We start from the raw sequence: 44,145 nt of genomic DNA, 5'->3' as shown, positions 1-44,145 counted from the left end.
GTCTGTTGTGGGCATCACCCGCCCTTCCCGGAGCCGTCCACGACGTCCGCGCTGCTCGCGAGAACGGCATTATCGACGCTCTTGCCGAGGCCGGCCTCCCGTGCTGGGCCGACAAGGCGTACCGCGGAGCCGGCGGCACGGTCCGTGTCCCTTACCGGGGCCGATGGGAGACCCTGTCCATGGGCCAGCAGGCGGTCAACCGCTGCCACGCCAAGATTCGGGCCCTCGCCGAACAGGCCGTCGCCACCCTCAAGTCCTGGCGACTGCTGCGCAAGCCGCGATGCTCGACCACCCGCATCACGAGCCTCGTCCAGGCTGGCCTCTGCCTGCATCAGGCCAGCTCAGACTGAAGATGGAAAAGGCTCACTGACCGCCGCGGTACCGGGGCGCGTTGACAGCGCATGCGGATGATCGTTTAATGCGGGGTGTGGCGCGTGGCGCCGGCCAAAGAGATCTGGGCCGGCCGGCGATCGGGCGACCACCTTCACCAGGGACGACCTCATGAGTCCTTTCCTCACGGGCAACGCCTGATCATCCGGCGACGCACCGGCGCCCTCGCGCCCCCTGCGCCGCCCCGCCGCCGGCGTACCCGTACCGCCCGGCGCGCCCCTTCACCCCTTGCACCGCGCTCCAGGGAGACCAGACTTCCCATGACCAGCTCCACACCCACCTCCACACCCGCCTCCACGCCCACGCCCACGCCCTTCAACCAATGGGTCATCGACGAGTTCCGCGCCAACGGCGGCAAGGTCGGCGGTCCCTTCGAGGGCAGTGACCTGCTGCTCCTCACCACCACCGGAGCCAAGTCCGGTGCCCGTCACACCACTCCGCTCGGGTACCTCCCGCACGAGGACGGACTCCTCGTCATCGGCTCCAACCTCGGCGCGCCCCGCCACCCCGCCTGGTACCACAACCTCCTCGCCCACCCCGTCGTCCACGTCGAGACGGGGAGCGAGACCTTCGAGGCCATCGCCGTCCCCGCCGAAGGCGAGCGTCGCGACCGGCTGTTCGCGTACGCCGTCGCCGCCGCGCCCGGGTACGCCACGTACCAGGCCGCAACGGCGCGGACCCTCCCGGTCGTCGTCCTGGAGCGCAACGACCCGGCGACGGGGGAGGGGCCGGCCGAGGTCCGGAGCCTCGCCGACAAGCTCGTCGAGGTGCACGTCTGGCTACGGGCCCAGCTGCGCCACGTACGCGCCGAGACCGAGGCGCACTTCGCGGCGCGGGCCGCGCACCGCGACACCGGCGGCCCGGCGCCCGCACCGGGCCTGGGACTGCAGATACGGCAGCACTGCCTGGCCTTCTGCCAGGCGCTGGAGTTCCACCACACCGGCGAGGACGCGCACGTCTTCCCGGCTCTCCAGGCCGCGCACCCCGAGCTGGAGGACACCTTCCGGCGGCTCGCCGCCGAGCACCGGACGATCGCACGCCTCCAGCAGGAGCTGAGTGCGCTCCTCGCCGACATCGCCGACGCCGATCCCGACCGGTTCCGGGCCGAGTTGGAGCGGATGTCCGAGGAGCTCGCCGCCCACCTCGACCACGAGGAGGAGCAACTCCTCCCGCTCCTGGCCGAGATCCCCTTCCCGCCGGGCCGCCCGCCGGCGCAGACGGGCCCCGGCCACTGAGGGCGCCGTCCCTGTCAGGCCGCCTGCCTGCCCCGAGCGCAGGCAGGCGAACCGCTGCCAGCGGCAGGAAGAAGCCGACGAGGGGCCCGATGCACGAGGCGACGAGCACGGTTCCCGCCCCGGCGGTTCCAGCGCGACGAGGTAGCCGACCTGTGCCGGCATTCCCTGCGGGTCGGGCAGCACGGCCGCGGTGGCGTCCGCTGCGAATCCGACGATGGCGACGTCGAGAACGGTGCCCGGCCCGGGCAGCTCCCGCAGGGGGATCCATGCGAGCAGAACGAGGACGGAGCTCAGGTTCGTCGCCCAGCCGAACGAGATGCCCAGCGCCTCGGCGGTGCCCTCCGTGAGCACGTTCCAGCTCGCTGGTCCGAGCCCGGACCGGACGACCACCATCACGGCGGCCCCGTACCCCGCCGGACCGACCAGGAGCCTTGGCGATCTTGTCCCAGTCCTGGCGGGCGGCACAGCGGAACGAGGCCCGAAGGACCGAGCTGATCGCTCATCTCGCCTTCGAGGGCGGACTCCAGCAGCCTCTTCGTCAGCTGCTGGAGCAGCCCGCCCTCACCTGTCAGCTGCAGCCCCTCGGCCTGGGCCCGGGCCACGAGCTCGTTCAGGAACTGGTCATCCACAGCCGCCGGCGCAGCCCCGCCTCAGACGGCTTGGCTATGTTCTCGCCGGTCACAGGTGCACTCTTCCGTGAGTGGAGTTACACCTTTCTCTTCACAGTCCCGTGTCTCTCAGTCCTGGTCGGACGTACGCCCGGTAGCGAGCACAGTTCCCCGCTGCCCTGCCGGAGTGGCTCGACGTTTCGCGCTGGGTTTGTTGGGCCCGCCCTGCGAAGGTACGGATCCGGTTCCCGCCGCCCGGCGGGGTGCCGGAGGGTACATCCCTGTGCGCTGTGTAGCGCGTCGCCACAGATGAGACACGAAGACGTAGAAGCGGTCCGGAAGGAACACGGCGTCCGCAATGATCATCGCGCCGGAGAAGAGAGGTAGTCCCATGAGCAGCGCGATACCCATGTGCATGCTCAGCAGCAGGGTCAGAACGGGATACTTGAGCCTGCCGAAGAGCACGAACGGGAAAGCTACCTGCAAGAGCACCGTCATGTAGCCGGCGATCGCGATCAGGAGCGGGTACTCGTCCACGAGGTGGGAGAGTGCGGGCCATGGTTGGAAGAGTTCGAGGTTCAGGGCGTAGTGCAGAGCGGTGCCGCCGCCCCAGGTAGGACCTTGCACCTTGTACAGGCCGGCTGATCCGTAGAGGAAGCAGACTTGGGCTGCGATGACGAACATGGCGCAGTTGTGTACCACGGTGGTCAAGGTGGTTCGGGCGTCCCGGAGTTGCTGTGCGCAGAAGCTCCGCACCGGCTCGGGCGCGCTGCCCGTACGAGCCGTCCTGAGCCGAGCTCGGCGAGCGTCCAGGGACCAGCGTCGGCCGCACGCGGTGAGGACGAGGTACATGGCCATCAGCAGGACCAGGTTGTCGCCGCCATCCGTCATGAAGATCGCTCTTGCGTGGAACGAAGTCACCACGACGGCAAAGAGGACGGAGATGGCGCGGGTCCGCCAGCCCAGCACGAACAGCGCGGACGTGATGAGCGCCATCACGTAGCAGGATTCGAAGTAGGCACGGCTGTCGGACAGGACCAGGAAGCTGTTCCAACCCGTCTGGTCGAAGAGCTGTTCTGCCAGCGCGGGTGTCCAGGGGGATCCGGGGCCCCAGATCTCATCGCGGTGCGGGAACTCACGCAGCAGAAAGGCCAGGTAGAGGAGCCCGTAGCCGATGCGCAGAACCGACGCGGCATACAGGGACACCGGCCGGTCGGTGAGGAGCGTCCAGAAAGCACCGATCCGGCCGAGGAGCCACCGGTGGACTGTGCGGACGACCGACGTCCCGTGGCCTGCGGGTCGGTGTGGAGTGGCTGGCATGGGGTGGTGGTGGGGGATCTGCTCATTTCCCATGGGGGGTCACCTTCCACCAAGGCAGGAGCCGGTTCTGGACGGGGGCCGGCGGGTGGTTCCCGGCGGCTGAGCCAGGAGCAGCGATGGGTAGCGTGACGACCTGAAGCTGAATGAACTCGAAAGTTCCGCCGTTGTGGTGGGCAGCCATGCGGTCGGCGGCGATGTTGCGCAGATATTCCTGCAACATCACGGCCCGTTCTGAGCGCGCCGAGTCGTCTCCGCCGTGCGTTTCGTCATAGGCGGTCCAGGCGCGGCGCAAGAGGTTCTGGGCCGTATGGCTCGGAAATACGTTGTGGTCGACTGCGGAATTGTCCACCGCGGTCAGGTCGAACCAGGGGCTTACCTGCATGGATCCACTGGAATCCGTGTGCGCGGTTTTGGCCAGGATTTTCCGGTTGGCGGGGTCGGGGTCCGGGGCGAAGAGTCGCCAGTTCTGTTCGAACAGGGGGAACACCCATCCGTTCACCTGGGCGCTGTAGCGCTGCGACACCGGGTTGGGCGGAGCCACATGAAGGAACACGAGAACGACGTGGATCAAGGCTGTCGCCAGACACAGGAATACGGCGGTGTGCAGCCCTGTTTTCAATGCAAATCCAGCCACAGCCTGCCCGGCCGGCGCGTCCGCCTCTTCCTGGCATTGCCGAGGGGCCGGGCTCGTATCGGACTGCTGATGTTTCTTCATGCCCACTGATTCAATTCTGCTCGGCACCGCCCACCCTGTCTTTCTTCGTCTCCTGTGCGCACCTGAGGTCTGAGGGGTCCTCACGAGCGGCGCGCGGCGGTTCGCCGTGGATTCCGCCGCGCGCCGTCATCCGGTGGAAGGGCTTGATGCGGCCTGCCGCCTAGCCCTCGTGACCTCTGTGTTCCTCGTGATTCGCAGGCTTGGCCCCGTAGCCGTAGTGCTCGCCGTGGTCGCCGTGGCCGTGTTCATCGACCGACCAGCCGCCCTGCTCCTTGTCCGGCCCGCCGGGCCAGCCGCCCTGCTCCTTGCCCGGCCCGCCGGGCCAGCCGCCCTGTTCCTTGCCCGGTCCGCCGGGCTTGCCGCCCTGCTCCTTGCCCGGCCTGCCGGGCTTGCCGGTGTACTCCTTGCCCGGCCTGCCGGGCTTGCCGGTGTATCCGCCGCTCAGTCCGCCGGACTTGCCGGTGTACCCGCCGCTCAGTCCGCCGGGCTTACCGCCGTGCTCCCTGCCCGGTCCGCCGGGCTTGCCGCCGATGTACCCGCCGGTGGTGATCCCGGCGTTGTTGCCCACAGTGTTCCCGCCAGTGGTGGAGTTCCCGGCGGTGTTGCCCGCGGTGTTCCCGGCAGTGTTGCCGGCGATGTTCCCTGAAGTGCCGCCGCTCACGAGGCCGACGTTGGGCCCGCCCAGGAGGCCGCCACCGATCAGACCCAGGGTCGTGCCGGTCGTCGTACCGGGAGCCGGGGTACCGGCAGTTGTGCCGGCCGTCGGGGTACCGGTAGTTGTACCGGCGGTCGGGGTACCGGTAGTTGTACCGGCGGTCGGGGTACCGGTCGTAGTACCACCCGTAGTGGTGGTCGAGCACGCCCCGAGGAAGATCCTGTTGTTGTCGAGCGTCACGGCACCGTTACGGGCCAGCGCACGGCCCTCGATGTTCGTCCCCGTGGTGACGTGGATGTCCGTCAGGGCCATGATGGTGCCCACGAAGGTGGAATTCGTGCCGAGGGTGGCGGAACTCCCGATCTGCCAGTACACATTGCACGGCGAAGCGCCGTTCGTCAGAAGCACTCGGCTGGAGGACGCCGTCGTCAGAGCTTCCGGAATCTGGAACACCCAGACGGAACTCGAGATTCCGCCGGCGTCCAGAATTAGGTCGCCGGTGAGTCCGACCCCGGAAGACGCGGTGTAGACGCCCGGAAGCAGAGTGGTGCCGTTTCCGATTCCCGCCGCGAGTGCGAAGTTGGTGGCCTGCCCAGCCGCGTTGTCGTACGCCGTGACCAGGTCGGACTTGGCCTGCAGCGCCACGGCGTCGGCGGCGTGCACGGCGCCGAGCACCTCGCCGGGCGGGAACCCGGTCATGGCCGGGGTCGGGTGCGTCCCGAGGTCGTGACCGATCACGGAGGGTCCGGTGTTGGTGACGCCCGCACCTGCCAGAACGGAAAAGCTGGCGGCTGTGGCCAGAGGCACGGGGGTCGCGATGGCCGCCGCCTGCGTCGACGTCACGGCAACCAGCGCAGCCGCAATCGTTGCGGCGAGGGCCGAGGCCAGCCAACCGGGGAGAGAGCGGAGCTGATCCGCTTGAAGAGTTTTCAGCTTCATCGAGGGGGCCACTTCCTGTGGGGCCGTGGCAACCGGGCTCCTACCGATCGCCCGGGAAGCCTTGTTGTTGTCGCCCGCATATTACGCAGCCACATCCCCCCGACAAAGACAGGAAAAGAGGGGAAGGGTGGACTGCAAACATATACAACCTCGCAAAGCGCGATGAAAATATAAAAACTCACCGCACCTATCATCCTACGTTCCCCTCGTTGGGGGGAGCGCGATTAACCCGCATGAGGTAAAGCCGTCCATCTGGTGATTCGATCAAACCTGCCACGCAAGAAAAGTGCCGCCATGCGGGTGATCTCGCGAACGTGTTGCAGGACGGGCGCGCCGATCAATTCCTCCGTCAATTCGAATGCCTCTGAGGTTGAAAGGAGGAGCGTTTCATCTCCCTTCCTCATACGACTCGAACACTTACTTGCTCGAATTCGTGAGCGATACTCGCTGATCTCGTTTCCCCGGCCCGAGCGTGAGTCCAGCGGCAATCGGCTGGAGATCGCTCCTTAATCTCGGGCCACACCCGGCGGGTCAGCTCGCGGACCGGCTCGACGAATGGGCAGCCCGCCCGATGCGGCGAACCAGGTGTGCAACGGGTTGCGCCCGGTGCGAGCCGAACCGTGCCTGGCACCTCTCCAACGCGAACCGTCACCCAGGGCACATGCGGGTGCGGGCCTGGCTGACGCCTCGCACCGGTGGGGGCCTTCTTCTCGAACGTGCGGTGCGGATGCGCCACCACGCGCCTGCGGTCCGAGTGACCATGCCCTGATAGCCGGCCTCGGCGACGATATCCACGGCGGTTTCCTCTGCCGGGAGCTTGAAGGACCCCATGGTCATGCGGGGCTCAACGCCCGCGTGCCGGCGGGGCGCAGATCCGCCAAGGAGGTGCAGGTGTTGGAGGACGCGGGGCCGGTTCGCCTACGAGGCCCCTGTGCCGGTGGCCACGCCCGCCACGCCCCGAGCGCTCAGGGCGCAGTCGCTGCGCGGACATCCCAGTGGTCGGCAGGGTCCTGAGATCGGACAGTCACGACCTCCCTGCCGCGGAGGGCGACCACGAAAACGGCGTCTCTTCCAGGCTTGGCGGGCTCGCTGTCATGCCCCATCACGCGTGGCGGGTCGCAGATGAGCAGGTAGGGAACAGGCCGCCGTGCCGCCTGGTAGGCGGTGCCGGTTCCGGGCGACCACCCGGTACACGAGCCGGGCGATCCAGCTGATCGGGGGCAGTGTCATGGCCTGCCCTGCGAGCCGCCAGGGCCGGCACGGGCCTTGTTTGAGCAGCTGCGCCACCGCCTGCGCGCCGCCGTGTACATCGGACGTACCGGGTCCGATCCACAGAACCTCCCGGTCGGCCCGTTCGGCGGTGATGCCCAGTGCGTCCAGATCGGCGTACTGCCAGGGAGTGACGACGGCGTCGGGATCCAGCAGGCGCACGGCGACGTTGACGGCTCGGGTGCAGAATCCGCAGTCGCCGTCGTACAGCAGGGTCGGCCGTTCGGCCATGGTGGATCTCCTTGTCATGCGACGCCCCCGGAGGCGGCCGGCCGGGTCCGGATCCACGGCGGCTGGGCGGGCTTCGCTCAGCTCGAAGTACAGCATCGTCGCTTCGCGCGCGGGTCGTTTGCAGGCAGGCCGTGGCACTCCCCGTTGCAGGTCATCTCCAGCTTGGGAATCACTCGGCACTTGGTGTAATCGTGCTCCTGACCTCCGAGAACCGCTTGAGGGCCTCTGCTGGTGGGCATGGGTGAACCCGGTGGGTCCGCTGTTGACCGCTCTTACTGGCACGTTGTGGCACGGCTTCCGGCTCCGTGTGGCTCCTGCCCGGCACTCGGAGGCCCGCTTCCTCCGTCTCGATCAGCTTTCCGGGGACTTCACAGCGTCAAGTACAGAGGACCGTTCATGCGGGTGTGGTGCGAGCCGCGGACGACCCCCTGACCGATGCCGTGCAGGCCGATGTGGACGATGCACTCAGGCTGTCCGCCGGGCGGAGGGCGTCCTCGCGCGGGGGCGCAGGCGCACCTTGGTCACACTGGGGGCTGCACCGGCTCCGTCGACCGCTGCGGGCAGAACGCTGCGCCAAGTCGTCGCGTCGGCTGGTCTCGCCGGCACATCATCACCCTCGCCAACGCCTACCAGGCGGGCGAACCGGACCAGGAGGAGAGGACCGAAGCCGTATGAGCACCGCGCCCCGGCCGTCCGTCGTCCCGCCGCCGGCCCCGCCCGAGGCGTTCCGCGCAGCCCTCGTGCACGTCGCTCCCCCCATCCTCGCCGACTTCGACTTCGACCGCGCGACCAGCACAACGCCGGGCACCGCCGGGTCCGTGCCCGCGCCGAGCCGATGGCCTCCACCATGCCGTCCAGGCCGTCGCCACCATGCACAACCTCGCCCTCGCACGGTGAAACAGCAGGTCAAACACCACATCGGCCTGGCCGCGACGGACCTTCTGCAACACGCTTTAGTCGCAGGAGCGGGTCCAGCCGGTGGGTTCGAGGGCGGCCGCGTCGGCGGGGCGGTCTTCCGAGAAGAGGAGGCGGCCCGGCTCCGCGACGCGGATGACGTCCACGTACACACCGCGGCCGACGTAGCGGCCGGTGGCCGTGTGGCGGAAGCGGAGGTGCACCGGGCGGCCCGCCCAGGCGGTGAGGGGGGCTTCGAGGCGGTGCCAGATGCGGCCGGACCAGCCGCCGGCCGTGCCGTCGGGCCACTGTTCGGGGGAGCCCCCGGTGGTGCGGACCGTGCTGAACGGCAGCGGCTCCCAGGCGGCCCCGTCGGCCGAGGCCTCCACGTGGAAGGCGCCCTCGCCGGGCACCGTGTCCCACCACACCGCGCACCGCAGCCGGGCGGCGGACGTGGCCGGGGTGAGGGGCGGCAGGGCCAGGGTGCCGGAGCCGCCGGTGTCCATGCCGGAGAACCAGGCGGCGCCGCCGTGCCGGGTGCGGACGGGGACGGCGCGGGCGAAGCGGTTGCCGACCGCGACCCGCGGGGCGCTGCCGGCCCGCCAAGTGCGGACCGGGTGGACGGAGTTGCCCAGGAGGATCAGGAAGGAGTCGGTGGAGGGATCCAGGACGAGGGAGGTACCGGTGAACCCGGTGTGGCCGGCGGAGTGCGGGGTGGCCATGGCGCCCATGTACCAGTGCTGGTAGAGCTCGAAGCCGAGGCCGTGGTCGTCGCCCGGGAAGGCGGTGTTGAAGTCGGTGAAGAGCAGCTCGACGGAGGCGGGGCGCAGGATGCGCTTGCCGGCGTAGACGCCGCCGTCGAGGAGGGTGCGGGCGAGGACGGCCAGGTCCCAGGCCGTGCCGAAGACGCCGGCGTGGCCGGCGACGCCGCCGAGGGCGTACGCGTTCTCGTCGTGGACCTCGCCCCAGACCAGGCCGCGGTCCAGGCCGGACCACGGCGGGCGCTGCACCTCGGTGGCGGCGGTGACCCGGCGCCAGGAGAGCGGTGGGTTGTAGCGCGTGCGGTGCATCCCGAGCGGAGCGGTGATCTCGTCCTGGAGCAGGACATCCAAAGGGTGACCGGTGATCCGTTCCAGGAGCAGCTGCAGCGTGATCAGGTTCAGGTCCGAGTAGCGGTACACCGTCCCGGGCGGCTCCTGCGGAACCACGGACCACAGCAGCCTCAACTGCCCCGCACGGGTGGACTCCCGGTAGAACGGCGCCCACGAGCGCAGGCCCGAGGTGTGCGTGAGCAGCTGCCGTACGGTGATGAGCTCCTTGCCGCCACCCGTGAACTCGGGCAGGTACCGGTCGACCCGGGCCTCCAGCTCCAGTTGCCCCCGCTCCATCAGCTGCACGGCGAGCAGCGAGGTGAACAGCTTCGTCAGCGACGCGAGGTCGAAAACGGTGTCCTCGGCCATGGCGATGCGCTCCGGTGCCGGGAATTCCAGGGCCCGGTCGGTCCGCCCGTCGTAGTCCGCGTACCGGACCGCATCACCCATCGCCCGGTGCAGGGCGACGGTCCGGCCGCGGCCGGCGAGGACCACGGCCCCGGCGTAGTACGGGTGCAGGGGGGAGGGGCCGAGGAAGCGGCGGGCCTCCTCCACCACCTGCTCCAGCTGCCGTTCCAGCAGCCCGGCCTGGCGCGCGGAGCCGTAGCGCAGGCGGAGCCCCTGGAGGGCGCGCCGCTCGGCGGGGTTCCCTGCGGCACCCGCCGCCCCCGCCAGCGCGCCGTGCAGCAGCAGCACCCCGCCGAGTGCCAGCAGTCGCCCCCCGAGCCCCCGCCGGCTGATGCCGGTTCCGCCGAGGGAAACCGATTCTGCGCCGGCCGCCGCGCTCCCGGCCCCCTCGGGCGCGCTCCCGGCCCTTTCCGGCGCGGCCCCGGCCCCCTTCGCCACGGGCGCAGCCCCCTCCGGCGCGGGCACCGCCGCCTCCGGCGCGGCCCCGGCCCCCTCCGGCGCGGGCCGCGAGTGTGGCGGCGTGTGGGCGTGGGTCGTGCCGGGGTCCCCCGTGTCGTGGTTCATTGCGGCCTCCTGTCTGCCCGAGCGGCCTCTCGAAGTATCTGCCCGCCCAGGTCCCCCGGCCCGCACCGACCGAGCCGGAAAGAATCTGACGCTGCATCAGAAAACCCCTTCCCTCGGCCGCCACCCTGCGGCATGCTGCCGCCCATGCAGACGGAGCTGAGCAACAGACTGGGAGTCGAGCACGCCATCTTCGGCTTCACCCCGTTCCCGGCCGTCGCCGCGGCCATCACCCGGGCCGGCGGATTCGGCGTGCTCGGCGCCGTCCGCTACACCGCCCCCGACGACCTGCGCCGCGACCTCGACTGGATGCAGGCGCACACCGACGGCAAGCCCTACGGCCTCGACGTCGTCATGCCCGCCAAGAAGGCCGTCGACGGCATCGGCGAAGCCGACATCGAGGCGATGATCCCGGCCGGCCACCGCGACTTCGTCCGCGACACCCTCGCCAAGCACCACGTCCCCGAACTCCCCGAGGGCGAGGCCTCCGGCTGGCGGATCACCGGCTGGATGGAGCAGGTGGCCCGCAGCCAGCTCGACGTCGCCTTCGACTACCCCGTCAAGCTCCTCGCCAACGCCCTCGGTTCCCCGCCCGCCGACGTCATCGCCCGCGCCCACGACCACGGCGTCCTGGTCGCCGCCCTCGCCGGCAGCGCCAAGCACGCCCGCCGCCACGCCGAGGCCGGTATCGACATCGTCGTGGCCCAGGGCTACGAGGCCGGCGGCCACACCGGTGAGATCGCCACCATGGTCCTCGTCCCCGAGATCGTCGACGCCGTCGCCCCGCTGCCCGTCCTCGCCGCCGGCGGCATCGGCAGCGGCGAGCAGATCGCCGCCGGCCTGGCCCTCGGCGCCCAGGGCGTCTGGCTCGGCTCCCTCTGGCTGACCACCACCGAGGCCGACCTGCACTCCCGCGCCCTCACCGAGAAGCTCCTGGCCGCCGGGTCCGGTGACACCGTCCGCTCGCGCGCGCTCACCGGCAAGCCGGCCCGTCAGCTGCGCACCGCCTGGACCGACGCCTGGGACGACCCGGCCGGCCCCGGCGCCCTGCCCATGCCGCTGCAGGGCCTGCTGGTCGCCGAGGCCGTCTCGCGGATCCAGAAGTACGAGGTCCAGCCGCTGCTCGGGACCCCGGTCGGCCAGATCGTCGGGCGCATGACCACCGAACGCAGCGTCCAGGCCGTCTTCGACGACCTCACCCGCGGCTTCGAACGGGCCGTCGACCGCATCACCCGTATCGCCGGCCGAGCGTGAGAGGCGTGAGCCGAATGACCGACAACGACAGCGCCACCGCCACCGCCACCGACAGCACTCCCGCGAGCGCCGGGGACACCACCCCTCCGGCGGTCGAGCTCCCGAACGGCTTCTGGGCCCAGGCCGCCGCCGACCCCGAGCGCACCGTCCTCGTCACCCCGCAGGGGGAGGAATGGACCGCCGGCCGGCTGCACGCCGACGCCAACCGCCTGGTCCACGGTCTGCGCGCCGCCGGCCTCGAACGCGGCGACGTCTTCGCCGTCGTCCTGCCCAACGGCGTCGAGTTCCTCACCGCCTACCTCGCCGCCTCCCAGGCCGGGTTCTACCTCGTACCGGTCAACCACCACCTCGTCGGTCCCGAGATCGCCTGGATCGTCTCCGACTCCGGCGCCAAGGTCCTCATCGCCCACGAGCGCTTCGCCGACGCCGCCACCGCCGCGGCCGACGAGTCGGGCCTGCCCGCGAGCCACCGCTACGCCGTCGGCGCCGTCCCCGGCTTCCGCCCGTACGCCGAGCTCCTCGACGGCCGGCCCGCCACGCCCCCCGAGGACCGCACCCTCGGCTGGGTCATGAACTACACCTCCGGCACCACCGGCCGCCCGCGCGGCATCCGCCGCCCCCTGCCAGGCAAGCTCCCCGAGGAGACGTACCTCGGCGGCTTCCTCGGCATCTTCGGCATCCGCCCCTTCGACGGCAACGTCCACCTGGTCTGCTCGCCGCTCTACCACACGGCCGTCCTGCAGTTCGCCGGAGCCTCCCTGCACATCGGCCACCCGCTGGTCCTGATGGACAAGTGGACGCCAGAGGAGATGCTCCGCCTGATCGACACCCGTCGCTGCACGCACACCCACATGGTCCCCACCCAGTTCCACCGCCTGCTGGCCCTCCCGCAGGAGGTGAGGTCGGCGTACGACGTCAGCTCCCTGCGCCACGCCGTCCACGGGGCCGCACCCTGCCCGGACCACGTCAAGCGGGCGATGATCGAGTGGTGGGGCCACTGCGTGGAGGAGTACTACGCGGCCAGCGAGGGCGGCGGCGCGTTCGCCACTGCCGAGGACTGGCTGAAGAAACCGGGAACGGTCGGCAAGGCCTGGCCGATCAGCGAACTGGCCGTCTTCGACGACGACGGCAACCGGCTGCCCCCGGGGGAACTCGGCACCGTCTACATGAAGATGAACACCGGCAGCTTCAGTTACCACAAGGACGAGGGCAAGACGCGCAAGAACCGCATCGGGGACTTCTTCACCGTCGGCGACCTCGGACTGCTCGACGAGGACGGCTACCTCTTCCTCCGCGACCGCAAGATAGACATGATCATCTCGGGCGGGGTGAACATCTACCCCGCGGAGATCGAGTCCGCGCTGCTGACGCACCCGGCGGTGGCCGACGCCGCCGTCTTCGGCATCCCGCACCCCGACTGGGGCGAGGAGGCCAAGGCGGTCGTCGAACCGGCCGACGGGTACGGGCCGGGGGAGGCGCTGGCCGCCGAGATCCTGGCCCACTGCGAGAGCCGACTGGCCGGCTACAAGCGGCCCAGGACGGTCGACTTCATCGCGGCCATGCCCCGCGACCCCAACGGCAAGCTGTACAAACGGCGGCTGCGCGACCCGTACTGGGAGGGCCGCGACCGGGCGGTGTAACCGTACGCGGCCGACCCCGCGCCCCCCGGCCCCACGGCCGTACGCTGGCCGGCCCAACCTTGCGGGCCGGCCGGGCTACCCCTCGGCCGTGCCTGTGCCGGGGCGCGCGGCGGCATCGGTGAGATGGGCGACGGACCGACGCGGTCGGTCCGATTCCCCCACCTCACCGCACTCCTCCGGCCCGGCACGGCCGGGGGAGGATAGGAAGTCATGAACGCGAGTACCACCATCCGCCGCACCCGGCGCCGCGCTTTCGGCGTCGCGGCCCTGACCGCGGCGGCCGTCGCCGGCCAGCTGCTCGTCATGTCCCCGGTGGCCCAAGCCGACGGGGACCAGGGCAACCGCGCGATGCGCACCGGTGTGAATTTGATGGAGCCCCCGCCGGACCAGGGCGCGCGCCACGACGCCCCCGGCTCGGACGACCCCCGCTCCGACGAGAGCCGCGACGAGGGCCGCTACGAGGGCGACGACCCGTCGAACCCCAAGCCGAAGCCGACCACCACGAAAGCCACGCCGCACGGCGTGCAGGAGTACAGGAGTGACGGGACCTTCGTGCCGCCGCCCGGCGTCACCTCTGTCTTCGTCCAGGCCTGGGGCGCCGGCGGCGGCGGTGGCGGTGGCGGCGGTGGCGCCGCCACTGACGTGGCAGGCCGAAACGGTGGTAACGGTGGCGGTGGCGGGAGCGGCGGCTTCGCCTGGTGCACCGTCCCCGTGAAGCCGTCCAAGACCTACACAGTGGACATCGGCGATGGCGGCCTTGGCGGCTCCTTCGGCCAGGGCGGCAACGGGGGCCCGGCTGGCAGCGGGGGTCCAGGCCGTCCGGGTGACGCGACCACCCTGGCCTCGTCCCAGGGTGACGCCCTCGTCACGGCGACCGGCGGCACGGGCGGTACCGGCGGCGCGGGCGGCACCGCCGCCGCCGCTGGCGCTGACGGCGACCCCGGTGTCGGCGGCACCGGAAGCAAGTGCCGCACCGGCGGGGTGACCCGGAACGGACAGGACGGGAACGGCATCACGGGCGGTGCTGCGGTGGATGGCATCGTCGGCCTGCCGAACGGCGCCTCTGCGGGCGGCAACGGCGGCGCGGGCGGCGCCTCCGGCCTCCCGAGCGGCGCCCCCGGCAACCCTGGGCTCCCCGGCGGCGACGGGTACGTGGTCATCTTCTGGTAGCCCGAACAGGGGTCACCGGCCGCAGGCTCCGGTCCGTCACCGGGGCCTGCGGCCGACGCGCCCCCCTCGTCCTATTCGCACCGAGCGCCCTGTTCATGGCAGTTTGGCGCAATGAGTACGGCATCCCGCAGGTTCCCCGTCACCGACTGGACCGTCGTGGTCCCGCTCGTCTCGCTCCTCGCGCTGGTGTTCAGCTGGGGCCGGGACCTGCCGGGATGGGCGGTGGCCGTCGTCGCGCTGTGCCTGGCGGGTGCGGTGCTGGCGGCCGTCCACCACGCCGAGGTCGTCGCCCACCGGGTGGGTGAGCCGTTCGGCTCGCTCGTCCTCGCCGTCGCCGTCACCGTCATCGAAGTGGCCCTCATCGTCACCCTGATGGCCGACGGCGGTGACAAGACCGCCTCCCTCGCCCGGGACACCGTCTTCGCCGCCGTCATGATCACCTGCAATGGCATCGTCGGACTGTCCCTGCTGGTGGGCGCCCTGCACCACCGGGTCGCCGTCTTCAACGCCGAAGGGTCCGGTGCCGCGCTCGCCACGGTGGCGACCCTGGCCACGCTCAGCCTGGTCCTGCCGACCTTCACCACCAGCAAGCCCGGCCCCGAATTCTCCGCGGGCCAACTGACCTTCGCCGCTGTCGCCTCGCTCGCCCTGTACGGGCTGTTCGTCGCCGTCCAGACGGTCCGCCACCGGGACTACTTCCTCCCCGTGGCCACCGCGTCGGGCGGTGCTCCCGACGGCGCCTCCGGCGACGGGGAGCATGCGGCCCGGCCCACCGCCCGGGCCGCCCTGATCAGCCTCGGCCTGCTGCTCGTCGCGCTGGTCGCCGTCGTCGGCGACGCCAAGTCCGTCTCGCCCACCATCGAGTCGGGCGTGGCGAAGGCCGGCCTGCCGCAGGCCGTCGTCGGCGTCATCATCGCGCTGCTCGTGCTGCTGCCCGAGACGCTCGCCGCCGTCCGCGCCGCCCGCCGCAACCGGGTGCAGACCAGCCTCAACCTGGCCTACGGCTCCGCCATCGCGAGCATCGGCCTGACCATCCCGGCCATCGCGCTCGCCTCCGTGTGGCTCTCGGGTCCGCTGCTGCTGGGGCTCGGCCCGATCCACACGGTGCTGCTCGCCCTGACGGTCGTGGTCGGCGCCCTCACCGTCGTGCCGGGCCGGGCCACGCTGCTCCAGGGCGGCGTGCACCTCGTGGTGCTGGCGGCGTACCTCTTCCTCGCCGTGAGCCCGTGAGCCGGCGGCCGTGACGCTGATGGCCCGACCATGCCTGCCGGTCCTGCAGTCGGGCGGCCCCGCCGCCCCGGGGCCGGATGCCGCCGTCCGGCGCACCCCTGCCCTGCGGGGCTGATCCCCCACCCCGCCCTTTCACCGTTTCTCCGCCGGCTGCCGCCGGAAGACGCTCCCGTGCCTCCGCCCGGACCCCGTTGCGCTCAAGCGCCGCGCGGGCTGGGGGCGGCCCGACCGCGGTGGTGCCCGGGCTGGGGACGGGATGTTCGGCGGTGGTGCCCCCGGGGCTGGGCTGGGGCCGTAGTGCTCAGGCGCCGCGGGCGCGGGGGCGGGTCGAGTGGCGGTGGTGCCGCCGGGGCTGCACAGGAACCCGTAGTGCTCAAGTGCGCGTGAGCTGGAGGTGGGCCGTGCGGTGGTGGTGCTCCGGGAGTTGCGTCGGGGCCCGCGGCGATCGAACGTCGGGGGTTGGGGGTAGGCCGTGTGGCGGTAGTGCCCTGGGGCTCCGCCGGGGCCCGTGGCGGTCGAATGCCGCGCCTGGGCCCCCGCGCCTAGGCCCAGCTCTGCGTGGGGACGTGTCTGGCGATTCCAGCCTCGCCGGCGATTGAGGCGCGGGGTCTGGGGCGGAGCCCCAGAAGCTCAGCCGACTGTCTGGGACCCGCCGGCCGCGCCGACGTCTGGGACGGGGGTCCGGCCATTTCAGCCTCGCCGGCGATTGAGTCGCGGGGTCTGGGCGGAGCCGGGATTCTTGGGGGCCGCCCCAAGCCCCGCGCTTCAAACGTCCGCGAGGCTGAAATGGCCACCCCCCGCTTCGAAACCGAAGGCGGGCCGGAGGGTGGGCGGCACAGCCGGCCCGCGGCCAAACGGTGGGCGGCACGCCGAAGGCGGGGCGGAGGCTGGGCGGGCGGACCGGAAGTGGGCCGTGTGGCAGTGATGCCGCCAGGGGTGGCCGGGGTCGTGGGGATCGGGCGTCGCGTGGGAAGTGGGTCCAGCGGCGGTGATGTTGACCGTCGGGGGCGGGGAGGCGAGGATCGCGGCATGGGTGAAGGGCGTACGGCGGTGCGGCGGAACACGGTTGACGGTCTCGTGCGCGACAGCGCCCTGCGCCACCCGGACCGGCCGGCCGTTCGGTACCGCGACCGGACCTGGACCTACGGCGCCCTCGATGCGGCGGTCTCCACCGGGGCAGCCGTCCTGCGGGAGCGGTACGGGCTGGCCGCCGGCGACCGGGTCGCGGCGTTCGCCCACAACTCCGACGCCTACCTGATCGCCTTCCTGGCCTGCGCGCGGGCCGGCCTCACGCACGTTCCGGTCAACCAGAACCTCACCGGTGAGGACCTCGCGTACATCCTCGACGACTGCGCGGCCGCGCTGGTGCTCGCCGACCCGGACCTGGCCGGCCGGATCCCCGCCGGACACCCCGTCCGGCCGCTGCGCGACGCACCCGGCTCCTTCCTCGGCGAGCTCGCCGCACCGCTGTCCTTCGAGGCGGGCCGCGCCGACCCGGGGGCCGTGGTGCAACTGCTGTACACCTCCGGCACCACCGCCCTCCCCAAGGGCGCGATGATGACGCACACGGCGCTGGTCCACGAGTACGAGAGCGCGATCGAGGCGCTGGACCTGGCCCAGGCGGACCTGCCGGTGCACTCGCTGCCGCTGTACCACTCGGCGCAGATGCACGTCTTCCTGCTGCCCTATCTGGCGGTGGGCGCGCAGAACACGATCCTGGACGCGCCGGTCGCCGAGGAGCTCTTCGCGCTGGTGGAGGCGGGGAGGGCCGACAGCTTCTTCGCCCCGCCCACGGTCTGGATCGCGTTCGCCAACCACCCGGACTTCGGGCGGCGCGACCTCGGCGCGCTGCGCAAGGCGTACTACGGGGCCTCCGTCATGCCGGTGCCGGTCCTGCAGCGGCTGCAGGAGCGGCTGCCCGGGCTGGGGTTCTACAACTGCTTCGGCCAGTCGGAGATCGGGCCGCTGGCCACCGTGCTGGGGCCGACGGAGCACGAGGGGCGGATGGAGTCGTGCGGGCGGCCCGTGCGGCACGTGGAGGCGCGGGTCGTCGACGAGAAGGGCGCGGACGTGCCCGACGGGACGGCCGGCGAGGTGGTGTACCGCTCGCCGCAGCTGTGCCTGGGGTACTGGAACGACCCGGAGGCCACGCGCAAGGCCTTCCGGGACGGCTGGTTCCGCTCCGGGGACCTAGCGGTGCGCGATGCGCAGGGGTACTTCACGGTCGTGGACCGGGTGAAGGACGTCATCAACTCGGGCGGGGTGCTGGTCGCCTCCCGGCAGGTCGAGGACGTGCTGTACACCCATCCGGGCGTGGCGGAGGCGGCGGTGGTGGGGCTGCCCGACGCGCGCTGGATCGAGGCCGTCACCGCCGTGGTGGTGCCGCGCGGGGAGGTGGACGAGGCCGAGCTCCTGGCGTACGCGCGGGAGAAACTGGCCCACTTCAAGGCGCCGAAGCGGGTGCTGTTCGTGGAGGCCCTGCCGCGCAACGCCAGCGGGAAGATCCTCAAGCGGGAGCTGCGCGACCGCTTCGGCCGGGCGACCGGCTGACACGGCCGCCGACGCGGCTGACGCGGTCGGCGCGGTCGGGTGCGGTTGCCGGCGCGGCCGGGCCGCGGGGCCGTCAGCCCTCGAGAAGTTCGGAGTGGCGCAGGCGGCGCAGCGTCAGGTGCTCGTGGACCAGACGGCCGACGAGCGCGCCGCCGTAGACGACGAAGCCGACGCCGACCAGCCAGGACTGGACGACGAGCAGGGTGCCGAAGGGGCCGTACGTGACGGCGTTGGACGCGATCAGCGGGGAGAACACCAGCTGGGAGAAGACCCGCAGGCCGAGCAGGCCCAGGCTGGTGGCCACCGCGCCGGGCAGCAGGGCCCGCCAGCGGACCCGGCCGCCGAGCAGCAGGCGCTGGGAGCCCCAGAAGAACACGCAGGTTCCGACGACGTCCCCGGTGGTGCCCAGGACCGCGCCGATCACGTCGTGCGAAGGGGCTCGGATCCCCACCAGCAGGGCGAGGTAGCACACGAGCAGGGCGAGCCAGACGACGTGCCGCCACATCGTGTGCCAGCGGGCGGTGGGCAGGTCCCAGACCTTCTCGTACCCGGTCTGCACGGCCGAGCCGAAGGTCAGTCCGAAGACGGCCAGGGCCGCGAGGCCGAAGGCGGTGGTCCGCTCCAGCGCCAGGTCGGCCGCCCCGAACAGCATCTCGACGCGGGCCCGTGAGGAGGCCGTGACCCCGAGGGCCTGCCCGAGCCACCGGCCGAAGCCCGAGCCGCTGCCCGGCGCGGCAGCCGCCACCACGACCAGCAGCGGCACCAGGGTCAGGAAGCCGAGCGCGGCGAAGCCCATGGCCCGGTGCATCAGCTCCATCTCGCGTCCCCGGTTCCAGGCGAGTCCGGCCGGAGAGGCCAGGAGCCGGTCGTGGAACTGTCGGAGCTTCGAGGTCACGCCTCATGGACTACCCGGACGGACCCGCCAGGTCTCGGAGGCCGTGCCGAAATCAGCCCGAACGGGCGGTTTCGCCTGCCCCTGCGCGTGTCTGCTCCCGCCGGGCCGTCACCGGGCGCCGCGCAGGTCCACCAGGCGTCTGATCTTTCCCACCGAGCGCTCCAGGGTCTCCGGTTCGACCACCTCGACCGCGACGGAGACCCCGACGCCCTCCTTGACCGCCCGGACCACGGCGGCCGCCGCCGCGTCGCGCTGGTCGGCCGTCGCCTCGCGCCGGGCCTCCACCCGGACGGTCAGGGCGTCCAGCCGGCCCTCGCGGGTCAGGCGCAGCTGGAAGTGCGGGGCCAGGCCGGGGGTGCGCAGCAGGATCTCCTCGATCTGGGTCGGGTACAGGTTCACCCCGCGCAGGATGATCATGTCGTCGCTGCGGCCGGTCACCTTCTCCATGCGCCGGAACGCCGGCCGGGCGGTACCGGGCAGCAGGCGGGTCAGGTCCCGGGTGCGGTAGCGGACGATGGGCATCGCCTCCTTGGTGAGCGAGGTGAACACCAGCTCGCCGGGCTCGCCGTCCGGCAGCACCTCACCGGTCAGCGGATCCACCACCTCCGGGTAGAAGTGGTCCTCCCAGATGTGGAGGCCGTCCTTGGTCGCGGCGAACTCCTGTGCGACGCCCGGCCCCATCACCTCGGACAGGCCGTAGATGTCGACCGCGTCGATGCCGAGGCGGTCCTCGATCTCGCGGCGCATCTCCTCGGTCCACGGCTCCGCGCCGAATATCCCCGTCCGCAGGGAGGTGCCGCGCGGGTCGATGCCCTGGCGCTCCATCTCGTCCAAGAGCGTCAGCATGTACGAGGGGGTCACCATGATGACCTCGGGGCGGAAGTCCTGGATCAGCCGCACCTGGCGGTCGGTCATCCCGCCGGACGCGGGCACGACCGTACAGCCGAGGCGCTCCGCGCCGTAGTGCGCGCCGAGGCCGCCGGTGAACAGGCCGTACCCGTACGCGATGTGCACGATCTGGCCGGGGCGCCCGCCCGCCGCGCGGATCGAGCGCGCGACCACGTCCGCCCAGAGCGCCAGGTCTCCGTCGGTGTAGCCCACGACGGTGGGGCGGCCGGTGGTGCCGCTCGAGGCGTGGACGCGGCGGACCTCCGGGCGCGGGACGGCGAACATCCCGAAGGGGTACTGGTCGCGCAGGTCGGCCTTGGTGGTGAAGGGGAAGCGGGCGAGATCGGCGAGGGAGCGGCAGTCGTCGGGATGCACACCCGCCTTGTCGAAGGCCTGGCGGTAGAACGGCACGCGCTCGTAGACCCGGTGCAGCGTGGCCTGCAGCCGCGTCAGCTGGAGCGCGGCCAGCTCCTCCCGGCCCAGCCGCTCGCCCTCGTCCAGCACATCCCCGTACGCCGCCATGCCGCCACCTCGCCCGTGAGTGAACCGCCGCCAACCGACCGATCATTCGGTAGATTGCCGGAGCCCGGCGGCCAAATCAATGACTCGAACGAGTGATCGCGTGATGGGATGGCTCCATGCCGACCTCCGCCGCGCTCACCGCGTCCCCCGCGTCCCCCGCGTTCACGACGTTCACCGCCCACGACGGCACCCGACTCGCCTGCCACCACCTCAAGGGCGCGGCCGCGGTCGGGGGCGAACCCCTCGTCTGCCTGCCCGGCGGGCCCATGCGGGCCTCCGAGTACCTCGGCGACCTCGGCGGCCTGACCGCCCGCCGCAGGCTGGCCCTGCTCGACCTGCGCGGTACGGGGCGGTCCGAGACGCCGGCCGACGAGGCCACGTACCGGGTCGACCGGCAGGTCGACGACGTCGAGGCGCTGCGCGTGCACCTGGGCCTGGAGCGGATGGACCTGCTGGTCCACTCCGCCTCCGGCAACCTCGCCCTGCTGTACGCGGCCGCGCATCCGGGGCGGTTGCGCCGGCTGGTCATGGTCACGCCGACGGCGTGGGCGGTGGGCCTGAAGCCGGATCCGCAGCGGCGGCTGGCGGACGCCCGGGCGCGGGCGGGCGCCGAGCCGTTCGACACGGCGGTGGCGGCGCTGGAGCGGATTCTGCTCGGAGGCAGCGACGCGGAGGAGGACTGGGAGCTGATGACGCCGCTGGCGTACGGGCGCTGGGACGAGGCGGCGCGGGCCCATGCGGCGGAGAACGGCCGCCAGCAGAACGAGAAGGCGGCCGCCGCCTTCGCCGCGCCCGAAGCCTTGGACCCGGCGGGCATCCGGGCCGCGCTGCGGGGGGTTGCGGCGGAGGTGCTGGTCCTGGCCGGGGAACGGGATGGCAACCCCGGGCCCGAACTGGCCGGCGAGATCGCGGCGTGCTTCCCGCGGGGCACCCTTGCCGTCCAGCCGGACGCGGGCCACTATCCCTGGCTGGACGACCCGGCCTGGTTCTCGGCCCGCGTCGAAACCTTCCTCGCCGCCGCAACCCCGGCGTAGCCCTTCGGTCGACTCCGCGACGCCCCGAACACCCCGCCTCCGCCGGGTACCGTGCTCCGCCCGCCCCGCGCCTCGATCGCCGGCGGGGCTGGAGTTGCCGGGCTCCCGTTCTGGGCGTCGGCGGATGCCGGGATGGCGTGGTCGGGTGTCTGGGGTCGGCGGAAGTCGGTTCGCTGTCAGGGGTGGGGCGGCAACTTCGGCTCTGCCCCCCACATACGAACGGGGTTGGCGATTTCAGCCCCGCCGGCGTTTGAGGCGCGGGTCCGGGCGGAGCCCGGTGCCCGGCGGAGCCGGGTTTCTTGGGGCTCCGCCCCGAACCCCGCGCTTCGAACGCCGGCGGGGCTGGATTGGCCCGGCTCCCGGGCCAGGGGGTGGGGCGGCGGCTTCGGCCCCCCCGATTTCACTCACCCGTCGGCCGGGCCCGATGACGGGTCGGCGGCGGTGGCCACCGACTTGGCCCAGCGGTAGTCCGCCTTGCCGCTGGGGGAGCGTTGGATGGTGGGGGCGATGACCAGCTGGCGCGGGATCTTGTAGCCCGCCAGCCGGGTGCGGCAGTGGGTCTGGATCTCCTCCAGCGTCGGCTCCGGCGCACCCACGCGGACCTGGACCACCGCCGCCACGTGGTTCCCCCACGTCGCATCCGGCACGCCCGCCACCAGGGCGTCGTACACGTCCGGGTGGGACTTCAGCGCCTGCTCGACCTCCTCCGGGTACACCTTCTCGCCGCCCGTGTTGATGCACTGCGAGCCCCGCCCCAGCACGGTGACGATGCCCTCGGCGTCCACCGTGGCCATGTCCCCGAGCAGCACCCACCGCTCCTCGCCTTTGCGGAAGAAGGTCTCGGCGGTCTTCACCGGGTCGTTGTAGTAGCCGAGCGGCACGTGCCCGCGCTGCGCCAGGCGCCCCGGCACCCCGACCGGGACCGGCTCGTGCGTGACCGGGTCCACCACCTGCGTACGGTCGTTGACGACGAGCCGGAAGCCCTTCTCCGGGCCGGCGTCATCGGCGGCCCGCCCGTTCGACCCGGACTCCGAGGACCCGAAGTTGTTCAGCAGCACCACGTTCGGCACGAGCCGCCGGAACTCGGCCTTCACCGAATCCGACATGATCGCCCCGGAGGAGGAGACGCTGAAGAGGGAGGACAGGTCCGTGTCCGCCAAGGGCCCGTTCAGGGCGTCGATCAGCGGCCGCAGCATCGCGTCGCCCACCAGGGAGACGCTCGACACCTTCTCCTTCTCGATGGTCCGCAGCACCTCCTCGGGCACGTACTTGCGGTGGATGACCACCCGCTGCCCGTAGTTGAAGGCGATGAACGAAGTGAGCGTCGACGTGCCGTGCATCAGCGGCGGCGCCGGGAAGAAGGTGAGGCCCGCGCCGCGCGCCACCACCCGCTCGGCCAGCTCCTCGGGCCGCTTGACCGGCTCGCCCGAGGGCTCCCCGCCGAAGAGCCCCGCGAAGAACAGGTCCTCGGCCCGCCACATGACGCCCTTCGGCATGCCGGTCGTGCCGCCGGTGTAAATGATGAACAGGTCGTCGGGGGAGCGGGGCGCGAAGCCCCGCCCGGGCGAGCCCGCCGCCTCGGCGTCCGCGTACGCGACGGGCGCGAGCGCCGGCTCCGGCGCGCCCTCCGGAGCCGCCCCCACCCGCAGGAGGTGGCGCAGCTTCGGCGTCTGCGGCAGGGCGGCCGCCACCCGCGCGGTGAACTCGCCCTCGAAGACCAGGGCGGCGAGGTCGGCGTCGTTGTAGAGGTAGACCAGCTCCTCCTCCACGTACCGGTAGTTGACGTTCACCGGGACCAGGCGGGCCTTCAGGCAGGCCAGCACGGTCTGGAGGTACTCGACCCCGTTGTAGAGGTGCAGGCCCACGTGCTCGCCGGCCTCCAGTCCGCTGCCCAGCAGGTGGTGGGCGATGCGGTTGGCCGCCGCGTCCAGTTGCGCGTAGGTCAGGCGGCGCTCGGCGCCGGTCCCGGGGTGGTCCACGTACACCAGGGCCTCGCGGTCCGGGACCACGTCCACGACCGACTCGAACAGGTCGGCAAGGTTGTACTCCACCGTTCCTCCTCACCCCCGAAAGCTCCCGTGGCGGGCGGCCCGCCGGGCCGTCCGGCGGCCCATTAGAGCGCCGCCCACCCCAACTGGGAAGGGACCGCACCAAGAAATCTGACTGAGTGTCAGAAACCTCTTGTACTGCACCCCACCCTCCTGCAACCTGTTCTAGGTCTTGAGACGGGAGGACGGCAATGGTCGGTACCGAACACCTGACCGTGGAGCGCCACGGGGCCACGATGGTGCTCACCATGAACAGGCCCGAGGCGAAGAACGCGCTCTCGCTGCCGCTGCTGGTGGGCCTGTACGACGGCTGGATGGAGGCCGACGCCGACGACACCGTCCGCTCGGTGGTCCTCACCGGAGCCGGCGGGGACTTCTGCGCGGGGATGGACCTCAAGGCCCTGGCCGGGAAGGGGATCGCGGGCGAGTCCTACCGCGACCGCCTCAAGGCCGACCCCGACCTGCACTGGAAGGCGATGCTCCGCCACCACCGCCCGCGCAAGCCCGTCATCGCGGCCGTCGAGGGGTACTGCGTGGCCGGCGGCACCGAGATCCTCCAGGGCACCGACGTCCGCGTCGCGGGCGAGGGCGCCACCTTCGGGCTGTTCGAGGTCCGGCGCGGCCTGTTCCCGATCGGCGGCTCGACGGTACGGCTGCCGCGGCAGATCCCGCGCACGCACGCCCTGGAGATGCTGCTGACCGGCAGGCCGTACTCCGCCGAGGAGGCCGCCCGCATCGGACTCGTCGGCCATGTCGTCCCCGCAGGAACCGCCCTGGCCAAGGCCCTGGAGATCGCCGAGCAGATCAACGCCTGCGGACCGCTCGCCGTCGAGGCCGTCAAGGCCTCCGTCTACGACACCGCCGAGATGACCGAGCGGGAGGGGCTCGCCGCCGAACTGGTGCGGGGCTGGCCGATCTTCGACACGGCGGACGCGAAGGAGGGCGCGCGCGCCTTCGCCGAGAAGCGGTCCGCGCTGTACCGGCGGGAGTAGCCGCCGCCTGCCCCTCGGGCCCGCCCCGGCCGGTCCCGCCCCGGCCGGTCCCGCCCCGGCCGGTCCCGCCCCGGCCCCCGGCCACGCTCCCCCACCCGCCCCGAGCTTCGGAGAGTCGACCATGACAGCAGCCGCGTCCCCGCCCGAGGTGCTGCGCGCGCCCCTCGTCGTCGAGTTCCCCTTCACCCGGTCCCTCGGCCCGGTCCAGAGCGCCTTCCTCACCGGGCTCCGCGAGCGCGTGGTCCTCGGCGTGCGGACCTCCGACGGCCGGGTGATGGTCCCGCCCGTCGAGTACGACCCCGTCACCGCCGCGGAGATCCGCGACCTAGTCGAGGTCGCCCCCACCGGAACCGTGACCACCTGGGCCTGGAACGACCGGCCGCGCCCCCGCCAGCCCCTCGCCACCCCCTTCGCCTGGGTCCTCGTACGCCTCGACGGCGCCGACACCGCGCTCCTGCACGCCCTCGACGCCCCCGGCCCCGACGCCGTCCGCACCGGCATGCGCGTACGGATCCGCTGGGCCGGGCAGCGCACCGGGGCGATCACCGACATCGCCTGCTTCGAACCCCACGACGGCGACCCCGGCCCCGCCGAGGGTGCCGCACCCGCCCCGCACGACGGCGCCTTCGCCGACCCCGTCACCGGCATCGTCGCCGAGGCCCGCCTCGACTACACCTACAGCCCCGGCCGCGCCCAGACCGCGTACATCAACGCCCTCGCCGAACACCGCACCGTCGGCGAACGCTGCCCCTCCTGCCACAAGGTGTACGTGCCGCCGCGCGGCGCCTGCCCCACCTGCGGCGTCGCCACCACCGACCGGGTGGAGGTCGGGCCCGCCGGCACGGTCACCACGTTCTGCATCGTGAACATCAAGGCGAAGAACCTGGACATCGAAGTGCCCTACGTCTACGCCCACATCGCCCTCGACGGCGCCGACCTCGCCCTGCACGGCCGGATCGCCGGCATCCCGTACGACCAGGTCCGCATGGGCCTGCGCGTCGAACCGGTCTGGACCGAGGGAGCCCGCCACCCCGACCACTACCGCCCCACCGGCGAGCCGGACGCGGACTACGACGCGTACAAGGAGCTCATCTGATGACCCGGCAGGCCCCCCACCCACCGCGCTCGCGGTACGCCCGCGACGTCGCCGTCGTCGCCTTCGCCCAGAGCGACCACCTGCGCCGCACCGACGAGCTCAGCGAAGTCGAGATGCTGATGCCGGTCCTGCACGAGGTGCTGGACCGCACCGGCCTGAAGGCCGGCGAGATCGGCTTCACCTGCTCCGGCTCCAGCGACTACCTCGCAGGGCGGGCCTTCTCCTTCACCATGACCCTCGACGGGGTGGGCGCCTGGCCGCCGATCTCCGAGTCGCACGTCGAGATGGACGGCGCCTGGGCCCTCTACGAAGCCTGGGTCAAGATCCAGACCGGCGAGGCCGACACCGCGCTCGTGTACGCGTACGGCAAGTCCTCGCCCGGCTCCGTACGCGACGTGCTGACCCGGCAGCTCGACCCCTACTACACGGCCCCGCTGTGGCCCGACTCCGTCGCCCTGGCCGCCCTCCAGGCCCAGGCCCTCATCGACGCGGGCCACGCCGACGTGCCCGCACTCGCCGCCGTCGGCGCCCGCAGCCGGGCCGCCGCCCGGGCCAACCCGCACGCCCAGCTCCGCGGCGCCGTCCCCCAGGGCGACTACCAGGTCAGGCCGCTGCGCACCGGTGACTGCCCGCCCGTCGGCGACGGCGCGGCCGCCGTGGTCCTCGCCGCGGACGACACGGCCCGGCGGCTGTGCGCCCGCCCGGCCTGGATCACCGGCATCGACCACCGGATCGAGGCGCACGGCCTCGGCCTGCGCGACCTCACCGACTCCCCCTCCACCCGGCTCGCCGCCGAGCACGCGGGCCTCTTCGGCGGCGCCCCGGTCGACACCGCCGAGCTGCACGCGCCGTTCTCCTCCCAGGAGCTCGTCCTGCGCAGGGCCCTGCGGCTCGGCGACGGCGTGGCCGTCAACCCCTCGGGCGGGGCCCTGGCCGCCAACCCGATGATGACCGCCGGCCTGATCCGGATCGGCGAGGCCGCCGCCCGGATCCACCGCGGGGAGTCCCTCCGGGCCCTCGCACACGCCACCTCAGGCCCCTGCCTCCAGCAGAACCTGGTCGCCGTCCTGGAAGGGGACCGCACATGAGCCGCATGGGCAAGGAGCCCGTGGCCGTCGTCGGGATCGGCCAGACCAAGCACGTCGCCGCCCGCCACGACGTCTCCCTCGCCGGACTCGTCCGTGAGGCGGCCGCCCGTGCCCTCGCCGACGCCGAGCTGGACTGGGCCGACGTCGACGCCGTCGTCATCGGCAAGGCCCCCGACTTCTTCGAGGGCGTGATGATGCCGGAGCTGTACCTGGCCGACGCCCTCGGTGCGACCGGCAAGCCGATGCTGCGCGTGCACACAGCGGGCTCGGTCGGCGGCTCCACGGCGCTGGTCGCCGCCAACCTGGTCGCCGCCCGGGTCCACCGCACCGTGCTGACGCTGGCCTTCGAGAAGCAGTCGGAGTCCAACGCCATGTGGGGGCTGTCGCTGCCCGTCCCCTTCCAGCAGCCCCTGCTGGCGGGGGCCGGCGGGTTCTTCGCCCCGCACGTGCGCGCGTACATCCGGCGCACCGGCGCCCCCGACACGGTCGGCTCGCTCGTCGCGTACAAGGACCGGCGCAACGCGCTGAAGAACCCCTACGCCCACCTGCACGAGCACGGCATCACCCTGGAGAAGGTGCAGGCCTCGCCGATGCTGTGGGACCCCATCCGGTACTCCGAGACCTGCCCCTCCTCCGACGGGGCCTGCGCGATGGTCCTCACCGACCGGGCGGGCGCGGCGCGCGCCCCGAGGCCGCCCGCGTGGGTGCACGGCGGTGCGATGCGCAGCGAGCCGACGCTCTTCGCCGGCAAGGACTTCGTCTCGCCGCAGGCCGGGAAGGACTGCGCGGCCGACGTCTACCGGCAGGCCGGCATCACCGACCCGCGGCGGGAGATCGACGCCGTCGAGATGTACGTGCCGTTCTCCTGGTACGAGCCGATGTGGCTGGAGAACCTCGGCTTCGCGCAGGAGGGCGAAGGCTGGAAGCTCACCGAGGCCGGCGCCACCGAACTCGACGGGGACCTGCCCGTGAACCCCTCCGGCGGCGTGCTGTCCACCAACCCGATCGGCGCCTCCGGCATGATCCGGTTCGCGGAGGCGGCCCTCCAGGTCCGCGGCCGGGCCGGCGAGCACCAGGTCCCGGGGGCGCGACGGGCGCTCGGACACGCGTACGGGGGCGGGGCGCAGTTCTTCGCGATGTGGCTCGTGGGGGCCGGGATGCCGACGTCCTGACCGGACGCGGGGGTTCGGGGCGGGGTGGCCTTGACCTTGCCTCGGCGCGGCTCGGGTGACTTACCGTGGCCTGTGCGACACGGGCCGCGATGGTTACCCTTGGCCCCGGACGACGTACCGGGAGGAGCACGCACGTGGCCGAGAGCATGACTTCGCAGCCGCCGACCGGCTGGGGCAAGCCGGAGCTGGACCTCAGTGAGGCCGACTGGCAGTCGAGCAGCCGGGGGGCGGGCGACGTCCAGATCGCCTTCGTCGAGGGGTTCATCGCGATGCGCAACAGTGAGCGGCCCGAGAGCCCGTCGCTGATCTTCGCGCCCGACGAGTGGCGCAAGTTCGTGCTGAGCGCGCAGGGCGGGGAGTTCGACCTCACCTGAGCCGCCGCCGCCCCTGGGATCCCGGCTCCGCCGGGCACCGGGCTCTGCCCGGGCCAGCGCCTCAATCGCCGGCGGGGCTGGTTTTGCCGGGCCCCGGTTTCGAACCTGGTCCGGGGGCCGGCCGTTTCGGCCTCATCGGCGTTTGAGGTGCGGGGGTTTGGGGTGGCGCCCCTGAGGTCCCGGCTTCGCCGGGTTGCTGGGCTCTGCCCGGGCCAGCGCCTCAAACGCCGGCGGGGCTGGAGCTGCCGGACCTCGGCTTCGAAGGCCGGGAGGCCGACTTGCCGCCGGGTTCGGCTGTCGAGGCGGTTTCGGCAGCAGTGGTTGGTGGGCTGTGAGGGGCAGGGGCCACGGCCGTGCCGGTCCCCCCGGGCCCGTGGAAACGGGGTGCCGGTACGGGCTGAGGAATGGGCGGGAGCGGGCCGATACCAAAGAATCCGATCTTTCCCGGCCAGCACGCCTCCCCCCGCGCGTGCGCGGGCGTACGCTGAACCCCCCGAACAGGCCTGGGGGTACCAGCCATGACGGACCGCCGGACCCGCGGACGGCGCACCATGTTCGAGCGCGAGACGGAACTCGCCACCGCCGAGGAGGCCCTGGACCGGCTGTCCGGTCCCGGCCCCGACGGCCGCCCCGGCACGGGCGGCGGCCTGATCGCCTTCTCCGGCCCCGCCGGACTCGGCAAGACCACCCTCCTCGCCGAGGTCCGCCGCCGCGCCCTCGCCCGCTCGTACACCCTCCTGTCGGCCCGCGGCGGCGAGCAGGAGCAGCGCCAGCCCTTCCACGTCGCCCGCCAGCTCATCCAGCCCCAGCTCGCCGGCCGCACCGAGGCCGAACTGAAGGACACCCTCGGCAGCTGGTACGCCATCGTCGGCCCCGCCCTCGGCCTGTGCGCCGCCGAACAGGGCGCCCCGCCCGACCCCCAGGGCCTGTGCGACGGCCTCGACTGGGTCCTGACCCACCTCGCGGTCCAGCGGGCCCCCGTCGTCCTCGTCCTCGACGACGCCCACTGGGCCGATCCCGAATCCCTCTCCTGGCTCGCCGCCTTCGCCCCGCGCGCCGAACACCTCCCGCTCCTCCTCGCCGTCGCCTACCGGCCCGACGAACTCCCCGCGCACGCCGACGCCTTCCGTACGCTGCCCGGCCGGGCCGGACACCGCCCGCTCGCCCTCGCCCCGCTCACCGCCGAGGCCGTCGCCGGCCTGGTCCGCGACACCGTCGGCGGCCACGCCGAAGACCCCTTCTGCCACGAGGTCTGGGCCGTCACCGCCGGCAACCCCTTCGAGGCCGTCGAACTCACCGCCAAGGTCCGCGAGAAGGGCCTGCCCCCCACCGCGGCCGGCGCCCCGCAGCTGCGCGACCTCGCCGCCGCACAGCGCGGCGCCGGCCTCGTCGCCCGCCTGGAGCGCCTGGGGCCCTCCACCGTCCGCTTCGCCTGGGCCTGCGCGGTCCTCGGCACCGCCATCCCCCGGGACCTCGCCGCCCGTGTCGCCGGGCTCGGTGCCGAGGAGGCCGCTGGCGCCACCGGCCGGCTGCGCGAGGCCCGCATCCTGGCCGCCGCGACCGAAGACCCCGACGCCGGGCTGGAGTTCGTCCACCCGCTCATCGCCACCGCCCTGTACCGGGCCATCCCCGACGCCCTGCGCACCGCCTTCCACGGCCAGGCGGCCGCGGCCGTCGTCGACGCCGGACTCGGCGCCGGAGCGGCCGCCCGCCACCTGCTGGAGACCCACCCCGACAACGACCCCTGGGTGGTGCGCATCCTGCGCGAGGCCGCCGCCGAGAACCTCCGCGCCGGCGCCCCCGACGCCGCCCGCCGCCAGCTCGCCCGCGCCCTGACCGAGCCGCCCGCCTTCGACGAACGGGCCGCCGTCCTGTACGAGCTCGGCTGCGCCTCCCTGCTCACCGAGCCCGCCCACACCGTCAACCACCTGCGGGCCGCCCTCGCCGAACCCGTCGACGACCCGGCCCTGCGCCAGGGCATCGTCATCCGCCTCGCCCAGGTCCTCGCCCACAGCGACCGCCTCGCCGAGGCCTCCCGCACCCTCGCCCGGGAGATCGCCGCCACCGCCGACGTCCGGGCCCGACTGCGCCTGCAGTCGGAGCAGTTCATGTGGGACGCCTTCGACGCCGCCGAAACGGACTCCCCGGCCCGCTCCCGCCGCCTGGCCCGCCTCGCCGACCGGCTCACCGGCCGCGACCTCACCGAGCGGTACATCATCGGCCTGCGCGCCTGGGACGCCTGCCTGCGCGGCGAGCCCGTCGAGACGGCCCTGCACCACGCCGACCGGGCGCTCGGCAACGGCTTCAGCTGGGCGCACGAGGACCGCGGCTTCGAGGTCCCCGTCCTCGCCGCCCTCGTCCACATGTACGCCGACCGGCCGGACCGCGCCGAGGAGCTGTTCGAAGCGGGCACCGCCGAGTTCGAACGGCAGGGGTGGCGCGGAGCCCACCTCTCCTTCGCGTACAGCCTGCGCGCCTACATCCGCTACCGGCGCGGCCGGCTCGCGGACGCCGAGGAGCTGGCCCGCTCCGGCCTCCGGCTCGCCGAGCGCGTCGGGCACCGCACTCCTGTGCACTGGTACGCCATCGCCATCCTCCTCACCACGCTGCTCGCCCGCGGCCGCACCGACGAGGCCTGGGAGCTGGCGCAGGTACACGCGTACGACCGGCCATTCCCGGCCGCGGTGGTCTTCCCCGACTCCCAGACCGTGTACGCCGAACTCCTCCTCGCCAAGGGACGGCCGAAGGAGGCCGCCGCCGAACTGGAGGCCGTGGACCGCAGGCTGAGCCCGCGCGGCATCCAGAACCCCTCCTGGTGCCCCTGGCAGCTGCTCCTCGCGCAGGCCGTGCACGGGGAGGACCCCGAGCGGGCCCGCGCCCTCGCGTCCGACGCCGTGCGCCGCGCCCGCGCCTTCGGGGCGCCTTCCGGCATCGGGCAGGCCCTGCGCGTCGCCGCCCTGGTCGCCGTACCGCAGGACCGGCCGGCCCTGCTGACGGAGGCGGTGGCCCTGCTGTCGGCCTCCCCGGCCGGATACGAGCTGGCGCTCGCCCTCGCCGCCCTCGGCACCGCGCGCGGCGACGCGCAGCTCCTGGCCCGGGCCGCCACCACGGCCCGGGAATGCGGCGCCGACGGCCTCGTACGGGAGATGCAGCTCGCCCTGGCCGCACTCGACGGCCCGGCACCCCGCGACACGGCGGGCGGCCCGGAGCCCGTACGGCGGGCGGACACGCCCACGGCGTACGCCCGCGGCACCACCTGATCGGACCGGCCGGCCGCAGCGGAGGGGTCCGGTCATGGATCACCACCGGCGGCTCGGCCACGCCCGGGCCGAGCCCCTGGCCTTGGGGAAGGCGATCCGCCGGACCTTCGGCGGGCCCCCCGACCGCACCGGCCGGTCGATCCACGTGAGCCCTGACGACCCGGCCGTACGGAAGGCCTCGCCGCGCCCCGGAGAACCCCCCCCACCCCGGCCACGTCCGGGGAAGCCACCACCGTCAGTCCCGCCCCGCAGGCGCCCGCCGACTGCTCCACCGAGGGGCCACACCCTGGCTGCACGCTTCCGCCGGCGGGAACCGGACCGCCGGCACCGCCTGCGACCTGCTGCCTTCCTCCGGCAGCGGATCCCGGCCACCGAGCCGCGGACCACCGGCGACACGAGCCGCATGGACCACCGGTTCACCCCGGCCCCGCCGGTCCGGCCCGGCGCGGCCCCGCAGGGCCCGCCGGCCCGGCGCTCCGGCGCTCCGGCGAGGGGTGGGCCCCCGGGCCCGTAAATCCCGCCCGGCCACGTACCATGGCCGCATGTCCTTCCTCCGCCGCAACCGCGCCGCCACACCCGCCGGCCCGGACTTCGACGTCCTGGCCATGGACCCGGGGGACTGGCCGGGCAATCTCGGTGCCGGGCTGCTCCCCGCGCCCGACGGCAGCTGCCAGGGCGTCTTTCTCCGCTACGACCTGTTCGGCGGACGCGGCCCCGCAATGATCATCGGCAACCTCCCCGAGGGCTCCCCGGCCCGCGACCTCGGCGAGGGCCAGGTCCCCTTCGAGGTGGCCCAGCTCCTCGACGCCCTCGAGAACGACGAGGACGTCGAGGTCACCGGCATCGAGGACTGCCCCGTCATGCAGGGCGACAACCTCCTCATCGTCCGCAAGGTGAAGCTCTCCGAGAGCCGGATCAGCTGCGTCCAGTTCGACCGCAGCGACAACGTGCTGGTCACCATCGCCAGCTGGGACCGGCCCATCACCGACGACCTGTACGCGCTGCTGAAGCCGCTCCCCGCCGAGCTCTTCCAGCAGGGATAGAGCCCCGCCGGCGCCTCCCGCGGCGGCAGCGCCGGAGCCGGCCGCGGCGGCAGCGCCGGAGCCGGCCGCGACGGGCGGGACGACTCGGGCACCGCATCCTGGCCGAGGGCTCAGGCGTCCGCGATGTCGTTCGCCGCCACGTAGCCGAACGTCATCGCGGGCCCGATCGTCGACCCCGCCCCCGCATAGCTGTGCCCCATCACCGCCGCACTCGCGTTGCCCGCCGCCCACAGCCCCCGGATCACCGAGCCGTCCGGGCGCAGCGCCCGGGCCCGCGCGTCCGTGACGATCCCGCCCTTCGTGCCGAGATCGCCCGGCACGATCCTGAACGCGTAGAACGGCGGCGCCCACACCGGGGCCAGACACGAGTTCGGCAGCACGCCCGGGTCCGTGTAGTAGTGGTCGTACGCCGTGTCGCCCCGGTGGAAGTCCGGGTCGGATCCGGCGAGCGCCTGCGCGTTGAACCGGCTCAGCGTCGCCCGCAGCGCGGCCGCCGGCACCCCGATCTGCCCGGCCAGCCCGTCCCACGTCCACGCCTTCTTCACCGCACCCGCCCCGTACCAGGCGTCCGGGAACACGATCGTCGGCAGCACGTCCTTGAACAGGTACTTGCTGCGGTAGTTCTGATCCACGATCAGCCAGGCGGGTATGTGCGAGCCGGGCGCACCCCGGTCCCGGTCGTACATCACGTGCACCACGTCGCTGTACGGGGCCGCCTCGTTGACGAAGCGGGCCCCCGCCCCGTTCACGATCAGCCCGCCCGGCAGGGTGCGTTCGGCGAGGCAGAAGTACGGCTCCCCGGGCAGCGGGATCGTGGGACCCCACCACGCGTCCTCCATCAGGGCCAGCGCCGCCCCGGCCCGCTGCCCGGCCCGGATCCCGTCGCCCGTGTTCTCCTTGGCGCCCACCGACCACTGCGTGCCGATCGGCTGCTGCTGGTACTGGTCCCGCATCTGCGCGTTGTGCTCGAAGCCGCCCGAGCCGACGACCACGCCCTTGCGGGCGCGGACCACGCCCCGTACACCCTCCTTCTCCACGACGACCCCGGTGACGGCCCCGCCCTCCTGCACCAGGTCCACCAGCGGGCTGTTCAGCCACACCGGCACCCCGGCCCGCATCAGCCCGGCCCGCAGCCCGGCCGCCAGCGCCTGGCCCATGGTCAGCGGCTTCTCCCCGTACAGCGCCGCCTTCGTCCCGCGCGCCAGGCACTCGGTGGAGACCGCCAGGCCTTTTGCGCTCACTGCAGCCAGAGTGAGCCACTTGTAGTCCTGGCTGAACACCACCATCCCGGCCGGCACCGGCATGTACGCCGGGTTCAGCCGGGCGAGCTCGGGGCCCAGCACGTGGCCGTCGAGCTGGTCGGGCTCGATCGAGCGGCCGTTCGGCAGGCCGCCCGGCAGGTTCGGGTAGTAGTCGCTGTACCCGTCCATGTACCGGAAGCGCAGCGGGCTGTTGGCCATCACGAAGTCCAGCATCCGGGGCCCGTTGGCCAGGAAGGCGGCCTGCCGGTCCGCGGGCACCTCGGGGCCGACGACCGCCGCGAGGTACGCCGCCGCCTTCTGCGGGGTGTCGGGCACGCCCGCCCGCAGGATCACCGAGTTGTTCGGCAGCCAGATCCCGGCCCCCGAACGTGCCGCCGAGCCGCCGAAGGTCGGGGCCTTCTCCACCACCAGGACGCTCAGCCCGCGCCGCGCCGCCGTGAGCGCGGCTGTCATGCCCGCCGCCCCCGAGCCGACCACGACGACGTCGTACTCCCCGAGCGGAGCCCCTTCGGCCGCCCGCGCCACGGCGGACGGCAGCACGCCGGTGCCGGCGGCGAGCACGCCGGCCCCGGCCCCGGCGAGGAGGGTCCGGCGGGAGGGGAGGGCCGCAGAACCCGGGGCGGAGGCAGAGGCGGAGGCGGAGGCGGCGACGGAGGCATGGCTCGCGGTCATGGGCAGGCTCCAGCGGGAGGGGAGAAACGGCTACCTGATGCCGAGTCACAAAAGGTCTTCGGGGGATCATGTGAAGTCAAGGCACGCGCAGCGACGGCACCGCACGCCCGCCACCCCCAGGCCGCCACCCCCAGCCCGGCACCCGCCCCGAACGCACGAAATCCCGTGGTACGCACACGGGGTGCGTACACGGGATTTTCGTGACGGGGTGCGGGACCGCAGGGGTCAGCGGGTCCCGACCGCCGCGCGGACCGCCCTGCGGGCCATGCCGCAGTCGTCGTGCAGGCGGCGCAGCAGCAGCCGCTGCTCCTCGCCGGAGGACAGGGCCCCCGCCGGGAGGGGCTGGGGCGGGCCGGCCGCAGCCATGGAGCGCTGTACCGCCGTCTCGGACATCCGGATCTCCCGGGTCAGCACCAGCATCAGGTTGACCAGGAAGGCGTCCCGCGCGGCCGGACCGGCCGCCTGGGCGAGCCGGCTGATCTGGCTCCGTGCGGCCGGGGCGTCGCCGAGCACCGTCCACAGCGTGGCCAGGTCGTAGCCGGGCAGGTACCAGCCCGCGTGCTCCCAGTCGAGCAGCACCGGCCCCGCAGGGGACAGCAGCAGGTTCGACAGGAGCGCGTCACCGTGGTTGAACTGCCGTTGTACGCCGGCCAGCTTCAGCCCGTGCAGCAGCTTCTGCAGGTCACCCAGGTCCCGGTCGGTCAGCAGCCCCAGCTCGTGGTACCGCGTGATTCGCTGCGCGTAGTTCAGCGGATCCTCGAACAGGTCCGTCGGCGGCCGCCACTGGTTCACCCGGCACACCGCGCCCAGCGCAGCCCGTACGTCGGCCCGCGGCGGGGCCTCCACGGGGTGGCGCTGCAAAGCCGCGACCCGGCCCGCCATCCGTTCGACCACCAGCGTGCAGTTCTCGGGGTCCGCGGCGATCAGCCGTGGCACCCGGACCGGCGGGCGGTGACGGACGAACGCCCGGTACGTCGCTATTTCGTGCCGGTACCGCTCGCGCCATTCCGGCGAGTGGTCCAGTAAAACCTTGGCGACGGCGGTCATCCGCCCCGTCGTCCCGACCAGCAGGACCGACCGTCCGCTGCGGCGCAGCACCTGCACCGGCGCGAACTCCGGACAGATCCGCTGCACCGAGGCGAGCGCGGTGCGCAGCTGCGCACCCTGCGGCCCCGACAGGTCGATTCTTCCGCTGAGCGGCTGCGCTCCGGCACCCGGCATCCGCCGCGCCCGCACGGCGGCCTGCGCCGCTGCGGCGGGCCGGCCGGGGTCGAGGTAGGGGCCGCCGCCCGCCTGGAGCGTGCGGTGCGGCCGGACCGGGGCGGACACGGAGGACGTTGCTGCGTACATGGCTTGCTGTTCCCTTCGTGCGCCGACGAGTTCGTACGCCGCCCCGCCGATCCCGTACTTCACCCTGGGGAGTTCCGCCCGGTGACCGGGTCGGGGAGGCGCATTCCTACCTGACACCCGGCCGTGGGTGGCGGACCATGTTGCGTGCCCTGGCGAAGCCTGGCGAATAGTCACAGGGCATCTGACGGCGGGCTACTGTCAAGTCAGCCGAGAACCTGGGGGCTTGACGTGAGCAAAGGACCAAACACCCGCCTCAACGACCTGTTCGGCCTCGCCGGCTGGTCGAAGGGCGAGCTGGCGAGGATGGTCAACCGGCAGGCGGCGGCCATGGGCCACCACCAGCTGGCCACCGACACCTCGCGGGTGCGGCGCTGGATCGACATGGGGGAGACCCCCCGCGAACCGGTGCCCACCGTGCTGGCAGCCCTGTTCACCGAGCGGCTCGGTCGTGTCGTGACCATCGAGGACCTCGGGTTCGTACGGCAGCGGCGCACCACCAAACGGCAGCCGGACGGGGCGAAGGAGAACCCCGACGGAATGCCCTGGGCGCCCGAACGCACAGCCGCGGTCCTCACCGAATTCACGGGAATGGACCTCATGCTCAACCGTCGCGGTCTGATGGGCGCGGGAATGGCGCTCACCGCCGGCTCCGCCCTCACCCACGCCATGTACGAATGGCTGCACACCGACCCGGGTACCGCCGGGGGCGCGCAGCGCTTCGGCGACTCCTTCCAGGCCGACCCCGCGGGCTTCGACCGCTACGAGGCCGCCCCCATCGGCTCCCAGGAGATCGAAGCACTGGAGCGCTCGGTGGAGGTGTTCCGGGCCTGGGACGCCTCCAGAGGCGGCGGACTGCAACGCAAAGCCGTGGTCGGCCAGCTCAATGAGGTCGGCGGGATGCTGGCGTACCACCACCCCGACCACCTCCAGCGGCGGCTGTGGGGCGTGGCGGCCAACCTGGCGGTGCTGGCGGGCTGGATGTCCCACGACGTGGGTCTCGAACCGACCGCGCAGAAGTACTTCGTCATCGCCGCGCACGCCGCCCGCGAGGGCGGCGACCGGCCTCGCGCCGGTGAGGCGCTCTCCCGGGCCGCCCGCCAGATGGTCCACCTGGGCCGGCCGGGCGAGGCCCTGGACCTGATGAAGCTCGCCCAGTCCGGCTCCGGGGAGCAGACACTGCCGCGCACCCGCGCCATGCTGCACACCATCGAGGCCTGGGCGCAGGCCGCCATGGGCAAGGGGCAGGCCATGCGCCGCACCCTCGGCGAGGCCGAGGAGCTGTTCGTCTCCGACAGGGGGGACGTGCCGCCGCCCTCGTGGATGCAGCACTTCGACGAGGCGGACCTGCACGGCATGCAGGCGCTGGCCTTCCGCACCCTCGCCGACCACGACTCCTCCGCCGCACCGATCGCCCAGCGCCACGCCCGGGAGGCCCTGCGGCTGCGGGGCAACGGCTACCAGCGGTCGCAGATCTTCGACTACATCTCCATGGCCTCGGCGTGCTTCATCGCCGACGACCCGGAGCAGGCCGACCGCTACGCCCGCCTCGCCCTGGTCTCCATGAACGAGACCTCCTCGCACCGGACGTGGCACCGGCTGCGCGAGATGTACCGGCTCACCGGCCAGTACGCGGGCTACTCGCGCATCGAGGACCTGCGGGCGGAGATCAAGCTCGCCCTTCCCGACAGCCCGGTGCAGCAGACCGTCTAGGGCGTGCGGGAGAACCGTGCGAGCGAAACGGGGCACACGAGAGCGAGGCCGCGCCGTCCGGCGCGGCCTCGAACCCCGTGAGGGCCTTGGGGTGAGGGCCTTGAGTACGGACGGTGAGGCCCGACCCGGGGCGGCTCAGCCGCCGATCCGGGCCACCAGGACGCAGGCGTCGTCCTCGCGCCGGCCCTCGCCGAACTCCTCGACGACCATCCGGAGGCATTCCTGAGCCGACCGCGCCGCCGTCAGCTGCGGGGCGAGCGCCAGCAGCCGCTCCGTGCCGTCGGCCCGGTTGAAGTCGCCCCTACGCGGGGCCAGCCCGTCCGTGTGCAGGACGAGCACGTCGCCGGCCTCCAGCCGCTCCTCGGCCTGTCCGTACGCCGCCCCGGAGGTCGCGCCCAGCAGCACGCCCTCGGGCGGTACGAGGGCGCGGCCGCTGCCGCCGCGGAACAGCAGCGGGGCCCGGTGGCCGGCCTGCGCCCAGGACAGCAGCCGGCGCTCCGGGTCGTAGCGGCAGCACAGGGCCGAGCCGAGGGCGGGCTGCACGGAGGTCTCCAGCAGCTGGTTGAGCCAGCCCATCAGCGGGCCCGGTTCGATTCCGGCCATGGCCATACCGCGCAGCGCGCCGAGCATCATCGCCATGCCCGAGGTGGCGGTCACGCCGTGGCCGGTGAGGTCTCCGACGGTCAACATCGAGCTGCCGTCGGGGAGTTCCAGGGCGTCGTACCAGTCGCCGCCGATCAGGGCGCTGGTCGCCGAGGGCAGGTAGTGCGCGGCCACGTCGAGGGCGCCGGTGGTGTCGTGCGGGAAGCGCAGGGAGCCGCGCCACGGGGGCAGCACGGCCTCCTGGAGCTCGACCGCCAGCCGGTGCTCGGTCTGCGCGATCTCCCGCCGCCGCTGGAGCGAGTCGCGGGACTCGCGCACCGCGCGCTGGCTCCGGCGCAGCTCGCTCACGTCGCGGAGCACGGCCCACATGGAGGCGGTGCAGCCGTCGGAGTCGAGGACCGGCTCGCCCCGCATGTGCAGGGTCCGGACGCGGCCGTCGGCCCGGACGATGCGGAACTCGCCGTCTATCGGCTTGCCGTCGACCAGACAGGCCGTCACCATCGCGGTGAGCAGCGGCTGGTCCTCGCTGAACAGGGTGGAGCCGAGTTCGTCGAGGGGGAGGGGGCCCGCCTCCGGGGAGCGGCCGAAGATCTGGAAGAGCTCCTCGGACCAGCTGACCTCGTCGGTCAGCAGGTTCCACTCGGCGCTGCCGACGCGGGTCTGCTGGGCCTCGGCCTCGGCCTCCGCGACGGCGTCGGGGCCGGTCTCCGGGAGCTCCTCGAGCACGGGCGCGGGGGGCAGGCCCTCCTTGAGCTGGCCCAGGTGCTCGCGCAGGTCGTCGAGCTGGTGCACGGCGAGGTCGCACAGCGCGCGCTGCCAGCGGCCCTGGGCGTCGTTGTCGTCGACGACGGTGTCCCGGCGCACTGCGTCCACGCCGCCGCGCAACCGCCGGGTCTGCGAGATCAGTGCGTCCAGCGACCCCGGCTGGGACGGCTGCGCGGGACGGTCCGCGAACAGGTGGGGCGGCATGAGAACTCCGATACAGGCGCGGCACGGCCAAGTCTGAAGGAAGGACCGATTACGACTGTTGCACAGGCGGCGACGGCCTGTAAGGCGTTTGGCAACATCCGCAACGTTCTTGCTTCGGGCATATGCCTAGGGCCTGCGGGACGCCCTCCTGACTGTGCGAATGATTCCGGTCGGCCCTGCCGGAGGCCTGTGCGGAGCCCCGCCCTCACACGATGAGGGGTACCGGGTGGATCTCGTTGGCCGGGTGGCCCGTGCGCTCGTGGATCCGCATGACGGCCTCCGCCGAGGGGGCCTCGGACAGGCAGTAGACCGTTCCGGACGCCGGGTCGGCCCAGGCCTTCTCGAAGTGCACCTTCTCGTCGCCCTCGATCGCCAGGTCCGCCTTGTGGGCGGCCATCAACTGCTCCTGCGTGATGCCCTTCATGCCGTGGTGGACATCCATGTACTTCGCCACCGCCGAACACCTCCTCGCGTGCTCCGGTCGGACGGGTCTGGTACTTCCATCGTCCGCCCGTGGCCGGAAACCGGCCTTTCGGGCGGGCCGGATCGCTCACCTGAGCGAGCTTCGGGTCCGCTCGGGTCACCGGACTCGCACGGAGCGTCGATCCACCCCCCCACCTGGGGTACCCCCGAACGAAGGACCCCCTCCTGCGCGTTCCGCGGGCGCGGCGGGCGTTCCGCTTCCCACGTGTACCGCAGATCGCTACCCTACGTGTCGGTAATGAGCCAGGAGCGGCCCGTGCCAGCGGGTCCCGCGCAGGGTGGGGGCACAGCGACATGACCGGGCAGGGCCTGCCGGACGGGCAGAGCCGGGCGGACGGCCACCGTCCGACGGAGGGGCACGGCCGCCGCACCTTCCTCACCTACCTCGTGGCCGCGCCCACCCTCGCGCTCGTCACCCGGGCCGGGGCCGACGCCCTCGCCCCGCAGCCCGCCCACGCCGTCGTCCCCTCCCTGCCCGCCCCCGCGGACCTGGTCGACCTCGGCGACCTGTTCATCCTGGCCGGCGCCCCGACCGCCGCCCTGCTGGTGCTCACCGTCGAGGCGGACGGGAGCATCCGCTTCCGGCTGCCGCGCGAGGAGGTCGGCCAGGGCCTCACCACCGCCGTCGCCATGCTCGTCGCGGAGGAGCTCGACGCGCCGCTCGCCTCCGTACGCGTCGAACTGGACGATGCCCGGCCCGAGCTGCTGTTCAACCAGCTCACCGGCAGCTCCAACTCCATACGCTCGCTGTACGGGCCGGTCCGGCAGACCGCCGCCACCGCCCGCGCCCGCCTCGTCGCGGCCGCCGCGCTCCGCTGGAACCTGCCCGCCTCCACCCTGACCACCGCAGGCGGCGCCGTCCGCGCCCCCGACGGGCGCACCGCCGGCTACGGCAGCCTCGCCGCGGCCGCCGCCGAACCCACCCTGGCCGTCCTCGGAGCGCACCCGAAGGACACCGGCCGGCACACCCTGGTCGGCCGGCCCACCGGCCGGATCGACGCCCGCGCCATGGTCACCGGCGCCCAGCGCTACACCCTCGACCTCGACGTCCCCGGCGCCAAGCCCTGCGTGGTGCGCCGCCCGCCCACCCTCGGCGGCACCGTCCGGTCCGTGGCCAACCTCGCCGCCGTCCGCGCCATGCCCGGCGTCCTGCACGTGGTCACCGTCCCGACCGGCGTCGCGGTCGTCGCCGAGACCTTCGGCCAGGCCCTCGACGCCAAGGCCGCCCTCCAGGTGGCCTGGGGCCCCGGTCCCGCCGACGGGCTGTCCGACCCGGAGATCCGGGACCGGCTGCGCGCGGCCGCCCCGGCGCCGCTGCTGCCGCCGCTGCTCACCCCGTACGTCGACGCCGAGTTCGACTTCGCCTTCGTCAGCCACGCGCCGATGGAGACCAACTCCGCGGTGGCCGACGTCCGCGAGGACCGGGCCGAGATCTGGTCCGGGCTGAAGTCCCCGATCGTGGCCCGCCAGACCATCGCCGCCGAACTCGGCCTGCCCGTCGACAAGGTGACCGTCCACGTGGTCCAGGCCGGCGGCTCCTTCGGGCGGCGCCTCTTCTTCGACGCCGCCTTGGAGGCCGCCCGCGTCTCGAAGGCCTGCCGCCGCCCCGTCCGGCTGATGTGGACCCGCGTCGACGACACCCGGCACGGCCGGATGCGGCCCGCCACCCACCACCGGATCCGCGCCACGTACGCGCTCGGCGAGGTGCTGAGCTTCGAGCACCGGGTGGCCGCCGCCGAGACCGACTTCCGGCACGGGCTCGGCGAGATCATCACCGCCACCGCCGCGAGCCTGCCCGCCGGAATCGGCAACGCCACCCTGGCGCAGACCCTGTTCCACACCACCGTGAAGACGCCCTACCACTTCGGGCTCACCACCCACGGGCTCACCGAGGTCCCCACCGGCATCCCGACCGGCTCCTGGCGCTCGGTGTACTCCGCCAACACCCGCGGCGCCGAGGAGATCGTCGTCGACGAGCTCGCGGCCCGGACCGACATGGACCCGTACCGGTTCCGGCGCACGTTCCTGAAGAACGACGCCCAGCGCGCGGTGCTCGACAAGGCCGCGAGGGAAGGGGAGTGGGGACGGCCCATGCCGGCGGGCTGCGCGCAGGGCATCGCCTTCCACGAGGAGTACAAGTCCCGCGCCGCGTGCCTGGTGGAGATCGACGCCCGCGACCCGGAGCACGTCCGCGTCACCAAGGCGGTCATCGCCGTCGACGTCGGCCTGCCCGTCAACCCGCGCGGCCTGGAGGCCCAGATGATCGGCGGCCTCACGGACGCCATCTCGACCACCCTGAAGGCCGGGCTGCACCTGGACCGGGGCCTGCCGCTGGAGGGCAGCTACAGCCAGTTCCACTGGGCCCGGCAGCGCGACACCCCGCGCGACGTGCGGGTCTTCGTCCTGCCCGCCACCGGGGAGGAGCCCGGCGGCGCGGGCGAGCTCGGCGTGCCGGCCGCCGTCGGCGCCATCGCCAACGCCTGGGCCCGGGCCACCGGGAACAAGCCGCGCAGCTTCCCCCTCGACTTCGACGTCGACTTCACCCCCTACCCCCGCTAGCGGCAGTTCAGGAGCCCCGCCGTGCCCTCGCACACCTTCACCGTCAACGGGCAGAGCGTCACCGTGGACGCGCCCGACGATCTGCCCCTGCTGTGGGTCCTCCGCGACATGCTGGGCGTCCGCGGCCCCAAGTACGGCTGCGGGGTGGACGTCTGCAAGGCCTGTACGAGCCATCTCGACGGCCAGGACGTCCGACCGTGCGTCGTGCCCGTCTCCGCCTGCGCGGGGAAGTCGGTCACGACCATCGAGGGGCTGGCGAACGGGGACGAGCTGCACCCGGTGCAGGAGGCCTGGCTGGAACAGGACGTCTCCCAGTGCGGGTTCTGCCAGCCCGGCCAGATCATGGCGGCCGTGGCCCTGCTCAAGCGGACGCCGTCGCCCACCGACGAGGACATCGACGCCATCGCCAACATCTGCCGCTGCGGCACCTACTTCCGGATCCGGGAGGCCATCCGCAGCGCGGCGGCGCGCCTGTGAGCGAGGTGGGCCCCGGCGACTCCCCCGTCGTTCCCGGGGCCGACCCGCTCATGGCCCAAACCTAGGCGGGAGGTGGCCGGTTCGCAGGGTCCGGCCTGCACAGTGACCGGGGGAGACGGGTATCACTGCGCACAGTGTGACGCGGGTGGTTGAATGCGGCGGCGCGACCCGGATCGAAGGGACCCTCAGATTCCGAAGCCCCCCGCCACGCCGCCTTCGGTGGAGCCTGACACTGCGCCCCTCACGGCGCCGGCCGCGGTGCCCGCGCCGACGCCTCCGGGCGAACGCTCCCGCTCCCGGGCCGAGGACGTCCTCAAGGTGCACCGGCTCGCCCACTCCGGCGGCTCCGCCGCACTGCTCCAGTGGCTCGGCGGCCGGCTCGGCGGCTGGACGGGCGTGCTCCCGCTCGACGCCCCCGCAGGCCCCGAACTCGCCGTACGGGGCGCCGCGGAACTGGCCGCCCGCCGGGTGCGGTCGGCCGTCCTGCACGGCGACGGCTCCGCCGCGCTGCTGTTCGCGCTGGACGACCACCGCGCCCTGGCCGCCGTACTGGACCTGCCCCACGACCCCGGCGCGCCCGCGCTGCTCGCGGACGCGGCGGCGGTCCTCGGCCTCGTCCTGCGGGCGGAGGAGGCCGAGCGGCGCGAGGAGCGGGCCGAGCTCGCCGAGTCCCGGGCCCGCGAGGCCGTCCTGCACCTGCTGATGAACGGCCGGCTCTCCACGGCCCACCAGATCGCCGAGGCGCTGAGCCCCTCACTGCCCGAGCCGATGCGGATGTACGTCGTCGAATGCCGGGCCGGGGAGCGGACCGCGGTCACCCGGCTGTGCGAGGAGCTGACCGGCGGCCGGGCCTGGGTGGTGCGCTGCCCGGTGTACGTCCGCCACCTCATCGCCCTCGTCCCCGCCGACCTGGCGGCCACCTCGGCCTCCCACGACCCGCTGGCCGAAGCGCTGACGGGTGCGGTCGGTGACTGCGTGGTCGGGGTGAGCGGGGAGCTGCGGCTGCGGGAGGCACCGGCCGCGTACACCCAGGCCTTCCACGCCCTGGCCGTGGCCCGCGGCCGCCGCGAGCGGCACGCCCGCTTCGGCCCCGGACCAGAGCCCGAACTGGCCGCGCACACGGCCGGGGCCGGCTGGGCCACGGCGGTGCTCGCGCCGCTGCACACGTACGAGCCGCGAAGGCCGCAGGACCCCGGCGCGCAGGAGCTGCGGGCCACCGCCCACGCCTGGCTGAACTTCTCCTCGCACGCGACCCGGCTGCTGAAGATCCACCGCAACACCCTCGCGACCCGGCTGCGCCTGATCGAGTCGGTGCTCGGCGCGGACCTGGCCCGCCTGCCCGACCAGGCCGCCCTGTCCCTGGCGCTCCGGCTGACCCCCGGCGGCGCCGTCGGGGCGACCGGGACCGGCCCGGGGCCCACCGCCGACTCGGCCGCCAATCTGCGGGCCGGCCTGGACGGTGTCCTGCGCCACCCCGACCTGGCGGCC

General features: G+C 73.1%; 31 protein-coding genes and 2 pseudogenes (1 of these 33 cut by a window edge). 20 read left to right on the top strand and 13 right to left on the bottom strand.

Annotated elements, in window-relative coordinates:
- On the top strand, positions 1-350 hold a 350-nt coding region (locus tag AB0F11_RS13500; protein WP_362171907.1), incomplete at its 5' end, for a transposase family protein.
- Positions 351-650: 300 nt separating this feature from the next.
- On the top strand, positions 651-1,625 hold the full coding sequence (locus AB0F11_RS13495; RefSeq protein WP_362171905.1) for a nitroreductase/quinone reductase family protein: 975 nt from the start codon (positions 651-653) through the stop codon (positions 1,623-1,625).
- A gap of 485 nt (positions 1,626-2,110) precedes the next feature.
- Here the strand turns inward: AB0F11_RS13495 and AB0F11_RS13490 are convergent.
- The 5 genes and pseudogenes from AB0F11_RS13490 to AB0F11_RS13470 all read right to left on the bottom strand — a co-directional run.
- A pseudogene (locus AB0F11_RS13490) lies at positions 2,111-2,254 on the bottom strand (IS256 family transposase); the annotation flags it as partial.
- 108 nt (positions 2,255-2,362) lie between these two features.
- Positions 2,363-3,586 carry an HTTM domain-containing protein gene (locus AB0F11_RS13485; protein ID WP_362171902.1) on the bottom strand — a complete coding sequence of 408 codons (1,224 nt, stop codon included), beginning with the start codon at positions 3,584-3,586 and terminating at the stop codon, positions 2,363-2,365.
- Complete coding sequence (locus tag AB0F11_RS13480; RefSeq protein ID WP_362171937.1) at positions 3,576-4,268, bottom strand: DUF5819 family protein; 693 nt, start codon at positions 4,266-4,268, stop codon at positions 3,576-3,578. Before AB0F11_RS13480 ends, AB0F11_RS13485 begins: the two co-directional genes overlap by 11 nt.
- Positions 4,269-4,428: 160 nt before the next feature.
- The gene (locus AB0F11_RS13475; RefSeq protein WP_362171899.1) at positions 4,429-5,862 is read right to left on the bottom strand and encodes an ice-binding family protein; all 1,434 of its coding nucleotides are present in this window, start codon (positions 5,860-5,862) and stop codon (positions 4,429-4,431) included.
- Between the two features lie 1,092 nt (positions 5,863-6,954).
- Positions 6,955-7,362, bottom strand: coding sequence for a DUF393 domain-containing protein (locus AB0F11_RS13470; protein WP_362171897.1), 408 nt, complete (start codon positions 7,360-7,362; stop codon positions 6,955-6,957).
- Between the two features lie 775 nt (positions 7,363-8,137).
- Here AB0F11_RS13470 and AB0F11_RS13465 point away from each other — a divergent pair.
- Positions 8,138-8,259 (top strand): annotated as a pseudogene (locus AB0F11_RS13465) (IS5/IS1182 family transposase); the annotation flags it as partial.
- 56 nt (positions 8,260-8,315) lie between these two features.
- Here AB0F11_RS13465 and AB0F11_RS13460 read toward each other — a convergent pair.
- Entirely contained in the window at positions 8,316-10,319 is a 2,004-nt protein-coding gene (locus AB0F11_RS13460; protein WP_362171894.1) for a serine hydrolase, read from the bottom strand.
- Between the two features lie 144 nt (positions 10,320-10,463).
- Here AB0F11_RS13460 and AB0F11_RS13455 point away from each other — a divergent pair, with 144 nt between their 5' ends.
- The 5 genes from AB0F11_RS13455 to AB0F11_RS13435 all read left to right on the top strand — a co-directional run bounded on the left by AB0F11_RS13455 (position 10,464) and on the right by AB0F11_RS13435 (position 18,160).
- On the top strand, positions 10,464-11,570 hold the full coding sequence (locus AB0F11_RS13455; protein WP_362171891.1) for a nitronate monooxygenase: 1,107 nt from the start codon (positions 10,464-10,466) through the stop codon (positions 11,568-11,570).
- A gap of 14 nt (positions 11,571-11,584) precedes the next feature.
- The gene (locus AB0F11_RS13450) at positions 11,585-13,210 is read left to right on the top strand and encodes an acyl-CoA synthetase (protein WP_362171934.1); all 1,626 of its coding nucleotides are present in this window, start codon (positions 11,585-11,587) and stop codon (positions 13,208-13,210) included.
- A 210-nt stretch (positions 13,211-13,420) separates the two neighbouring features.
- Positions 13,421-14,380, top strand: a complete 960-nt coding sequence (locus tag AB0F11_RS13445; protein WP_362171888.1) for a hypothetical protein — start codon at positions 13,421-13,423, stop codon at positions 14,378-14,380.
- Between the two features lie 111 nt (positions 14,381-14,491).
- Positions 14,492-15,610: an ionic transporter y4hA gene (locus AB0F11_RS13440; RefSeq protein WP_362171886.1), complete on the top strand. Its 1,119-nt coding sequence runs from the start codon at positions 14,492-14,494 to the stop codon at positions 15,608-15,610.
- A gap of 1,029 nt (positions 15,611-16,639) precedes the next feature.
- Positions 16,640-18,160, top strand: coding sequence for a fatty acyl-CoA synthetase (locus AB0F11_RS13435; RefSeq protein WP_362171883.1), 1,521 nt, complete (start codon positions 16,640-16,642; stop codon positions 18,158-18,160).
- A gap of 73 nt (positions 18,161-18,233) precedes the next feature.
- Here the strand turns inward: AB0F11_RS13435 and AB0F11_RS13430 are convergent, their stop codons facing one another.
- Positions 18,234-19,055 carry a YhjD/YihY/BrkB family envelope integrity protein gene (locus tag AB0F11_RS13430; protein WP_362171880.1) on the bottom strand — a complete coding sequence of 274 codons (822 nt, stop codon included), beginning with the start codon at positions 19,053-19,055 and terminating at the stop codon, positions 18,234-18,236.
- 108 nt (positions 19,056-19,163) lie between these two features.
- The gene (gene paaK / locus AB0F11_RS13425; RefSeq protein WP_362171877.1) at positions 19,164-20,465 is read right to left on the bottom strand and encodes a phenylacetate--CoA ligase PaaK; all 1,302 of its coding nucleotides are present in this window, start codon (positions 20,463-20,465) and stop codon (positions 19,164-19,166) included.
- 116 nt (positions 20,466-20,581) lie between these two features.
- On the opposite strand from paaK, the gene AB0F11_RS13420 reads away from it, so the two are divergent.
- Positions 20,582-21,499 (top strand): alpha/beta hydrolase, encoded by a 918-nt coding sequence (locus AB0F11_RS13420; protein ID WP_362171874.1) that lies wholly within the window; start codon positions 20,582-20,584, stop codon positions 21,497-21,499.
- Between the two features lie 404 nt (positions 21,500-21,903).
- Here the strand turns inward: AB0F11_RS13420 and AB0F11_RS13415 are convergent, their stop codons facing one another.
- Complete coding sequence (locus AB0F11_RS13415; RefSeq protein ID WP_362171871.1) at positions 21,904-23,550, bottom strand: acyl-CoA synthetase; 1,647 nt, start codon at positions 23,548-23,550, stop codon at positions 21,904-21,906.
- 188 nt (positions 23,551-23,738) lie between these two features.
- Between AB0F11_RS13415 and AB0F11_RS13410 the strand changes: the two genes are divergently transcribed.
- The 7 genes from AB0F11_RS13410 to AB0F11_RS13380 all read left to right on the top strand — a co-directional run bounded on the left by AB0F11_RS13410 (position 23,739) and on the right by AB0F11_RS13380 (position 32,572).
- Positions 23,739-24,539, top strand: coding sequence for a crotonase/enoyl-CoA hydratase family protein (locus AB0F11_RS13410; protein WP_362171869.1), 801 nt, complete (start codon positions 23,739-23,741; stop codon positions 24,537-24,539).
- A 121-nt stretch (positions 24,540-24,660) separates the two neighbouring features.
- Complete coding sequence (locus AB0F11_RS13405) at positions 24,661-25,635, top strand: OB-fold domain-containing protein (protein WP_362171866.1); 975 nt, start codon at positions 24,661-24,663, stop codon at positions 25,633-25,635.
- Positions 25,635-26,723: a thiolase domain-containing protein gene (locus AB0F11_RS13400; RefSeq protein ID WP_362171863.1), complete on the top strand. Its 1,089-nt coding sequence runs from the start codon at positions 25,635-25,637 to the stop codon at positions 26,721-26,723. The genes AB0F11_RS13405 and AB0F11_RS13400 overlap by 1 nt, the downstream gene beginning before the upstream one ends.
- Positions 26,724-26,728: 5 nt before the next feature.
- A complete protein-coding gene (locus tag AB0F11_RS13395) occupies positions 26,729-27,895 on the top strand; it encodes a thiolase domain-containing protein (RefSeq protein WP_362171932.1) in 1,167 nt (388 codons plus the stop codon).
- A gap of 134 nt (positions 27,896-28,029) precedes the next feature.
- Positions 28,030-28,269: a DUF397 domain-containing protein gene (locus AB0F11_RS13390; protein ID WP_362171860.1), complete on the top strand. Its 240-nt coding sequence runs from the start codon at positions 28,030-28,032 to the stop codon at positions 28,267-28,269.
- Between the two features lie 518 nt (positions 28,270-28,787).
- Positions 28,788-31,529 carry an AAA family ATPase gene (locus AB0F11_RS13385; RefSeq protein ID WP_362171857.1) on the top strand — a complete coding sequence of 914 codons (2,742 nt, stop codon included), beginning with the start codon at positions 28,788-28,790 and terminating at the stop codon, positions 31,527-31,529.
- 542 nt (positions 31,530-32,071) lie between these two features.
- Positions 32,072-32,572 carry a hypothetical protein gene (locus AB0F11_RS13380; RefSeq protein ID WP_361911735.1) on the top strand — a complete coding sequence of 167 codons (501 nt, stop codon included), beginning with the start codon at positions 32,072-32,074 and terminating at the stop codon, positions 32,570-32,572.
- 110 nt (positions 32,573-32,682) lie between these two features.
- On the opposite strand, the gene kstD is transcribed toward AB0F11_RS13380, so the two are convergent.
- Both kstD and AB0F11_RS13370 read right to left on the bottom strand, forming a co-directional pair.
- Positions 32,683-34,506, bottom strand: a complete 1,824-nt coding sequence (kstD, locus tag AB0F11_RS13375; RefSeq protein ID WP_362171854.1) for a 3-oxosteroid 1-dehydrogenase — start codon at positions 34,504-34,506, stop codon at positions 32,683-32,685.
- Positions 34,507-34,731: 225 nt separating this feature from the next.
- Positions 34,732-35,856 (bottom strand): aminoglycoside phosphotransferase family protein, encoded by a 1,125-nt coding sequence (locus AB0F11_RS13370; RefSeq protein ID WP_362171851.1) that lies wholly within the window; start codon positions 35,854-35,856, stop codon positions 34,732-34,734.
- A 228-nt stretch (positions 35,857-36,084) separates the two neighbouring features.
- Between AB0F11_RS13370 and AB0F11_RS13365 the strand changes: the two genes are divergently transcribed.
- Positions 36,085-37,566: a hypothetical protein gene (locus tag AB0F11_RS13365; protein WP_362171848.1), complete on the top strand. Its 1,482-nt coding sequence runs from the start codon at positions 36,085-36,087 to the stop codon at positions 37,564-37,566.
- A gap of 135 nt (positions 37,567-37,701) precedes the next feature.
- On the opposite strand, the gene AB0F11_RS13360 is transcribed toward AB0F11_RS13365, so the two are convergent.
- Together AB0F11_RS13360 and AB0F11_RS13355 are read right to left on the bottom strand one after the other, a co-directional pair.
- On the bottom strand, positions 37,702-39,138 hold the full coding sequence (locus tag AB0F11_RS13360; RefSeq protein WP_362171845.1) for a SpoIIE family protein phosphatase: 1,437 nt from the start codon (positions 39,136-39,138) through the stop codon (positions 37,702-37,704).
- 205 nt (positions 39,139-39,343) lie between these two features.
- Entirely contained in the window at positions 39,344-39,592 is a 249-nt protein-coding gene (locus AB0F11_RS13355) for an SCO4226 family nickel-binding protein (protein WP_362171842.1), read from the bottom strand.
- 323 nt (positions 39,593-39,915) lie between these two features.
- On the opposite strand from AB0F11_RS13355, the gene AB0F11_RS13350 reads away from it, so the two are divergent.
- The 3 genes from AB0F11_RS13350 to AB0F11_RS13340 form a co-directional block, all read left to right on the top strand.
- A complete protein-coding gene (locus AB0F11_RS13350) occupies positions 39,916-42,180 on the top strand; it encodes a molybdopterin cofactor-binding domain-containing protein (RefSeq protein ID WP_362171839.1) in 2,265 nt (754 codons plus the stop codon).
- A gap of 21 nt (positions 42,181-42,201) precedes the next feature.
- On the top strand, positions 42,202-42,657 hold the full coding sequence (locus AB0F11_RS13345; protein WP_362171836.1) for a (2Fe-2S)-binding protein: 456 nt from the start codon (positions 42,202-42,204) through the stop codon (positions 42,655-42,657).
- 219 nt (positions 42,658-42,876) lie between these two features.
- Positions 42,877-44,145 carry the 5' portion of a helix-turn-helix domain-containing protein gene (locus AB0F11_RS13340; RefSeq protein WP_362171833.1) on the top strand. It continues 294 nt past the right edge of the window, so only the first 1,269 of its 1,563 coding nucleotides appear in the window; it begins with the start codon at positions 42,877-42,879; the stop codon falls past the right edge of the window.

This window comes from Streptomyces sp. NPDC032472 (assembly GCF_040636955.1).
Taxonomy (GTDB): domain Bacteria; phylum Actinomycetota; class Actinomycetes; order Streptomycetales; family Streptomycetaceae; genus Streptomyces.
Note: the sequence above shows the minus strand (reverse complement) of the source record. Positions and strands in the feature narration are given on the sequence as shown.

Excerpts from the sequence above, each read along its gene's own strand:
- AB0F11_RS13470 (WP_362171897.1), bottom strand. The coding sequence starts at position 7,362 with ATGGCCGAACGGCCGACCCTGCTGTACGACGGCGACTGCGGATTCTGC.
- AB0F11_RS13400 (WP_362171863.1), top strand. The coding sequence starts at position 25,635 with ATGACCCGGCAGGCCCCCCACCCACCGCGCTCGCGGTACGCCCGCGAC.
- paaK (WP_362171877.1), bottom strand. The coding sequence starts at position 20,465 with ATGGCGGCGTACGGGGATGTGCTGGACGAGGGCGAGCGGCTGGGCCGG.
- AB0F11_RS13455 (WP_362171891.1), top strand. The coding sequence starts at position 10,464 with ATGCAGACGGAGCTGAGCAACAGACTGGGAGTCGAGCACGCCATCTTC.
- AB0F11_RS13480 (WP_362171937.1), bottom strand. The coding sequence starts at position 4,268 with ATGAAGAAACATCAGCAGTCCGATACGAGCCCGGCCCCTCGGCAATGC.
- AB0F11_RS13475 (WP_362171899.1), bottom strand. The coding sequence starts at position 5,862 with ATGAAGCTGAAAACTCTTCAAGCGGATCAGCTCCGCTCTCTCCCCGGT.
- AB0F11_RS13385 (WP_362171857.1), top strand. The coding sequence starts at position 28,788 with ATGACGGACCGCCGGACCCGCGGACGGCGCACCATGTTCGAGCGCGAG.
- AB0F11_RS13450 (WP_362171934.1), top strand. The coding sequence starts at position 11,585 with ATGACCGACAACGACAGCGCCACCGCCACCGCCACCGACAGCACTCCC.
- AB0F11_RS13360 (WP_362171845.1), bottom strand. The coding sequence starts at position 39,138 with ATGCCGCCCCACCTGTTCGCGGACCGTCCCGCGCAGCCGTCCCAGCCG.
- AB0F11_RS13445 (WP_362171888.1), top strand. The coding sequence starts at position 13,421 with ATGAACGCGAGTACCACCATCCGCCGCACCCGGCGCCGCGCTTTCGGC.
- AB0F11_RS13410 (WP_362171869.1), top strand. The coding sequence starts at position 23,739 with ATGGTCGGTACCGAACACCTGACCGTGGAGCGCCACGGGGCCACGATG.
- AB0F11_RS13440 (WP_362171886.1), top strand. The coding sequence starts at position 14,492 with ATGAGTACGGCATCCCGCAGGTTCCCCGTCACCGACTGGACCGTCGTG.
- kstD (WP_362171854.1), bottom strand. The coding sequence starts at position 34,506 with ATGACCGCGAGCCATGCCTCCGTCGCCGCCTCCGCCTCCGCCTCTGCC.
- AB0F11_RS13380 (WP_361911735.1), top strand. The coding sequence starts at position 32,072 with ATGTCCTTCCTCCGCCGCAACCGCGCCGCCACACCCGCCGGCCCGGAC.
- AB0F11_RS13485 (WP_362171902.1), bottom strand. The coding sequence starts at position 3,586 with ATGGGAAATGAGCAGATCCCCCACCACCACCCCATGCCAGCCACTCCA.
- AB0F11_RS13495 (WP_362171905.1), top strand. The coding sequence starts at position 651 with ATGACCAGCTCCACACCCACCTCCACACCCGCCTCCACGCCCACGCCC.
- AB0F11_RS13395 (WP_362171932.1), top strand. The coding sequence starts at position 26,729 with ATGGGCAAGGAGCCCGTGGCCGTCGTCGGGATCGGCCAGACCAAGCAC.
- AB0F11_RS13350 (WP_362171839.1), top strand. The coding sequence starts at position 39,916 with ATGACCGGGCAGGGCCTGCCGGACGGGCAGAGCCGGGCGGACGGCCAC.
- AB0F11_RS13370 (WP_362171851.1), bottom strand. The coding sequence starts at position 35,856 with ATGTACGCAGCAACGTCCTCCGTGTCCGCCCCGGTCCGGCCGCACCGC.
- AB0F11_RS13405 (WP_362171866.1), top strand. The coding sequence starts at position 24,661 with ATGACAGCAGCCGCGTCCCCGCCCGAGGTGCTGCGCGCGCCCCTCGTC.
- AB0F11_RS13460 (WP_362171894.1), bottom strand. The coding sequence starts at position 10,319 with ATGAACCACGACACGGGGGACCCCGGCACGACCCACGCCCACACGCCG.
- AB0F11_RS13420 (WP_362171874.1), top strand. The coding sequence starts at position 20,582 with ATGCCGACCTCCGCCGCGCTCACCGCGTCCCCCGCGTCCCCCGCGTTC.
- AB0F11_RS13435 (WP_362171883.1), top strand. The coding sequence starts at position 16,640 with ATGGGTGAAGGGCGTACGGCGGTGCGGCGGAACACGGTTGACGGTCTC.